Source organism: Mesorhizobium sp. IMUNJ 23033, assembly GCF_044778005.1.
GTDB lineage: Bacteria > Pseudomonadota > Alphaproteobacteria > Rhizobiales > Rhizobiaceae > Mesorhizobium > Mesorhizobium amorphae_A.
In genome coordinates this window covers 1-40,843 of record NZ_JBJACT010000044.1, presented here as the reverse complement: position 1 = coordinate 40,843, position 40,843 = coordinate 1, and the positions used below count along the sequence as shown (strand labels likewise).

The window sequence follows — 40,843 nt, the reverse complement described above, 5'->3', positions numbered from 1 at the left end:
CGCCGGCTCGCCAAGGACTTCGAGGCGACCATCGCCAGCGCGGAGGCGTGGATCCTCATCGCCTCCATCCGCCTCATGCTTCGTCGCAGCGCAACTCCACGTCGTGCCTAACCGAGTTTCGAGTCAGGCTCTAAGGCAACCTCGGCGAAATGGTAGAGGAAAATAGCGCCTACCATACCGAGACGCAGGGTCTCATAGCTAACGTCCCGCGCCAGCTTGGCGTTATCCCCCGCAATAATGTGCTGCAACGAATCCTCGCTGTCGATGAATCCGCGAACAGATGGGAGGACCAACCGCTCCCAATGAACGTCAACCGCAAGGCCGCCCATCTACCTGTAATGTTCCACAATCGCTGCGTCATAATACAGGGCCCACTCTTTTGCATCGGCCCGCGCTTTGGCGATTTCTGCCTCTCTATCTCCATCGCCCCAATAATAGTAGCCGAGTGGGTTTTCCCGCTCTGTCACGGTTACGTGGATGTTGGTCTCTCCGTCGTGGATGCTGATGTGGATTACCTGCTCTTCCGCAGTCATCTATGGGTGCTCCCGTTCCAAACAGTGGTGGATGTGCCTCGCCTCCTTCGAAGCGCAGTATTAGAGCTTGCAGGTTATACTGCAGCACTTATCGTTGCGCCATGAGTGGCAATTTTGTCGATCTAGACCGGATTTCGTATCGTCTCGCGTGAGGAGGCGAAAACACCGGCGCTGCTATTCGCCCCCCGCTTCAGCGGCTCCTTAAGCTGGCCCGACCTCAAGAAACGAAAACGAGTAGTCCTTCTGGCAGAAGCCGGCAGTGGCAAAAGTTACGAGCTCAAAGCTCAGTGGCAGGCTGCGGTGAAATCTGACGAATTTGCCTGTTATGCCACGGTACAAGATCTCGGCCGAAGCGGCCTCGAGGACGCTCTTGGCGCGGATGATACTCGACGGTTCGAAACCTGGAAGGCGGCAGCTGGATCGATTTGCTGGTTTTTCATCGACTCCGTCGACGAAGCGAAAGATGAGGGTGTGCGATTCGAAACAGCCCTGCGTAAGTTCTCCAAAGCTATCGCGGGATTCGAGGACCGTGCCCGCGTGGTCATTTCCGGTCGCTTTACCGACTGGGATTTCATCGCGGATCGCCATTCGATGGATGAGTGGCTTTCGATCCCGCGCATGCCGCCGCCACCCGAACCCAGCTATCAAGATGAAATCCGCGCCACGCTCCAACACAAGGCGCCCGAGAAGCCGCCCGAGCACGAAGACGACGTGTCAGTCCTCTTAATGACCGGGCTCGATGAGGCACGCATTCGGCTCTTTGCCAAGAGCGCCGGCATTGGCGACCTCGATTCTTTCATGACAGCGCTCGACGACGGCAACCTTTGGCATTTTGCAAGCCGTCCACTCGATCTCGAATGGATGGTCGACTATTGGCACGATCATGGTCGGTTCGGGACACTTGCGGCGATGCTGGAGGCGAGCATCGATGCGCGGCTTGTAGACCCCAAGCCGGCGAGAAAACGAAACGACACACTTAGCACGGCAGAGGCCAAGAGTGCGCTCGAACGCATTGGGGCGGGTCTTCTTCTGTGCGGCAAGGATGCCTTACGCGTTCCTACTGAAAGCTTCAGCGCGACAAGTGCCGACAACGCACTGCCTCTCGACCGGCTTCTGCCAGATTGGCAATCCGACGCGATGATGCGGTTGCTTGGCAGACCGGTGTTCGACCCTGCTACCTTGGGGCGCGTGCGGCTGCATAACGACAACGAGGGAACGGTCCGGAGCTATTTTACCGGACGATGGCTTGCCGGCCGTCTTGCCGCCAATTGCCCTCCGCAGCAGATAGATGACCTGCTTTTCGCTGATCTCTACGGATATCAACTCGCTCGTCCCGACATGCTCGCCACAGCGGCATGGCTGTCAATATGGAACCCAAGAGTGGCGGAGAAGCTCATAGCGAGAAACCCGCTTGCACTCTTGACGCTTGGCGACCCTGGGGCATTGCCAGTTGCCACACGCAGCAAGGCAATCGAAGGTGCTCTTCAGGATGGCGAACATATCGACCGGCGAAACGTCTGGCTCGAGCAAGATTCACTTCTCCGACTGGCGCACCCGGCCTTTGATCCTTTGATCCCTACCTGGTGGACCCGATATGGAGGCGGTCGCGACGCACGTCACCTACTGCTAAGATTGATTTGGCTGGGCAAGCAGGCCGGCGGATTGGATATCGCTCGCACGCAGGCATTCGACACAGCGACCGACACAACATCACAACTCTTGGCGGGCAGAGCGCTGCTTGCGGTGGGAACAGCTGCAGATGCCGTCACGTATGCCGACTACATCGTCGATCAGGCGGGAGCATTGGCGCGGACGGTAGTGCTCGGCGCCCTTGATGTTCTCTTTCCAAAGTGGATTTCGGTCGAGCGTTTCTTTGGGTCATCGATGCAATTGGTGTCACCGACGAAGGGGGTATGCCGACGCTCTATCCGTTGGGGCAAAAGCTGGGCGAGGCGCTGCCGAGCGAGACCGATCTGTCAGCTTTCCTGGCTGCCGTTCTGCAGCGCATAGGCCCGATCAACGACGAACAGGAAGAGTCCGTCTTTGCCGGCGCATTCGCTTCGGCGGCTGTAACAGCGGCTGCACGCCTGTTACAGATGCATCCCGATAGCGTTCCAGATATTGTCGTCGATCTTGTCTTGCGACTGCATAACGATTCTTCATATCGCGGGCGCGATCAAGACGAACGAGAACTGGAACGGGCAATCTGCAGCACGCCTGGCCGGCGCCGCAAGTCATTTTGGCGTGCCGTGCATGTGCTTCGCGATCACCCTTGGATCAGGAACAACGACATCTCGATTGGGCATTTGGCGATGCTTGGGTGGCAAGGCCAATTGTCCCGTGATGACGTAAGCTGGTTGGCTGACGACGCAACAGGAAAGGCAGAAGAGCGTGACCGTCGGCTGGCGTTTAGTGCTCTCCACGCCATCTGGCGCGACCAGGGCCAAGATCCGACGGTAGCCGGAGCCTTAGAGAAGATTGGTAAGCAGGACTCTAGAGCACGTCCTGTTTAATCCGGTTCATATCCTGCGGCTTTGAAGTAGTTGGCACATTCGGCTGGGGTGAAGAGGTCGACGACCGCGCCGACCGTGTCCCACAGAGCCTTGATGGTTCTCTCGGCCTTTGCTCGCAGCAGCGCCTTGAGTTTGGCGAAGGCGTTCTCAATCGGATTGAAGTCGGGACTGTAGGGCGGCAGGTAGAGCAGACTCGCGCCTGCGGCCTCAATCGCGTCGCGCACGCCGGCGGCCTTGTGGGCGGGCAGGTTGTCCATGACGACTACGTCGCCCTCCGACAATGTCGGGATCAGCACCTGCTCGACATAGGCCAGGAACACGTTGCCGTTCATGGCGCCGTCGTAGACGAAGGGCGCAGTCATGCCCGTCAGCCGCAGCGCTCCGGTGAAGGTCGTGGTCTTCCAGTGGCCATGCGGCACGCCGGCCCGGCAGCGCTCGCCGCGCGGCGCTCTTCCACGCAGGCGGGCCATCTTTGTGGAGAGGCCGGTCTCATCGATGAACACGAGCTTCGCCGGATCGAGATCGAGCTGGCCGTCGAACCAGTCCCGGCGACGCTTCAGGATGTCGGGGCGATCCTGCTCCAGTGCGTGCGCGGACTTTTTTTGAATGTCCAGCCGTGGCCGCGAAGCCAGGCGCTCAAGGCGCTGCGGCTGATCCGCACCGAATGCTCGGCGACGAGCCGCTCCACCATCTCGTTCAGCGTGATATCCTTGCGCTCCTCGATCAGCCCGACGATGAAGGCTTCATGCGCATCGAGGCTGGAGGCGCGGCGGCGGCCCTGCGGGCGTGGCGCCAGTTCGCCGATCTTCGCCCGCGCAATCCAGCGGATCGCGCTGGACACTCCCACGCCGAACCGCGCCGCCGCTTGCCGCGCCGACATGCCCTCGTCCGAAGCCTTCAAGACCCGCGACCGAAGATCTCCGCTCAATGCTCTTCCCATCGTCCACCTCTCCATCGAGGTGGATGTTGAATCAGCACAAAACGCAGCTGTCACATCACAATCGATTCATCGATCACAGGACGTGCTGTAGCCTCGGAGAGCTCCTTGCGGCATGGCAATCGCCGCCGCCTGAGCCTCCCGAGCGTTTGGCTATGATGGAACGGCTCCGAGCAACGGAGGAAAAGTATAAGATCGCACGCGAAAAGCGAGACGGCAGTTGGATAAAATTCATCGAGGAACTGCGCTCGGACCCAACGATCTTGGACAGGCTTCATCCAACCACCGACACTACGGCTGACAGCCGGCTAGTTCATCTTTGGCAGTTTCTGTCCTCACGGATCCGAGGCCGATCTCGCTACGCGATCGACGATCTCTCGGCGGTCGAACCGATCTTTGGGACTGAAGTTACGGAGAAGTTTGCCACGGTATTGATCAATTTCGCCAACGCTTGGAAGCCCCTGCTGCCAAGCGAACGACCGCCTGAAGAGCAGCGGAAGATTTTTAGCTTCGAGACTATGGGCTTGGCAGGCATGGCGCTCGAAGCAGCGAAAACCTCAAATTGGGCGCTGTCGATCGATGACGACCGTGCTGAGAGAGCCGCGCGTTATGCCATCTTGGAATTGAACGGCTTCCCTGACTACCTGGTGCGACTCGCCGAGGCAAAACCCGCGATCGTGCGCAAGGTTCTTGTGGCCGAAGTGAATTCACAACTTGCGACAGGTGATCCGTCAGAACATGGGATTCTGGACCGCCTAGCCTATAGCGACGCCAAGCTTGCTCGATTGGTGGTGCCTGATCTTGAACACGCAATGTTCGACGAGGCGACCTTTCCGACGCCTCTGCTGCCCAAGGTATCGGATGGTCGACCTAAGCCATCGCCCACGCATGCGCTAAGAACGGTAATGGCATCGGCCGTTCTGGTTGACGACGAGACGTTTGGCAGCATGCAAGAATTAACTATCAACGCGCAGGCGTTCGAGTCGAGAATTGATCAGCCCAAGGGGGAGCGGGCGATCAATTTCTATGAAACCATGGTCGTTGACATTGCGCGGCTGAGTTATCTCACCAACCGCCTCTATGATTTTGGCCGGAGGAGAGCTGAGCGGGTATCTTATGTGCCACCTACCCGCGAACAGCTTGAAGGTGAACTCGGCCGCGATCTTCGTATCTATACGTCAGACAACGAGATCGCCGTGCGGATTCAGAAGGCAATGGATCAGGAATTTGGCAAGAGGCGAAACGGGCGCGATGTTCCGAATGGCACCGACGGGTGACCTTTCGCGACCAGAAGGATTTTCACCGAATAGCTCGCAGCCGCTGACGGCTCGCTTCTTGAGTTCAGCAAGTTCTGCAGGCGACAAGCGAGAAGATTTCAGCTTCTCCTCGATCTCGGCGAATTCATCGTGAAGGGCATTTTTCTCTTCCTGCAGAACGTGATTGTAGGCCATCGTCCCACCTCTCATTTGCATAGACGTAACATCGCAAAAGGTTTCAGCAAAATTACGGAATCGTACCATTTCGATGAAGGCGGACGCCGGAACGCAAGGAACTTCAAATGCTGTACGCATGGATCGATGGGGTCAAACGGCCGCCCCTCGCTAAGGGTGAGCACACGACATGCCCCGATTGCGGAGGCGTGCTGACTTCGGTCATCCCAGTCGAGAACGTCCCGCATTGGCGCCACAAGGCGGGAGACTGTGATCCTTGGAGTGAACCCGAGGGACAGTGGCATCTGGGCTGGAAAGATCAGTTCGATCTAAGATGCCGCGAAATCAACCTAATCGATTCTATGACAGGGGAGCATCACAGGGCCGACGTGATTTGCGGCGCGGGCACTGGGCGGGCCACCGTTTTGGAGTTACAGCATTCCTCAATTTCCGAGGAAGAGCGAGTTGCACGGGAGGCCTTCTATAAAAAGGCACATCGCATGTTCTGGCTCGTGCATGTCCACAACGAGTCAACCTTTGCAGGATATAGCTTTGGCTTCTCGCTAGATTTCAGCAAGCGTATTCAGGTTGTCGAAGGGCAGACTTATGCCATCATGCGGTGGATGGGCCGCAGCAAACAATTCATCGAGAAATGGAAGCGTGCGTCCGCGCACGTCTTCTTTGATTGGCAAGGCCATATTTTCTTCCTCGCTGGCGATGCCTTGGCGCGACGCCTGACAGGCGGTACGCCCCTTCAGAAAGGTGAATTCGCGCTCTGCGCGCTGACGCGTGAGCAGTTCATTCGCGCAGTCCATTGGGCTGACTGAGGGGGTCTCGCACACGACGGCCGCCACCGCTCAGTCAAGGTTTGACTAAATGCCCATAGGCCTCAACCACCATCGGTCTGCACGAAGTTCGCCTCGTGAACAGGGAGTAGCCGCGCTTCGCATCCCAATGTCGTCATCAACTCCAATCCGGAATTATCGGCGACTCTCGGCCAACTTTGCACCAGCCTTCGTTCTGGGATCGACTTTTGTTCGGCCCTTAGCTTCCGCAGCGGCAGCCAAGGTGGCACAATTCCGGGTCTAGGCAGCTCTGCGCAAGGCCTCCCCGTCAGCGTCCCGTTTGGCGCCTATTGTCTGTTGTGTAGCGCGTGGACCGAGCCAGGAACGAACTGCTGCCTCCTTGGCGATCAGATTGCCTAAGGCGCCAAACATCGTGCTGCTGATTGCCTGCTGCTGCGCGCGCAGGTGGTCCTCGAGCAGCTTATGACGAGAAATATAACCTGCGTTAACGCCCGGAATGGCATGGTTCATCAATAAACGCGCGTCGAACTCCGAGACACCGGCCGGCGTCGCCAGGGTCCGGAACGTCTGCCGCAAATCATTACCCCACTTGGCAAGGACGTCCCGGCGCTCCTTCTGTTCGGCCAAATGCCCGCTGTCACTATCCGCTGGGAATAGCCAGTCGTTGGCCTGGAGAGGATAGCAATGCCGGTTAAACCGGATCACTCGCACAAGGCATGAGATCATTTGGCGCGACAGCGGAATGTCGAATGCACGGTCTGCGCCGCCCTTAGGACGCGGAATGTGCAGGACCCGGCGGCGGAGGCTGAGATCCTTCGGCTTCGCCTCCATCAGGGCCGTGGGCCGGCATCCCGAGAGCAGGGAGAATAGATGGTACTCGCGGCGAATGGGATTGGTTAACGCCGCGACTTGCCGGAACCAATTTGGCAAGTCGCCCAGTCCCATCGCGCTGTTTCTACGTTCTTCCGAGTTCCAATCAACGACGCTAGCAGCTAGCCCTTCGCCGTCCTTATTGGCTCGATCCTCGGTCGCCCTGGTTGGCCCAAGCGCGAACGGCGTCGAGCGGGCACTGCATCCGGCATAGATGCCTATTTGATACCAATCGGCAACGCCGTGCACTTCCTTCACGCGATCCCTTTTCCTCCACCCAACTCCCGGCGCCAAAAACGCCTCTCGGCCAAGTTTGCCGGCGTCGATATAGATCGGACAGTCTGCCCGCCGCGGTTGCCCTGTTTCGCGGATTTTCGACCTGGTGCGGCACCGCTGATCGAATGAGCCTATACCGCTTCCGATTCACTGCCCGATTTAGTGGGTGAGATCCAAGGCATTACAGCAGCCGGGTCTTCCAGTATGCAAGCCCGCTTGGCGAAGCTGATGAACGCCTGACGGACCACGCTGACCGGCTTGTAGCCGTCGTGCGCATCGTAGCACGCTTTGAGTGCAGTCTTGTGGATCAAATCTCGACGGCTTTCGGGCCATTCTTCGAGAAAATCAATGGCGCCATCGATGCTGACAATTTCTCGCACAATGCAATTCCCGTCCTTGACGAAAACGGAGCTGAATGTGGTGGCGTTCATCAAATCCCTCGAATTTTTTGAACGGCTCAATTTCGTGAGAAGGCCGCTTCAGCAACCATCGCAGAACGTGATGTCATGCCGATGACGGTGGAAGCACGCTCGATGCTCATCCTCAGCCTTCGCGCCGTCACCGACTTCACCTGGAATGAGCCAAGCTCATCGCAAAGGGATGCCCGCTCCCACCATGACACTTTAGAAAACGACCCACACCACTCTCATGTTCGCCGTCTCAAGCTGCAGGGGTGAAAAATCGTTCGCTTGCTTTGGCAAGCGTTGTGGCGAAATGGCTGCCCTGGGCAAAGCAGGAGGCACGGTCATGAGACGACGGTTGATCATGCTCTGATACGCGGGTTGGTTACCGCAGGACCTGATGCGTCGCGGAGCTGCCTCGGTCTAGGATCCAGCGTCGGATGATCCGGCTGATAGTGGTGACGAGGGTTCTCCTGCCGTGACCGTGCGGCTCAAAACTGTTCGCTCCTCGGTCGATGCCTTTGGTTCATTGCCCGGCGATCAGTTCGTCGGCGCGGCACTTGAGGCCGCGATGGCCCCGACGAAGCCGGCCAGTTCGCGAGCGATCGCCGTAGTGACGGTGGTGGCCGGCTTGCCGGCTCTGGTGAGCTTGCGGTAACGGCCGCACAGTCGCATCTGAGCCTTCCATGCCGTATCGCGGATCGGCTTGGGCAGCCCCTCCTGTCGGAGCAATTGTTCACGGCTGACCCTTGCAGGGAACCTATAGCTCCAGGCAGCCTCGACCAGCATTCGCCGGGCGGTTCCGTTGCCTGCTTTCGTTACGCCGCCCTGACGCCTGGTTCCGCCGCTGGAATGTTCCGAGGGGACCAGACCGAGATAGGCCATGAGCCGCCGGGGCTTCTCAAAGCGCGTGATGTCGCCGAGTTCCGCGATCACGGTCGCGGCCGTCACAAGGGCCATTCCGCGAAGCGCTTGCAGGGCGTCGACCACCGGCGCCAACATCCAGTCCACGAGCATGGTCTCGATCTGTGCCGTCAACCGATCACGACGGGCCGTCGCGGCTTCGATCGTTGACATACAGTCTTCCAGGACGATGTGGTGGGCGGGCTGCTCGAATCGTAGCCCAGCCAGCCAGCGGCGATGCATCTGCGTCCAGGCGGGGACGATTGTAGTGGAATCCGTGACGCAACAGAAATCCGGAGAGCTGCTGGCGGGCCTGCCGCAAGCTACGAACCGCCGCCAGGCGTGCGCGAACCAGATCGCGCATTGCCTCATGGGCAAGGTCGGGAATCCATACGGGCGTCAGTTCGCCGGCCCGATGCAGCTTCGCCAGATTGATGGCGTCCCGACGGTCCGTCTTGATCCGATCTCCCGGCTTGCGAGGGATCAGCGACGGCGCGACCACCACACAGTCCTGCCCCGCCGCGGTCAGTTGCCGCTGAATGCCGTAGCCGCACGGTCCGGCCTCGTAGCAGAACCGCAGCACCGCTCCCGGCTGGGAGAGCTTGCTCAAAAGGCGCGTCAATGCCGCAGGCGTATTCGATATTTGCCCGTGTTCGCGAACCTCTCCGCGCCTGTCTCCAACTGCCAGAGCGACCGAAATCGTCTCTTTGTGAACATCCAAACCGACGTAGGTGATATGCTCGTCCATGGCCCGTCTCCTATGCATGAGGCTCGGCGCCGGGATATCCAGCGCAACCCTCGATAACCTGCATACTGTGAGACGGGTCGCCCTACCTCAGGCGAACATGTGGTCTAGACAAAGTTCCACACGGTATGAGTGGCCGTGCGCCCGACGGCAGCGATGGGTTTCGGGTACCCGCGAAAACATTACGCTGCCTCGAATGTGAAGGCCCGTGTTCCAGCGTGGGTGGGCAAGGCGACGGCGGCCGCGGTATTCGCCTCGCGTTCAGGCCCGTCCATCGGCCGGAATAATGGCCTTCAAAAAGCTCGGGCGCTCCATGCTTGTCCTCGGGCTATCCGCTCGACAGTCTTGGAGGCAAATCGCAGCTTCGTCGCTCCACGAAGGGAAGCAAGAACATCGCGAAGCATCTCTGACGCGGTCCATGCACAAACTGCAGTCGAAGGCACATCAACCGTGTCAAGCATCGCGGCTGTCCAGCAATCGCCATCAATTGACGACAAACCCGCCACAGGTGCCAGCAGAACGCCGAGCATCGGGGCGAGCACCGAGCGGAAATGAAAGCAATACGCATTAGTCTTACCTCACGCGGCGGACGGGTTGGGAATGCGCGGCAGATTCTCGACCAGGAAGCGCCAGTCGCCGCGCTCGCGTTGGCCTTCCTGGCGCATGCCGAAGAACTGGATGATCATCTTGCCGTCGGCACCATAGGCTTCGAGTGACGTGATGTGGCCGTCCCTGGTCGGCTTGCGCACGGCCCAGACCTCGCGGATGTGGTGGGTCCTGAGATGCAGGTGGAAGGTCTCGTCGAGGACATTGATCCTGGACCCGATCGGCTTGATCGACTTGATTGGGCCGGAATGGATCTGGATGCAGCCACGATTGCCGACAAAGCACATGATCGGCATCTCGCCATCGGCCGCGTGTTCGAACATGGCGCCAACGGCATCGTTGTCGAGCAGCCAGGCGTAATCCTGGCCGACCATGCGCATCGCCTGGCAGCGGCTGAGCTCCAGCGTCTTCAACATGCCGAAGAACTGATGCACGTCCGTCAGCCGGCTCCAGTGCTCGCGCAGGTCCTCGACCGTGGCGGCTTGGTCCGGAACCTCTGCGTCATCGTCGGCTCCGCTCGCCTGAGCCGATACGATCGGCTCCTGGTTTGAGGATTCGAGTTCCGCCACCAGCTTCTGGTAAGCATCGAGGTTTGAGGCGGGCCTGAGATGCACCCTGTGCACCGCCTCGCCGGTGGCATCGAAGAACTGCAGGCTGCGGCGGATGTTGCCGCCATCGCGCTTGTCGACAGCGAAGCCATAAGCCCACACTTCCGGGAAGATACGCAGGTCGATGTCATCGCCGAGCACCATCGCATGCTGGTTGCCGGTGACCACCTTGTCGTAGACGCCGATCTTCTCGTGCACAGCGCTTTCATTGCGGGTCAGCGCCATCACTTCACCGACCGCTCCGAGGCCGGTCAGCAGATCATTGACGCGGGGCTCGATGCGCACCGCGCCAAAACCGCAATGCGCCGCAACCAGTTCCGCTTCCGAAATGCCCAACTGGGCGGCGAGATCGCGCTCGCGTATATTCGGCATGTCTTCCTGCGCCCGCCGGATTTCGGCCGGCGAGCGTTTCACGCGCTGGTCCATGTCATCCACCTGCCTGCCTTCTGTCTGCACACTTGCGCGTCACTGATCCGCCCGCCTGTTGAAGATCCGCTGCCCTGCCTGTTGATCTTCCGCCTACAGAGAGCCGTAATGTTCGACCCCCGATCGCGTGCTCGCCGAGGAACGGGGTGTTGCTGGAGAGTGTGCGCATCGCCGTCGGCATCCCCTTGAAACCGGACGTGCTGCTTGACGGCGAAACGCAATGACACTGACCGGCAAATGCCGGTCGAATCCCATCTCAAGTCGGTTAATGGCCATCAGGGGGTGGTGAGCGATTGTGGGTGTCAACGCCAATCGGCCGATGGGGCAATCGGATTGCGCGGGCAGTACTGCTTTGCCATAGAAAGCGCAACTGACCCAGATCTGACATGTTGCTTTCCTTCCTTCGTTCCATCCCTCGCGAGGAGGAAGCCCACGAGACGATTATCGGCCGGCGGGGGTTGTTGCCGCCTCGCCAAAGGGAGCTTCAAAAGTCGTGCCAATTGCGCCGAAGCAAGCTCAGAAAAATCTTCTGTATGCTATTCAACGGTTTACGTCAGAGTGGAGCAGGAACTCAGGCCGAGCAGTCCCATGTCGCGGACTCGACAAACCCGACAGTAGGTGTCGGCTGCCCGACGTCTTCCCAACAATGGCGCACAAAGATTCATCGCAGTGTTAGAGAGATCGCGCTGTTTTGAAACGGTTTTTTTCCATTGGCACGGTCCATGCGGGGTGATCCGCAAACCGTAACCGAATGGGGAAATCGAACCATGATTACGCTCACCGACGACGCCGTTGCCGCCGTCAAGACCGCTCTCTCCCGCGCCAGCGAGCCGGCGCAAGGCTTTCGCATCATGGTCCAGGCCGGCGGCTGCGCCGGCTTCAAATACATAATGGGCCTGGAGAGCGTCTCGCGCGAGGGCGACGCGATCATCGAGACGGACGGGGTCAAACTGTTCGTGGATGCAGGCTCTCAACCCCATGTCGCCGGCACGACCGTCGATTTCGTCACCAGACTCGAATCCTCCGGCTTTGTCTTCGACAACCCCAACGCGCGGGGAAAGTGCGACTGCGGCAAGTCCTTCAGTTGAGCGCCCCAGATATCAAGAAGGCCAAGTTGGACTATAGCGACAAGGTCAAGGAATACTCCTTCACGCCGAAGAATGCCGGCGTTCTGGAAACGGCCAATGCAGTCTGTGCGGTCGGCGCGATCGCCTGCGGCAATGCGCTTAAAATGATCAGCACCGATCCGGTGACGGAAACGTTCAAAGTAGAGTTCCAGACCTTCAGCCGCGGCGACGCTGCAGCAAATTTGACTGATCGAAGACGCTGGCGCGTGCATTGTGAATGTCGGCGGCGACCGGGTCTACGTGAAACCGTCGGCGTCTGGCAGGGCGCCTGCGTCACCAGCAACGGCATGCGCCGGAGGCTCAATGCAACTGGCCTGGCGCTTCGCATCGTCCGGCCAACTGAGGATTCGCACGCATGAGGACTGTCTATCTTGACAACAACGCGACGACACGGGTCGATCCGGAGGTCGTTAAAGCGATGTTGCCGTTCTTTACGGATCAGTTCGGCAACCCTTCGTCGACGCACGGTCTTGGCGCCTCAGTTGGTGCAGCGGTGAGAAAGGCGCGACAGCAGTTGCAAGCGCTGATCGGCGCGGAATTCGACGATGAGATCACCTTCACCTCGGGCGGGACGGAAAGCGACAATGCAGCGATTCTTTCGGCGCTCGAGAACATGCCTAATCGAACAGAGATCGTGACTTCCGCCGTCGAGCATCCGGCCGTGCTGGCGCTCTGCGCGCATCTTGAGAAGACGCGCGGCGTTAAGGTGCACAGGATTCCAGTGGATCGGCATGGCCGGCTCGACCTCGACGCCTACAGGGCTGCCCTCACCCCACATGTGGCAATCGTCTCAATCATGTGGGCGAACAACGAGACCGGTACGATCTTCCCCGTGGCCCAGCTTGCTGAGTTGGCCAAGGAAGTTGGCGCCCTTTTCCATACCGATGCCGTGCAGGCGGTTGGCAAGCTTCCGATGGACCTAAAATCGACCGCAATCGACATGCTGTCGCTCTCCGGCCACAAGCTGCATGGCCCGAAAGGGATCGGAGCACTTTATGTAAAGCGTGGCGTGCGCTTCTGCTCGCTGATCAAGGGGGGGCACCAAGAGTACGACCGGCGTGCCGGCACCGAGAACACGCCCGGCATAGTCGGGCTCGGCATGGCGGCAGAACTCGCCTCGAAGTTCATGAACGACGAGACCACACGGGTAAAGTGGCTCCGCGACCGCCTTGAGAACGGGGTTCTCCAGCGCATCCCGAACACCTTCGTCATTGGCGATCCGCTGGAGAGGTTGCCGAACACCGCAAACATCGCCTTCGAATATATCCAAGGCGATGCAATCCCAACTCTCCTCAGCCGCGTGGGCATCGCCTGTTCGGCCGGCTCAGCCTGTAGCTCCGGCTGCCTTGAGCCGAGCCATGTCTTGAGGGCGATGAAAATGCCACATGGGGTAGTCCGCTTTTCCTTTGCGCGCGACAACGGCGAAGCGGATGTCGACCGGGTGCTCGAGGTCATGCCCGCAATCGTGGACAGGCTGCGTGACGTTCGCAATTCTGGGCCCGGCACGCTAAGTACCGAAGACCTTCAATCGAATCTATGCCCGGGCGCCGGAACCGGTAGTCGCTCATGAACCGTCGGGTCTTTCTCAACGATACGACGTTGCGCGATGGCGAGCAGGCACCCGGCGTCGCCTTTACCACTGCGGAAAAGCTGGAGCTCGCAGAGTCTCTTGCCGCAGCCGGCGTCCCAGAGATCGAGATCGGCACCCCGGCCATGGGCGGCGACGAGATCGAAACAATTCGCGCCGTGGTCGCGAGGCGTCTGCCGGTTCGGCTCACCGCCTGGTGCCGGATGAGATCGCAGGATCTCGAAGCGGCAATCGAGAGCGGCGTCACAGCCGTCAATCTGTCGCTACCTGCGTCGGACATTCAACTCGCCGCCAAGCTCGGCCTCGATCAGACGGCAGCGCTCCAGATCATCGAGCATATGGTCGGCTGCGCAGCCGCCCGCGGCCTTTTCGTTGCCGTGGGCTGCGAGGATGCCTCGCGCGCCGATCGGGATCATCTCGCGCGCGTCATCGAGACGGCCGCGCGCGCCGGCGCAAGCCGCGTCAGGCTGGCTGACACGGTCGGCGTTCTCGATCCCTTTTCGACCTTTGAAATTGTCGCCCGGGTCGCGGCGCAGTCTCCCATCGACCTCGAATTTCATGGCCACAACGATCTCGGCCTTGCTACCGCCAACACGCTGGCCGCCATCCGCGCCGGTGCGCGCCATGCCTCCGTCACCGTCCTCGGGCTCGGCGAGCGCGCCGGCAATGCCGCGCTGGAAGAAGTAGCCACCGCGATGACCGTCCTCGACGGCGCAGATACCGGCATCGATCTGAGCGCATTGCCCGACCTCGCGGCCCATGTGGCGCGGGCCGCCCGCCGGCCGACAGCAGCCATCAAGCCGGTCGTCGGCGCCGATGTTTTCACCCACGAATCCGGCATCCACGTCGCAGGGCTGCTGAAGGACTCGCGTAGCTATCAGGGGCTCGATCCGGCTCTCGTGGGCCGCTGCCGGCGTATCGTCATCGGCAAGCATTCCGGCGCCACGGCAATTGCCCATGTGCTGAGCGAAAACGGCCGCGATCTCGACCCGGATCTGGCAGCCGCTATGGTGGCCCGCGCCCGCCGCAAGGCGGCCGAGACCAAATCGACCGTCACTGCAAGTCAATTGGCCGAGCTCTACGATAAAATGATCAGCGAGGCATGCCTCGCTGGTTCAGCCCATTTCATTCCTCCAACCGCGGATTGCGCGCAGGTCAGCCCTGCGACGAACGCACCGACCGCACAGTTTTCCGACCAGGGAGAATGCAATGAATTGTTCCGCTGACAGCCGCCCCATCGATGTCACTGACATCCTCGCACGACTGAAGGGCCTGTCGGCTGCGGAGGAATTCTTCGCAGTCCTCGGCGTCTCCTATGACCCGAAGGTGCTGAATGTCTCACGGCTCCATATCATGAAGCGCGTGGGCCAATACCTTGCCGAAGAAGATTTCTCCGGTCTGCCCGACCAGGTAATCGCCGCGCGGGTGCGCGCCACGCTGGAACGCGCCTACGAAGACTTCGCGATTTCCTCGCCGCTCACGCACCGGGTCTTCAAGGTGCTCAAAGACCACGATCCGAACAAACCTGCCACGACGGACCGCAACTTCGTCCCGTTCGACTCCGTCCTGAAGCGGTTCGGAAAGGAATGAGCGCGACACGGTTGCGACGCGACAATGTCGAGAAGCCGACAAATCCGGTCATTACGACGGCGCCCTCAGAAGCAACCAACCGAATTTCTAGGAATAGGGGCACGCAAAACAGTTGGCACGAATGATGCAACCAAGAAGATGAACCGCCAAGCCCGCATCCGGATGGGAGCCTGGAGAAACCGCCAATGCACATCGTAATCTGCATCAAGCAGGTGCCGGACTCGGCACAGATACGGGTCCATCCGGTGACGAACACGATCATGCGCCAGGGTGTGCCGACCATCATCAACCCTTACGACCTGTTCGCCCTCGAAGAAGCACTCAGACTGCGCGACGCCTATGGCGGCGAGGTCACCGTGCTCACTATGGGTCCGCCCATGGCAGAGGACGCGCTGCGCAAGGCGCTCGGTTACGGCGCCGACCGCGCAGTGCTCTTGACCGACCGCTATTTTGCCGGCTCCGACACGCTGGCGACTTCCTTCGCTCTTTCTCAGGCAATCGCGAAGGTTGGCGAGACATTCGGCGCGCCAGACATCGTCTTCACCGGGAAGCAGACGATCGATGGCGACACCGCCCAGGTCGGGCCCGGCATAGCCAAGCGCCTTAATCTCATGCAACTCACCTATGTCGCGAAGATTGCCTCTATTGATCTCGCTGCTCGCGAGATCAAGGTCGAGCGCCGCTCCGAAGGCGGCACGCAGATGCTGCAGAGCAGGCTACCTTGCCTCATCACCATGCTGGAAGGCACAAACGAGATCCGCCGGGGCTCGATCGAGGACGCCCTGTGCGCCGCGCGCAGTAAGGTCTTGAAGTGGAGTGCGGCGGACGCCGGCATTGGGGACCTCACCAGATGCGGCCTGCGCGGCTCGCCGACGGTCGTCAAGCGCGTTTTCGCTCCTGCTGCGCGGGCGGAAAAGGCGGTGCAAATAGACACCGCGGAGAAGACATTGCGCGACATTGCTGACGAAGTCATCGCCGCAATCTTCACCCACCAGCCGGCGCTGGAACATGAGCTCGCCTTCAACAGCGGCGCATGAGGACCAGGAGCAGACAATGTCGACCGTGAACCGAGAAACCCCTCGCCCTGCCGCCGGCCGTGCCGGCATAAAGAAGGAACTGCCCGACCATTTCAAGGACTACCGGCACGTCTGGGTGTTCATCGAGCTCGAACGCGGCCAGGTCCATTCGGTATCATTCGAGCTGCTCGGCGAAGGCCGCAAGCTGGCCGACAAGCTTGAGGTCCAGCTTGCTGGCGTCGTGCTCGGCCCGCCTGGAGAGGCCATCGGGAACGCCATTGCCGAAGCCTTCGCTTATGGCGCCGACCTTGTCTACATCGTCGAGGCGCCACTGCTCGCCGACTATCGGAACGAGCCTTACACCAAGGCGATGACGGATCTGGTCGCTACCCACAAACCCGAGATCCTTCTTCTCGGTGCGACCACACTCGGCAGGGATCTTGCTGGCTCCGTGGCGACGACTTTGCAGACAGGGCTCACGGCCGACTGCACCGAACTCGATGTGGATACCGACGGTTCGCTCGCCGCGACCCGTCCGACTTTCGGCGGTTCCTTGTTATGCACGATCTATACGCTCAACTATCGGCCGCAGATGGCGACAGTGCGACCGAGGGTCATGCCCATGCCGCAGCGGGCGGATAAGCCGGTCGGGCGTGTCATCCAGCACAAGCTGTCGATAACCGAGGACGAGATCGTCACCAAAGTCCTCGGTTTCCTGCCGGATAGCCAGTCGGCAACGGCCAATCTCGCCTATGCCGACGTCGTGGTCGCGGGAGGTCTCGGTCTTGGGGCGGCGGAAAACTTGCAGCTTGTGAAGAACCTCGCGCGAGCGCTCGGCGCCGAATATGGCTGTTCTCGCCCGATGGTCCAGAAGGGCTGGGTGTCCGCTGATCGGCAGATCGGCCAAACTGGCAAGACCATCCGGCCGAAGCTTTACATAGCGGCGGGGATTTCCGGTGCGATCCAGCACCGGGTTGGCGTCGAGGGGGCCGATCTCATCGTGGCCATCAACGCCGACCCGAACGCGCCGATTTTCGATTTCGCCCACCTCGGGATCGTCACCGATGCGATCCGCTTCCTGCCCGCGCTGACGGAAGCCTTCACCCGGCGGCTGTCGCCGCACAATCGCGATAAACTTGCGAGCTAAGGGGAATGGACATGATCGAGGAAAAATTCGACGCCATTGTCATCGGAGCCGGCATGTCCGGGAACGCAGCTGCTTACACCATGGCAAGCCACGGGCTGAAGGTGCTGCAGTTGGAGCGCGGTGAATATCCGGGCTCCAAGAATGTCCAGGGTGCCATCATGTACGCGAACATGCTGGAGGAGATCATCCCGGATTTCCGGGATGACGCACCTCTCGAGCGGCATTTGGTTGAACAGCGGCTTTGGGTGATGGACGATACATCCCACACCGGGATTCACTATCGGTCGGACGACTTCAATGAGGCGAAGCCCAACCGTTATACGATCATCCGTGCCCAGTTCGACAAATGGTTTTCGCGCAAGGCGCGCGAGGCCGGCGCGACGGTTCTGTGCGAGACGACCGTGACGGAACTCGTCCGTGATGCCAAGGACAGGGTGGTCGGCGTCCGCACAGACCGAGCCGGCGGAGCGATCTTCGCGGACGTGGTCGTGCTCGCAGAAGGCGTGTCCGGACTGCTTGGCACGCGGGCCGGCCTGCGCGAGATTCCGAAGCCGGGAACCGTGGCGCTCGCCGTCAAGGAAATGCATTTCCTGCCCGAAGAGGTCATTGAGCAGCGGTTCGGCCTCAAGGGCGATGAAGGTTGCGTAATCGAGGCGGTGGGCACCACCTCCCGCGGCATGGCCGGGCTCGGTTTCCTCTACACCAACAAGGAGTCGATCTCACTGGGCATCGGCTGCCTCGTCTCCGATTTCGCCGCGATGATGGAGAGCCCTTACGTCCTGCTCGATGCCTTAAAAAACCATCCTTCGATCCGGCCGCTGATCGCTGGCGCGGAGGTGAAAGAATATGCCGCGCATCTCATTCCCGAAGGCGGCTACAAGGCGATTCCGCAGCTCTTCGGCGATGGTTGGGTCGTGGTCGGCGATGCCGCGCAATTGAACAACGCCGTTCACCGCGAGGGTTCGAACCTCGCCATGACCTCCGGCCGCATCGCGGCTGAGGCAATCGTCAAGGTCAAGAACCGCAACGGTCCTATGACCAAACGCAACCTCGCTCTCTACAAAGCCATGCTGGACAAGTCCTTCGTGGTCAAAGACTTGAGGAAATACAAAGACATGCCGGCCCTGCTCCACACCAATTCCTGCAATTTCTTCACCACGTATCCCCGGTTGATGTCGCAAGCCGCGCAGAACTTCATGCGTGTCGATGGCACGCCGAAGATCGAGAAGGAAAAGGCGACCACGGCCGCCTTCATCAAGGCGCGCTCGCGTTGGGGGCTGGTGAGCGACGCGGTCCGCCTGGCATTCGCGTGGCGCTGAGGGGGAGACGAGATGACGATCGCAGTGACGAAGTCACGTGTCGAGGACAAGCTTTACCAGAACCGCTACCTGGTCGATCCTGGCCGTCCGCATATCAAAGTGCGACCGCACGAGAGGCCAAGCGCGAACTTGCTCGCGCTGACCCACGTTTGCCCGGCGAAATGCTATGAGTTGAACGACAAGGGTCAAGTGGAGATCACCCCCGACGGCTGCATGGAGTGCGGCACCTGCCGGATATTGTGCGAGACCAGTGGCGAGATCGAGTGGGACTATCCACGCGGCGGCTTCGGTGTCCTGTTCAAGTTCGGATGACCGGCGCACGTATCGTTTCAAGAGCGTGGATCGTACTGGACCTGAAGTTTCGGCACGTCAGCCGCTGCTAGAATGACCTCTCACATTAGAAAGAAGCTAGTGAATAGTGTGGGTTTCGGAATTCGAATACAAAACGGCGCTTGGGAGGAGCACACCCTGGACGACAACCCCTGAGGTGTTTGCATGGCTCACGTACTGCGAAATCGGGTCGATGAAGGAGGATCTCTTAACATCCTGCCTGAACCACGGATCAACTCCAATCATGAAACGGATATCTCGCTCAGGGGAATCTACGAGATATCGAAGATCCTGACCGCCCCCACCCGGCTTGAGATCACGATTGCGAATGTCGTGAATACCCTCTCCTCATTTGTGCAAATGCGTCATGGAGCAATCGTCGTCCTGGACGCTAAAGTGGAGCCGGAGATTGCCGCATCCGCCGGCAGCGCCCACCCACCTCAATCAGGAATTGGCCGCGTCATACCGCAAGCCGCGATAGACCAGATCGTCGCTACGGGGGCGCCGCTCGTCATACCGGATGTTAGCAAGTCCGACCTATTTCAGGCTGACCTTCAACCATCTTCGAGCGGCGGCACCGTCCCAATTGCCTTCATCGGTATCCCGGTAAAGGCTGAACACGAGATCATTGGGACATTGTCGATCGACCGTGTCGGTGATGGCGAGACCAGCTCCCCCTGCGACGAGGATGTACGCTTCCTAACCATGGTCGCCAACCTTGTCGGCCGCACCATTCGTCTCCATCACATCCTGAGCATGGATCGTCAGCGGTTCATCGAGGACCAACGCAGACCGCAGAAATGGCTCGACCAGGAGAGGACCGACCCAGCCCGGCATCGGCATGTCAAAATCGACGGGATCATCGGAGAAAGTCCCACACTCAAGCAGGTGCTCGAAACCGTAAGGGTCGTGGCAAGGACTAATTCCACCGTGCTTCTGCGGGGCGAAAGCGGCACCGGCAAGGAATTCTTTGCCCAGGCAATCCATAAGCTTTCACCTCGGGGCAAGAAGGCGTTCGTCAAATTGAACTGCGCCGCACTGTCTGAAAGCGTTCTGGAATCGGAGCTGTTTGGACACGAAAAGGGCGCCTTCACCGGGGCTATCTCCCAGCGCGCCGGCCGATTCGAATTGGCAAATGGCGGAACACTGCTACTTGATGAAATCGGCGAGATTTCGCCTGCCTTTCAAGCCAAGCTGTTGCGCGTCCTGCAGGAAGGCGAACTGGAGCGAGTGGGCGGCACGAGAACGCTTCAGGTCGATGTCCGGCTCATATGCGCCACCAACAAGGATCTCGAGACGGCCGTCGTAAATGGGGAGTTCAGGGCCGACCTATATTACCGCATCAATGTTGTGCCAATTATCCTGCCCCCGCTCAGAGAGCGAGCCGGCGATATTCCACGCCTTGCGAACGCCTTCCTCGACCGATTCAACAAGGAGAACCATCGCGAGCTCGCCTTCGCGCCATCGGCGCTTGATCTGATCTCGCAATGCTATTTCCCTGGCAATGTCCGCGAGCTGGAAAACTGCGTGCAAAGGACGGCTACGCTTGCGCGTTCGAGGACGATCACTCCATCGGATTTCGCCTGCAAGAACAGCCAATGCCTTTCGTCGCTCCTTTGGAAAGGAGCCGACCGTTCGCATGGCGGCAATGCCATCGACGAGCTCTCCCAGCGCGACCCGATGCAGGTTCGGCGCATCGGTGCCCCGAAAGGCGAGGTATCGCCCGTCAAGGTCGTCTACCCGAACGATCCCGCTTGCCCCGCAATGGGCCCGCATCTGACGGAACGCGACCGCCTGACCGACGCGATGGAGAAGGCCGGCTGGGTTCAAGCCAAGGCGGCTCGTATCCTCGGCCTCACGCCGCGGCAGGTCGGCTACGCTCTGCGCCGGCATGGTATCGAGGTGAAGAAATTCTAGGCGTCCTGATGATGTCAAACGTCAGGCCGGAGTAGTCTTCCTCACATTCTGCGCGCCCAAGACGCGGTGCCCTTCGCGACCGGTTTGCTTGTCCACTGTCGGAAGCCGGACAAAATTGTGCCGGAGCAAACCGACAGAATCCGACACGGAAAGCCAATTGGTGAACTAAAACCACCCTTTGAGCTGGCATAGCTCTTGCGCCTTGAACTGCGACGTTACCAGCAACGGAGCCGTTCGATGTCCGCACCGATCATTTCCTTTGAGGGCCTGACCAGCACGACATCCTTCGACCAGTTGCTGGCGACCGCGAAATCCGGTGGCTGCGCATCTTCAACCTGCGGCTTGTCGGGAAAGTCGGACGACATGGATCCGGCTGTCTGGGAGAAGATCAAGGATCACCCCTGCTTTTCAGAAGAAGCGCATCACTATTTCGCGCGCATGCACGTCGCGGTCGCCCCGGCTTGCAACGTCCAGTGCAACTACTGCAATCGCAAATATGACTGCGCCAACGAAAGCCGGCCTGGGGTCGTTTCGGAAAAGCTGACACCCGACCAGGCGCTACGCAAGGTGATCGCGGTCGCCAACGAGGTGCCGCAGCTTTCCGTACTCGGCATCGCCGGACCGGGCGATGCCTGTTACGACTGGAAAAAGACAAAGGCAACGTTCGAACGAGTTGCCAGGGAAATCCCCGACATCAAGCTGTGCATCTCCACCAATGGGCTGGCGCTGCCGGACCATGTCGCCGAGCTCGCCGACATGAATGTCGATCACGTGACGATCACTATCAACATGGTCGACCCTGAAGTCGGCGCAAAGATCTATCCTTGGATCTTTTACGACCATCGCCGCTACGTCGGCATTGAAGCCGCCCGGATCCTTCACGAGCGGCAGATGCTGGGCCTGGAGATGCTGACCACGCGCGGCATTCTCACCAAAATCAATTCGGTGATGATCCCCGGCGTGAACGACGAGCATCTGATCGAGGTGAACAAATGGGTCAAGGAGCGCGGCGCGTTCCTTCACAACGTCATGCCGCTGATTTCCGACCCGGCGCACGGTACCCACTTCGGCCTGACCGGGCAGCGCGGCCCAAATGCAATGGAGATGAAGACCCTTCAGGACCGTCTGGAAGGCGGCGCCAAGTTAATGCGCCACTGCCGGCAGTGCCGGGCCGATGCCGTCGGCCTGCTCGGCGAGGATCGTGGCCAGGAATTCGCGCTCGACAGCATTCCCGGCGAGGTCACCTACGATCCCAGCAGGCGCGAAGCCTATCAAGAGGTGGTCGCGAGCGAGCGCCGTGATCATGTGGCGGCCAGGAGCAAGGCGATCGGAATGGTCAAGGCAGCGGGTTCAGGCAAGTCCCTTCTCGTCGCCGTCGCCACCAGGGGCGGCGGCCGCGTCAACGAACACTTCGGCCATGCGAAGGAATTCCAGGTTTATGAAGTCTCGCCGAGAGGGATCAGCTTCGTCGGGCATCGCAAAGTCGAGCAGTATTGTCTTGGCGGCCGCGGCGATAACGCCACCCTCGACGGCGTTATCGCCGCGCTGGAAGGCATAGACATCGTGCTGTGCGCCAAGATCGGAGATTGCCCTAAGGATCAGCTGGCGGAAGCTGGAATCCGAGCAACCGACGCTTATGGCCATGACTACATCGAGACCGCGGTCAGCGCGCTTTACGCCGCCGAGTTTGGGATCCAACCGCTGGCGGCGACGGCCTGAGCTGTCTCATTCCAATCGAACCAGGAGTTAAAATGGCTTTCAAGATCATCGCATCCCAATGCACCCAATGCGGCGCCTGCGAGTTTGAATGTCCCTCCGTCGCGATCAAGTTCAAGGGCGAGAGGTACGTGATTGATCCGGACAAGTGCTCCGAATGCAAGGAGGCCTTCGACACCCAGCAATGCGCCTCGGTGTGTCCGGTACCGAAGACCTGCGTTCCTGCCTGAATTCGGCTGCCGACACGGCCGGGTTTGCCTCCGGAGGGCACCTGGAACTCCTTTGCCGACAACCTGCAGCCTCGAGAAAGAAGGAACGGCCATGTGGCTCGGACGCGAACAGGAGGTCGAAATCCGCAAGCCTCCCCGATTTATGCCGGGTGAGCGGGTCCGTGCCACACGCCACATAAAGAATGACGGCACCTATCCTGGCAGGGAGATCGGCGAAAACCTCGTGCGCAAGGGCGATGAGGGTTATGTGCGCGACATTGGCACCTTTCTCCAGCAGTTCTTCATCTATGCGGTCGAATGGGTCGATCGCGGCACGATCGTCGGCATGCGAGCGCGTGAACTTATGAGCCTCGACAAAGTCGAGGTTCATTGCAGTGCCGAAAGCACTGCAAATCGAGGAGCAGCAAGATGAAAATAATGATCCGCAGGACCGGTGCTGGCTTGTCGGCGTATGTGCCCAAGAAGGACCTCGAAGAGCCGATCGTCAAGCTCGAGAACGAAGACTTGTGGGGCGGGACCGTAACGCTCAGGAACGGGTGGCGGTTCGTCCTGCCCGAGCTTCCACGGGATACACGTCTGCCGATCACCGTCGAGGCCAGGAAGATTTCCGACGAGGATTGATGTTGGGCAAGTTGATAACAGGGCTGCGAGAGGAAGCGAGCATGAAAACGATCCTGACCCCGCGCCACCTCGTCGTCCTCCGCGACAGTTTTGCCGAAAAGCTGCTTGACCTGCTGAATGAAGCGCTCGCGGCCGATGCGGTGATCCCATATCTCGGTCCGGGTCTCCTCCGGCTCAACTCCGCGGAAACGCCTGTACCGCATGGTCCGGAAGCCGTCGCCGCGGCGCTCAACACGCGCGCGCCGGCCCCTTCCAGGATTCGCACCAATATGTGGTCGGTCGCACAGTTCATCGAACAGCGCCGGCATCGCCGGACGCTTCAAGCATGGATGGCCGAGATATTCGCAGCGCCGGCGGCACCGACCATCCTTCACGCCTGGCTGGCAAAGCTGCCGCTCTCCCTCATCATCGACAGCTGGTACGACGGCGCTATGCGAGCCGCCCTCGCAGAGGCCGGCCGAGCGGACGTCGTCGAGATACAAGGCGTTACGCGGGCGAACGAAATCGGTAACATTTGGACGAAAACCTACGACTTGTCCGGGAACGAACTCGACCGGGGGCCAGCGGCAAAGACGGTTCTCTATACCCCTCATGGCAGTGTTAGGCCGGCCGCAAATTTCCTCGTCGCCGATTCCGACTATGTCGAAGTCCTAACCGAAATCGACATCCAGACGCCGATCCCTGACGTGGTGAAGGAACGGCGCATCAACCGTGGTTTCTTCTTCGTCGGCTGCCGCTTCAACGATCAGATGCTGCGCACCTACGCCAGACAGATCATGAAGCGCTCGGAAGGATCCCATTTTGCTGTAATCGATGCGGCGACGCTCACCAGAAACGAACGTCGTTTCCTTGCAGAAAGCGCAATCACGGTCATTGACATGCCGGCAGCTGTAGCCGCGGCTCGGCTCGTCGGAGCAGGCACTGCTGGAGATGGTGGCCATTAAACGTGGCGGTCGCGTTTCATGGTGAGTCGACCCGGCGTGTACAGAAAGCTCAATTCAGTCTGGAACACCCCCGTGAGCAATGATGCTATTGGCGGCGCGACGCAGCCTCAGAATTCGGTCACGCATCTTGAAGCGGCCGGGCGGGGCCGGGACTTGAGCACGTTGCTGCGCATTACCCGGATGAATTTGCGACACCCGTGGCAGGTCGCCTTCGCCATCGGCTCGACACTGGTAGCGGTAATCCTCCAGTTGCTCATCCCGCAGCTTCTCGGCCGAGCGATCGACCAGAGCCAGACAGCTATCGGAGGCGGTGTCACCGGGGCTGCGGCGGAAGGAGCGCTCTGGATTTCGGCTCTCCTGCTGCTCGCCGTCAGCGCCCTGCGAGGCCTCTTCACGATGGTGCAGAACTATTTTGCCGAAGCGGTCGGGCATCACGTCGCGTATGAACTGCGCCTCGCCTGCTACGAGAAGATCCAACGTCTCAGCTTTTCCTTTCACGATCAGGTGCATTCAGGCGATCTGATCACCATAGGCATGCTCGATCTCGAAGGCGTGCGGACGTATTTTTCCACCGCCCTCGTTCGCGCCCTCCTGCTCACCATGCTGATTGGAATGGGGGCCTACATGCTGATCTCCACCGATCCGGTGCTCGGTCTTCTCGCGCTCAGCTTCGTACCTTTCGTCGGCTGGCGCTCGTCCGTCACGCAGCTTAGGCTGCGGGCCACCTGGCTCGACCTACAGGAGCGGTTTTCGGTCCTAAGCCGCGTGATGGAGGAAAATCTCGGAGGCATCCGCGTCGTCCGCGCTTTTGCGGCACAGACTTATGAGATGCTGAAGTTCGATCGCGCCTCGAAGAACGCGCTCGACCTCGCCCACGAGCTCGCTGACATCCACGCACCCAACACGTCGGCGATGACCTTGTCCTACTTTTTCGCCATGGGTTTGGTCCTCTGGATCGGTGGCAACAAGCTCATCGCCGGCGAGATCACCGTCGGAAAGCTCACCACATTCCTGACATTCATGACTATCCTGCAAATGCCCGTGCGCCAGATTGGCCTGATGGTCAATGCATTCGCTCGCGCTTCCACTTGCGGGTCGCGTCTTTTCGGTCTCCTCGACCAAGATATTACAATCAGGGATGCTCCCGACGCCAGACCGCTCGAGATCAGCGAAGGCACTCTGCGCTTCGACAATGTCTCCTTTGCATATCCCAGCACCGAAAACCGCGCGATTGTGAAGAACATCAACTTTGAGGCACGTAGGGGTGAGACAATCGCGATCGTCGGTCCGCCGGGTTCGGGCAAATCGACGATGGCTCACCTGATCCCCCGCTTTTACGACGTCACTGGGGGCGCCATCACCTTTGACGGGCAGGACATCCGCAAGGTCACCCTAGCAACTCTTCGCAAAGCGGTCGCGGTCGTACAGCAGGACGCATTCCTGTTCACCACCACGATCGAGAACAACGTCGCTTATGGCGATCCCTGGGCGAAAGAACAGCGGATTGAGCGCGCTAGCGAATCCGCCCAGCTGCACAACCACATCCTAGGGCTACCAGCAGGCTACGAGACGGTCGTGGGCGAACGCGGCATCTCTCTCTCGGGCGGCCAGCGCCAGCGTCTCACGATTGCGCGCACCATGATGCTGCGCCCGTCGGTCGTCGTTTTCGACGACTCGACCGCGGCGATCGATGCCGCCACCGAGCAGCGCATCCGCGCGGCGATACGGCGCTTCGCTAACGAGCGGGTGACAATCATCATCGCCCACCGGCTGAGCTCGCTCATGCACGCCGACCAGATCCTTTTTATTGACAACGGCGAGATCGTCGAGCGTGGCACCCATGAAGAGCTTTTGGCGAAGCGAGAACGATATAAGGCCCTTTACGATCTGCAGATGCGCTTCGAGTGATGACATGATGATCGAGTATGGGAACGGGCGCTGATGGCCCAAGAGGACGGCGACGAACTCGAAGGCGAACGCAATGACGTCCGTGGCGACGGCAAGCGCCCTCCCCGCGCGGTTGTCGGCTCGCACCGTATCGAAGAGGAGATGTTCGGCCGGGCTTTCGACCAGAACGTGATCCGGCGCATTTGGGCCTTCGCGCGTCCTTACAAGGCCAAGCTATTCATCTCGGTTTCCGCATTGCTGATCTTCACGGGCACGCAGCTTCTCATCCCATTGATCATTCGCTACGCGATCGACCTCGGTATGGCTCCGGGAGGCATCGATCACTCCTACCTGCTTGCGGCCGCCGGAGCATTCCTTCTCGCGATTTTGGTCAATTTCGCCGCTGGCTACACGCAGGAAGTCGTGATTGGGAAAACGGCCGAGAATGTCCTCTTCGACATCCGCCGCGCCATGTTCGGCCATCTGCAGAGGGTTTCGCTCTCCTTCATGGACAAGACCGAGGTCGGACGCCTGATGTCCCGCCTGCAAGGCGACGTCAACTCCATACAGGAATTCCTCGCAAACTCATTATTTTCCGTAGGCGATGTTGCGCTTCTCTTCGGCATCGTCTTCGTGATGCTGTGGCTCGACTTCCGCCTCGGCCTCCTGACGCTCTCGGTCTTGTCGATCCTGTTCATCGTCCGCATCTTCTGGCTGCCGCGTGCCCGCGACGCCTTCATGGCTGCGCACGAGACCAATTCGGTCACCAATGGCGCGCTGGCTGAAGCCATTCACGGCGTGCGCACAGTTCAGTCCATGGACCGCCAGCAGGTGAATTTCATTCTCTACGGCGACAAGGCCCATGCCAATCTCAGGACTCACCTGATTGCTGCCAAATATGCACAGGTCATGGTGCCGATCGTCGATGGGCTCACCGGCCTCGCCATGGCCGTCGTCATCGTGGTCGGCGGCTCCATGATCATGAACGGCCGTATCGATGTGGGCGTATTGGTCGCCTATCTTTTCTACATCCAGCGCTTCTTTGATCCGATCCGCTCGCTCACTCTGCAATATTCGATCATGCAGCGCGCCATGGCCTCCGGCAAGCGCCTGACCGATGTGCTCGACGTCAAGATCGATATCCAGGACAAACCGGATGCCCGGGCGCTTTCGGCCGAAATGAACGGCTCGGTCGAATTCAGGAACGTCAGCTTTGGCTACAATCCCAACCATCCTGTACTGAAAAATGTGTCCTTCCGGGCCAATCCCGGCGAGACGGTCGCCCTGGTCGGGCCGACCGGTTCTGGTAAATCGAGCGCGATGGCCCTCGTCCATCGCTTCTATGATGTTCAGCAGGGCCAAGTGCTGGTCGGCGGACAGGATGTGCGCGATCTCACCCAGGAATCGCTTGGCCGCCAGGTCGCTATGGTGCTGCAGGAGCCGTTCCTGTTCACCGGGACGGTCCTCGAGAACATTCGCTACCATAAGACGGAAGCCACGCGCGACAAGGTGATCGAGGCTGCCAAGGCGGTCGGCGCCCACGACTTCATCATGAGCCTTGCCGACGGCTATGAAGCCCAACTCGGCGAACGGGGCGGCAACCTTTCTCTCGGCCAGCGCCAGCTTATCAGTTTCGCCCGAGCTCTCGTTGCCGACGCCAAGATCCTCGTCCTCGACGAGGCCACCGCCAACATCGACAGCTACACGGAAATGCTGATTCAGAAGGCTCTGAAAAAACTGCTTGCAGGCCGCACTGGCCTCGTCATCGCCCACCGCCTTGCAACGATCCGCGGCGCCGACCGTATCATCGTATTTCAGAATGGCCAGGTCATTGAGACCGGCAACCACGACAAACTGATGGCTATGGGTGGTCTCTATTCCAAACTCTACAATCTTAACTACGCGTCCTTCGACGACATTCTCGAAGAGAAACTCGATACCACCGCAACAGCGGGGTGCCGGACCTGATGTTTGGTGGGCCATTGTCTAGAGTGACCCGTTCCATCCGGTTGAGGCCCACAAGATCGTTGTAGATGGCGTGATTGTCGGCGACACGGAGTCTGCCTCGCCATACACGTCGCGGATGCAGCGATGCGTCTCCGAGTTGCGCAGCACTTTCCAGGCGGCGCGCGATTAAGGACCTGGCCTTCCTCGAGGCGGTGTAAGACCCGAGATTATGCAGAATATAAGCGGAGCGGCGTCCGCCCAACCGGCCGCAATTGCGCGTAATTGACGGGTTGCTTTGCACAGCCACTCGGCATAGCGGAGCTTGGCAGCCAAGTTCAACGACTTTGAACCCCTTGCACCCGAGCCGGACTTCCCACGACTGTTGCCCCTGCGGGGACATCTCGAGTGACCACGCTGCCAGCGCCCACGACCGCATCATCGCCAATCGTGACGCCCGGGAGAATGATTGCTCCACCGCCGATCCAGACACGGCTGCCAATGCGGACAGGACGCCCGAGCTGCAGCCCACTCTGCCGCTGCTCAGGATCATGCGGATGATCTGCGGTGTAGATCTGCACGGCAGGCCCAATTGCCGTTCCTTGGCCAATCGTCACCTCTACCACGTCAAGGATGACGCAGTTGAAATTGAGGAATACGTGGGCTCCGAGGCGGATGTTGAAGCCGTAGTCGCAATAGAAGGGCGGACGGATGACCGCTCCGAGCCCAACCTCTCCTAGCCGCTCGGACAGGAGCGCATGCCACTGCTCGGCGGTTTGGCCCAACGTGTCATTGTACCTCTTCAGCCAAGCCCCGGTGGCCAGCAGGTCAGCTTGGATCTCCGGATCCGCCGCACTATATGGCTCGCCTGCGAGCATCTTCTCTTTTTGACTGCGTATCATGGTTCCTCGTCAGATCGTGTCTCGTGGTGTGGTGTACGAGTGCATGGCGGATTGCCCTCGTGCAACGTTTGTATCTTGGTCTTGCCGCGCCCCGGCTTAAGACCCGGGCGGTGGTCTCGTCGGCGACCAGCTTCGTTCGAGCACCTCCTCAGCCGCGTCCTCTATGCCAAGCCTATGCGTGCAATTTGACTGCGTGGCAATGAGGCATTCGTCAAGCCGTCTTACGCTCAACCGATGCCAGTTGGCGGTCGCTTCGCTTTCCATTTTCGCGTCGAGAATTGCCAACTCTTCTCCCAGTGCGGCAATCAAAGACACCGGCTTCTTGGATCGATTATGATCCGAAAACTACGACCGGTACGTGCTTTCGCTTTGCGCTGCTGTTCGGTGAGGCAGGCTAACAATCCTGGAGCATCCCCGCCTGTCACCGCGAACTTCGACATGCGCTCGCCGGCACCTGGCGATAGCGACGTGATCAGCCATTTCGAACGAGAGAGTTCCAAAGAAACGAAGATTGCAGCAAGCTCAACGCGAATTGAATAGCGCTCGGCGAATCGGAACGGTCTACGACTTTCATTGCGAGCCTCCTGGATGGTTTTTGGCGACTTCACCCTCGCAGAGTGGCGGCCGCTATTCACCCCCATAGGATCTCAACATCTGCCAGCGGAGGTCCGCAGGCGCGAACGGATGAACCGGGTCGAGGCCGCCGACCATTTTCACGGCCGCCGAGCCGGTGACGCGTGATACGCCGCATTGCCGAGGCCGGGCTTGGTCCAACACTCTTTTCCACACACGGTTTGCGCTCCGGATATCTCACCGAGCCGCCCGCTGCGGCATTCCGCTATCTGAAGCGATGCAGAAATCGCAGCACCGCTCCGTGCAACAGGCGTCGCGCTATTACAACGACGCCGAGCGCCAATTAGGCCGCGCCGCGCGGCTGGTCGTCTGACTGACCCCACGCTCACTGCTCCAAGCCGCGCTGTTCGGCCCAAAACGATCGTTCAGAGCTGCAAGTGGTCACGGAAACGCAAAATCGCGCTTCTGGTCGGGCGAAGCGGACTTGCTCAGCAGGGATGACGCTGCAAGGATCGAGGCGTGTTGTGGCGCGAACGCAGTACCCATCGCGCACCTTGATCTTAGCCCAGATAGGCTAAACAAATCCTAAACGCGGGAGCGCGCATTGATGGAAACCAGAATCATCGACAGCCGGGACGATTTCGCGCAATGGGCGATCGATCGGGCCAATGCGATCCTGACGGATCAGGGTTCGGAACTCGCCACCGCCGCCCGCAACGGAAGCGAAGCCCAAATCGGTGAGAAAGCACAGGCGCTCGGCCAGGCGATTGTCGATGCACTGCTTGAGGCGTTCGACGGTCTCGCAGGCGACGAATGAGCCACCGGCACGGCTCGCATGACCGAAGCGCCAGCGGAACCGCGGCATGCACGCCGGCTCACAGATCCATCCACGATCATGAGTTGGGACTGTGCAGGCTCCGGAGAAGCTTTTCCGAGATCTCGAACCGCCCTTGCGTCTGATCGCCATCGTTCGGCGGCCTGGCGTCGCTCGTGGCGCGGCTGGTGAAGCCAGCAGCGTTGGCCGACAGGGTGCGCGGTGATCTCAACGAAGGCGAGCGTGGTCAAAAATTTTGGCCACTCGCTGCGCGCCCGCCTCGCCTCAGCCGAGGTTGATGAACGCTATGTTCAGAAGCAGCTCGGCCACACCTCGGCAGAGACACGCAAGTACCAGACACCGACCGTGCCGGTGGATCGGCGATCGGCAAAATGATATCGGAATATCAATCCCGGCATTATACGCAGGGTCGTCCCACAGATTGGACGGGGAATGTCATGGAGCGCTGCGACAACGATTTTGATGTCCAATCAGACAGCAAATTTCATGGTCAGCCGACTTGAGCCATGATTTCGGATTGAATCGTCGTTGCGGTGAAAAGGGATGCATCTAGCGGCAGATCCCCAAATGCCAGTTGACAAAGAAGGTAGTTGGCACCTGCCTCTTCCAACTGACCAAGCAGAGCTTTTCGCACAGAAGCTGCCGATCCTACTACGCACAACTCACTCTCGATTGCTGCATCGAAGGTCAGCGGCAGGTTTGGTGGAGTCGGGATGGCATTGAGGTCGTAAAGGAATTTGAAGCTCTTAAGCCATCGTTCGTAAGCAGGTGCCGCGAGCGAATACGCATCTGCTTCAGAAGGCCCAATCACAACCATTCGGAGCAATCCAAGAAATGGTGCTCGCTCGTCCGCCTCAGTTTTGTGCTCTCGACCGGCGCGGAAGGCATCAGTAGTTCTGCGAACAGAAGAGGAAGGTCCCACGCACGCGATATTTGCGCCATTAGCCGCGGCCCAGCTTGCCGGCTCGGGTCGATTGGTGGCGATCCAGGTCGGCGGATGCGGCCGCTGATGAGGTCTTAGCGTCAAAGGAACGCCATTCAATTCAAAATGGCGGCCTTGATAAGACAGCGTGCCGCCTTTCATCGCATTTATAAGGATCTCGCTGGCTTCCGCATACTGGCTTGGCGCCGCGTCCGCACCAATCCCGAAGTAACCCAATTCGGTGGGGAAAGAGCCGCGTCCTATACCGAGTTCGAGCCTGCCACCGCTCAAATGGTCAAGCATACAGACCTCCTCGAACGCACGCAGCGGATGATAAAGGGCAAGTAGCATTACCAACGGGCCGACACGAAGGCGCTGGGTGCGCTGGGCGACGCTCGATAAGAACAGATTCGGCGATGGACCTCTGCCATGCGGGGTACAGTGATGCTCTGCCAGATGATATGCATAGAAACCGAGGTGATCACATGCCTCTGCCAACATCAGGCGATCCGCGTATTGCCGGGCGATATCGCGGCCGTCCTCGTCCAAGTAATCGAAGATGCCGAAGGTCAGGGTTGAAGGAAAGGCGTTTCTCACTTGATTTCTCCAAGTTTAACTCAGGACGTTCTTTTGCTTGCGATGATCAAGCAATTAAAAGATATAGAGGTGTGTGATCGCTCGGATTATCTCCCGCGTAGCGCGAAAGAAGAGCCTGATGCTGCCCAACGTCTGGACTCTGTCACCTTTAAGATTGCATAAATATCTCTCGTAACGGCAAGGAATGCATCCATCTGTTCTTTTGTGCCGATGCTGACGCGGATGTAATTTTCCAAACCTTTATCAGGAAAAAAGGCCACAAGTATATTTTGCCTTTCCAAGGCTGCCTGCCACCATGAGCCATCCTGTCCCGCTGGCACACGGGCCAACACAAAATTTGCGTGGGATGGTGCTACTGAAAATCCAAGTTGCAACAGCGCCAAGGTGACCCGCTGTCGTTCACGCTTGACGTGCTTGTGGTTGTCTGCATAAGCGTCGCGATGAGCAAGTATGCTGATACCAACCGCATGCCCAATCACATTCATGTTGAAGACGTTCTGGATGTTGCGCAGCCTACCAATAATTTCGGGGTGACCGAAACCGAAACCGACGCGAACGCCGGCGGCGGCATAGCTTTTCGAAAACGTTCTTAAGACGAGAAGATTCGAATAACGATCGATGAGGCGCAGACCATTGTCAGGTGCAAAGTCGACGTAGGCCTCATCCAGGACGATCAAGCGGTCCGATTGTGCTAGGAGGCGTTCAATGTCGACCACCGGAACAAACGTTCCGGTGGGATTGTTCGGATTGGCCAACAGAATGAACTTGGCGTCTTTTGCAGGGCCGAAAAGCAATTGCTCTATCGGCAAGGAATGACCCTTGTCACATCCGATTTCGAGAAATTGAGCGCCCTGCAACATGGCAAGTTTGCGGTTGAACGAAAAACCTGGCGACACCATCGCCACGCTATCGCCCGGGGCAAGGAAAGCTCTGTAAATGAGCCCGAGCAGTTCAGACGATCCGTTACCGGCGATCACCTGATCCTTGGAGACGCCGTAGGCTTTGGAGGCTGCTTCCCTCAAGCTGATGTTGTCATCTTCTGGATAGAGATACTGCCGTTCGAGGGCCGCAATCGCGCTTTGCATTATGATTGCCGGCAACGGAAATGGGTTCTCATTCGTGTTTAGTTTGACGCAACTTGCATCCGGCGCTGTTGGGTCGGATGGCAGAGCCTCTAACTGTCTCGCCACTTGCGAAAGTGACGAAAGCACACTTTGCAGTTTTGCATCGGACATATTTTTCTCCATTTCAGTCGCGAAGGGCATCCGGCATAGCTGATGGTCGAGAGAAAAATGGCCGACAAACCGGCGTCATAGCGCTGCTTCACGCCACCTTTGTCGGGACGCCGATTGCCGTGAGGTCGGATCGAAGTTGGCGACGACGCGGGGCCTGCACCCCTCGTCATCGGGCAAAGGCCCGCCAAACCACCAACGCTTGATTTGTCCCAGCTATTCGCCTCAGTCGTCTTTCACAGACGCTTGATCTCGATGCCGTATTTCCTCAGCACATAGCCAATCTGGCGCGGCGTAAGTCCAAGCAGGCGTGCCGCCTTTGCCTGCACCCAGCCACATCTTTCCATGGCCGCGATGACACCCTCGCGATCGATGGTCCTCGAACCATTTAACTGGGCTGCGCCGGCAGGCGCTAGCGGTGGCAGCCCAGTGATCGCTGGCGGGACCGCCACGGCGGCAGAACTAGCGGCCGCAGCCGGCGGTGTGGCCGGATTTACTGGCGCCGGCACGATCGGTCCCGGTTGCAGCGCGCTCTTGCCCGATCTGTTCTTCCACAGCGCCGCGGCAAAGCATTGGCCTTGGCAACAGGAAAAGTCGTTTCTCCCGATTGATGGTCCCTCCGCCATGATCGCTGTCCGGTGCACGCAATTTTCGAGCTCGCGAATGTTGCCGGGAAAATCACAGTTCATCAGTACCTCAATCGCACTGGGATCGAAGGTCAGCGTACGGCCGTTCTCATCGTTGAAATTCTTGAGAAACTCAGCCGCGAGGAGCCGAATATCACTGCGCCTTTCGCGTAACGCCGGCACCAGCAAGGGCACCACGCTGATGCGGTAATAGAGGTCGGCGCGGAACTCGTTCCTTGCAACCGCTTCTTCCAGGTTCTTGTTCGTGGCAGCAATCACGCGAACATCGACCTTAATGGTCTGGTTGCCGCCGACGCGCTCGAACTCCTGCTCTTGCAGCACGCGCAGTAACTTTGCCTGGAACGAGGCCGAGATCTCGCCGATCTCGTCCAGGAACAACGTCCCCTTGTCGGCAAGCTCAAAGCGCCCCTTGCGCGAATTGAACGCGCTGGTGAAGGCACCCTTCTCATGACCGAACAATTCGGATTCCAGGACTGTCTCAGGCAGCGCCGCGCAATTGAGCTTGATGAAGGGCCGCTTGGCGCGCGGCGACAACTCGTGGATGGCCCTGGCGATCAGTTCCTTCCCGGTACCGGATTCGCCTCGCAACAGAACCGTAATCTTCGCCTCGGCTACCACCGCGACCTTCTCGAGCAGACCGAGTAGCGCCCGGCTGTCGCCAATGATTCCCTTGACGTTAACCTTCTTACGCTCCCGCGCATGATGCTTGAGCTCGCCGAACTGCTTTTGCAGCCGCTCCTTCTCCGCCATCGGTTGCTCGCGGTCGCACGCGAATGAGCGATGGGACTTCACTGTCTGTCCCACCAGGTTGGCGATCACCGGTAGCAGACGGATGTTGTAATCGAGCCAAGATCTTGACCTGTTGTCCAGTAAGCGGTCGATGGTCAGCGTGCCCACGACGTTCGCATCGACGCGAATGGGAACGCCGATGAAGGACACGGCGTCGGAGATCCCGAGCACGTCCATGTCGGCGGCACCGAAGGCCGAATGCACCGCTATGTTCTCGGCGACGAGGGGCGTGTCCGCCGTCACAATCTGGTCGATTGCCTTCCGCGGCAGGTACATCCGGCAGCGCTCATCGCAGCTCTCGCTCCAGCCGGCGGTGATGTCCAGTTCGCCATCACCGTCGAAGAGAGAGATGATGCCGTGCCGCATCTGCACAAACGATCGCAGAAGATCGACGACCTTGGCCAACGTGACTTCGAGCCGGGAGGGGGCGGTGAGTGCTTTCGATATTTCGAAGATGCCGGCAAGCGCGCGCTCGTGCGATGGCACAATAGCGACCGCGTTGTTCGTCTCGGATTTTGAGTTACCCCTTTTCGCGTGCTGAAGCGATGTGGAGCATGACGGCGTCTCCCCGGCACTTTGTTCGGATTCGCGAGTATTGTCTGAGTCTAGCATGTCATCCTCGATCTCGCGCCGCGAAATCAATACTCGCGGCATTTGCGCCTGCGACGTCGTCCGGCGCGTAAACGCTCTCGGCAAATGGCATTGTCGCCCGAGCCGTCGTTGACCAGGACCAGCGTCTTCTCCCCGCAGGCCGCGGCGTAATCGGCGAGCTGGCCTGCGCGCGGGAGGCCACGCATTGAAGCGCTGCAAGGCGTTGACAGAGATAATCGAGACGCCGACCTCGGTGGCGGCAGACCGGACTTACTTCCGCAGCCGGCATGCCGCCTGCAATAGGATTGCTGAAAAGATGGTCGCGGATTTGGGTGTGGGGCAGGCCTTGGTCACGGGCAAGCGCAAAAAATGCCCGAACATCAAGTCGGGGCGCCGCCATGTAGTTGAATGCAAAGCGAGGCGATACCTGACGCATGGCTTGGCTCTCCTTCGTTGAAGTGTGGCCCCGTTCTAGGCTTCTGCCGGGCGCAACCGCACGTTGATTCAGCAGACCGGAATGAGGGTTGTCAGTCAATCGAACTTTCTTTCATTTGTGACAGGAAACTCAACGCCCATGATAGAATTCCCTCAGTGCTATCAGTCGTCGAGCAGATAGAAGTCGAACAACACCCATGTCGCCCCAGCGTCTCCGCGGTGTTTGGCGCAATGACCGTGCAGAGGTGTTGCGTGGCTGTGCCGTTCGCCATCACCATGAAGTGATCGGAAGCGGCATCCGGAGCCGACGACACCGGTCGGCTCGCCGCTCGCGGCAACCGTCATTTGCGTCAATGTGATGATGTGGAAGAGGCGATGGCGCGAAGCTCGTCGTAAGCCCATTGCTTCCTTGGTTGTGCTTCGGACTATAAGCATCTCTTGAATCGCACCGTCGCGCCCCACCCGGAAACCATCTGCCTTTCGATGTCTCCTTTCACACTGTCGGTTGCGGGGATGGCAAGAGCACGCTCGCGTAGCGCTCGCGTAGAGAATACTGCGCTTTGATGCCGGGAATGCGGCCCGTCGCAAAGACGACAAAACCGAGGGGGCCACCAAGAAGTGTGAGCAAAACCGCACGCGAGAGAGGTCGACCGGCGGCCGATCTGCCAGGGAACATCAAAAGGCGAGCTGCTGTAAGGCGCCGTTGTCACTCCCGTCTTCTGCCACCGCATTCTTCAGACCCGACCGCTGGCGAACCTTAGTGGGGAATTCCGCCCCGAGTGAAGGCAGCCGGTGCGGAAATCCGCACATGGCCACTGGCGCGAGATGACCGAAACCGGGAAAGGGCGTGACTGGCGCAGGTCCTCATTTTGGCACGGTACTTGCGGCCGGCATGGCAGCAGCGTTCGACCGGAGCGCCGCGATGGGAGAAGCCTGGGATGGGAAGAAGAGCCCGGCCCCTATCCGGTTGGGAGAGAAATGGTGTTAGCTCCACATGTCCGCAGCGCGAGTCCCGCGCCTCGCAAGGCCTTCTACGCCAAGCCCTACGTGCAGGTGCTTGCCGCCATCGCCCTTGGCGTCGCCCTCGGCCATTTCTATCCGGGGATCGGCGAAAGCGTGAAGCCGCTGGGTGATGCCTTCATCAAGCTTGTCAAGATGATCATCGCGCCTGTCATCTTCCTGACAATTGCGACCGGCATCGCCGGCATGAACGATCTCCAGAAGGTTGGCCGAGTTGCCGGCAAGGCGATGGTCTATTTCCTCACCTTCTCGACGCTGGCACTGATCGTGGGCCTTGTCATCGCCAATGTCGTTCAGCCTGGCGCCGGCCTCAACATCGATCCGGCCTCGCTCGATGTCCAGGCCGTGAATAGCTATGCCGCAAAGGCTCACGAGCAGTCCCTCACCGGCTTCCTGATGAACATCATCCCGCCAACGATCGTCGGTGCCTTTGCGCAAGGCGACATCCTGCAGGTCCTGTTTTTCTCGGTTCTGTTCGGCATCGCCCTGGCCATGGTTGGAGAGACGGGCAAGCCTGTCGTTTGCTTCCTTCAGGCGCTGATCGCCCCCATTTTCAAGCTCGTCAGCCTGTTGATGAAGGCCGCCCCGATCGGCGCTTTCGGCGCCATGGCCTTCACCACCGGCAAATATGGCATCGGGTCGATCGTCAACCTCGCGATGCTGGTCGCGACGTTCTATTTCACCGCCTTCCTCTTCGTGTTCGGCGTTCTCGGCGCGGTCTGCCGTTACAACGGCTTCTCGATCTTTTCCCTCATCCGCTACATCAAAGAAGAGCTGCTGCTTGTGCTCGCAACGTCCTCCTCGGAGGCCGCGCTGCCCTCGCTCATGGAGAAGATGGAGAAGGCCGGCGCCAAGCGTTCGGTCGTGGGGCTCGTCATCCCGACCGGATATTCCTTCAATCTGGACGGCACCAATATCTACATGACGCTGGCGGCCCTCTTCATCGCCCAGGCGACGAACACAGATCTGTCGATTGGCGATCAGGTCCTCCTGCTGCTCGTTGCGATGCTTTCCTCGAAGGGTGCAGCAGGTGTAACAGGTGCGGGATTCATCACGCTGGCCGCTACGCTCGCCGTAGTACCCAGCGTTCCCGTTGCTGGCATGGCGCTGATCCTTGGCGTCGACCGCTTCATGTCCGAATGCCGGGCGCTGACGAATGTCGTCGGCAACGCGGTGGCATCGCTCGTCGTCGCCCGCTGGGAAGGCGAATTGGATCAAGCGCAGATGAAAGCCACCTTCTGCGGTCATCGGGTTTGATGGGCATTAAACCGGCCACGCCCGCCGAGTAAGTCACAGCTTCGCGACCTATTAAGTCGCCGGGCTGGTCACAAGCACCGAACGATCGGCTCGCAGGCTTGAAACAGCGCCTCGCGGGGCGATGAAATCAGAAGCGCTAAATGCGGTAAGTGCAAAATTACGAAACGACTTGTACATCGATACGCGCCCGCCTACGCCTGGATTGCTGTTCCTCGCCTACGCCGTCGATCATGGAGTATGCGGACATCTTCACTCTGCCGCCCGGAACCTTCGCCGAGACGCGCTGGATGACAGAGGGTCACCTGGCGTTAAAACAAATCAGAATTGGACCCATGACCAAGCGCCCCACAATTGCCGATATCGCCCGCGAAGCTGGAATCAGCGTGGCAACGGTCGATCGCGTTCTGAACGCTCGTCATCCGGTGCGGGAGGAGACTGCGCGGCGGGTCCACGAGGCCGCCCACGCCATCGGCTATCATGCTGCCGGTCTTATCAAGCAGCGCTTGCAACGGGACCTGCCGCGCTATCGGCTGGGCTTCATCTTGAGAAAACCGGCCCAGCATTTCTACCAAGACTTCGCTCGCGAGGTCGAAGCGTCGGTTAGTTTGGCCCAGTCCTTCCACGGCATTCCGCTCATCGAATTCGCGCCGTCAAATGTCCCGGGTGACCTGATTGCGCTGCTTGAGGATTTGGGCGCGCGCTGCCACGCGATTGCCATGGTGGCACCGGACCACCCGAAGATTACAGCGGCGGTTGAGGAGCTCAAGGCCAAAGGCATTCCCGTTTTCTCGCTGCTTTCGGACTTCGCCGCCGGCGTGCGTCAGGGCTATATCGGCCTTAACAACCGCAAGGTGGGGCGAACGGCCGCTTGGATGTTTTCCAAGATCGCAAAACGGCCCGGAAAGGTGGCGGTGTTTGTCGGCAGCCACCGTTTCCAAGGGCACGAGCTCCGGGACCTCGGCTTTCGTTCCTATTGCCGTGAGAACGCGCCGACATTCGAGGTGCTCGATCCGCTCGTGAACCTAGAGAAACGGCAGATCACCTACGAATCGACACTCGATCTCATGCAGAGGGAACCCGAGCTCGTCGGCTTCTATGTGGCCGGCGGGGGCATGGAGGGCGCCATCACTGCGCTCCGGGAAGAGGGTAAAGGTCAGAATCTCGTCGCGATCGTGAATGAAATCACGCCGGAGTCACGGGCGGCGCTCGCAGATAATATCATCACGATGGCTGTCGCCACGCCATTGCATCGGCTTTGCCAGGAGCTGATGACGCTGATGGCGCGGGCCATCGAGACCGGCACGGTCGAGACGCCCGGGCAGACATTTCTGCCGTTCGACATCCATCTGCCGGAAAATATATGAAAACTGATGGATTCTATCATAGGCGTCGAGTTTCCTTTCACAAATGAAAGAAAGCTCGATTGACTATCATTCCGGTCTGTTGAATCAACGAGCGCCTCGCGGCAGGAGCCGAACAGCTGAGAACGGCGGCCGCACTTCATGAAAGGAAAAGCCAAGCCATGCGCCAGGCATCGCCCCGCTTTGCGCTCGACCACTTGGCGGGCTCCCGACTTGATGTTCGGGCATTTTTCGCGCTTGCCCGCGATCAGGGTCTGACCGACGTTCTGTTCAGCAATTCTTTTGCACCTGGCATGCCGGCTGCGGACGTCCGGTCTGCCGCCGCTGAGGCGGGCGTCACGATTATCTCTGTCAACGCCTTGCAGCGCTTCAATGAGTGGACTCCCGCGCGCCAGGCCGAGGCGAGCAATCTCGCCGATTATGCAGCTGACTGCGGGGCGAAGGCGCTCGTGCTGGTGCCGGTCAATGACGGCTCGTGTTTCGCGAACGGCGAGCGCCCCGGGAACCTGCCCGTCGCCTTGAGCGCGCTCAAGCCGATCCTCCAGTCGCGCGGTTTGATCGGTCTTGTCGAGCCGCTGGGCTTCCGGACCTGCTCGCTGCGATCGAAGGAGGAAGCGGCTAAGGCCATTACCGCGGTTGATGGCCAGTCCGCCTTCCGCCTCGTGCACGACACCTTTCACCACACACTCGCCGGGGAGACTTTCTTCTCCTGCGAGTTGACCGGTCTCGTGCACATTTCAGGTGTGAACGATCCGACCTTCTGGGTTTACCCGGATCGCGTCCTGGGAGGTTCCGACAATGGCAGCCAAATCCGGGCGCTGCTTGATGGCGGCTATGCCGGTCCCTTCTCGTTCGAGCTAGTCGAGGAAGTCCACGCGCTGGACGACCTCGCAGGCACACTTGCCGCCAGCATCGATCTCATCCGACACGAGCTATTGACGGGAGAGCCGGTGTGAGGCGCTGAGCAGATCTAGGAGCGCCCGCGACGTCCCTAGGTCTTGCTTGGAGTAGCCGTGCGGGACGCCTCCTGCAACATTATCTCCCGCATCCAGATGCTTGCCGGATCACTGTTGTGAAGGGCCGGCCATTGGACGGCCTCGGTAAATGCGGGAAGTGGCAGCGGAAGACGATCTGCAGGGGGAACGTTTTCTCGAAATGCTTGACCAGCCGGAAGGGCATGGTCGCTATACGAGCTGTGCCTGAGACCATCGGCGGGATCATACTAAATGCCTGCACGACGACCTCGACACGT

Annotated in this window: 35 protein-coding genes and 7 pseudogenes; 29 read left to right on the top strand and 13 right to left on the bottom strand. The window is 59.6% G+C overall.

The window, feature by feature from the left end; all coding sequences use genetic code 11:
* Window positions 1–111, top strand: a pseudogene (locus ACFX5Q_RS31755) (IS5/IS1182 family transposase); the annotation flags it as partial.
* Window positions 112–329: 218 nt separating this feature from the next.
* Here the strand turns inward: ACFX5Q_RS31755 and ACFX5Q_RS31750 are convergent.
* Window positions 330–533: a hypothetical protein gene (locus ACFX5Q_RS31750; RefSeq protein WP_404284166.1), complete on the bottom strand. Its 204-nt coding sequence runs from the start codon at window positions 531–533 to the stop codon at window positions 330–332.
* A gap of 300 nt (window positions 534–833) precedes the next feature.
* Here ACFX5Q_RS31750 and ACFX5Q_RS31745 point away from each other — a divergent pair, with 300 nt between their 5' ends.
* Window positions 834–2,543, top strand: coding sequence for a hypothetical protein (locus tag ACFX5Q_RS31745; RefSeq protein ID WP_404284165.1), 1,710 nt, complete (start codon window positions 834–836; stop codon window positions 2,541–2,543).
* Complete coding sequence (locus ACFX5Q_RS31740; protein ID WP_404284164.1) at window positions 2,447–3,046, top strand: hypothetical protein; 600 nt, start codon at window positions 2,447–2,449, stop codon at window positions 3,044–3,046. Before ACFX5Q_RS31745 ends, ACFX5Q_RS31740 begins: the two co-directional genes overlap by 97 nt.
* Here ACFX5Q_RS31740 and ACFX5Q_RS31735 read toward each other — a convergent pair.
* Window positions 3,043–3,986, bottom strand: a protein-coding gene (locus ACFX5Q_RS31735) for an IS630 family transposase (RefSeq protein WP_404284162.1) whose coding sequence is annotated in 2 segments (ribosomal slippage) — window positions 3,043–3,650 and window positions 3,650–3,986 — 945 coding nt in all. Because the reading frame shifts where the segments join, the coding sequence is not laid out codon by codon here. The two genes, ACFX5Q_RS31740 and ACFX5Q_RS31735, sit on opposite strands and share 4 nt — an antisense overlap.
* A gap of 152 nt (window positions 3,987–4,138) precedes the next feature.
* Between ACFX5Q_RS31735 and ACFX5Q_RS31730 the strand changes: the two genes are divergently transcribed.
* Both ACFX5Q_RS31730 and ACFX5Q_RS31725 read left to right on the top strand, forming a co-directional pair.
* The gene (locus ACFX5Q_RS31730) at window positions 4,139–5,260 is read left to right on the top strand and encodes a hypothetical protein (protein ID WP_404284160.1); all 1,122 of its coding nucleotides are present in this window, start codon (window positions 4,139–4,141) and stop codon (window positions 5,258–5,260) included.
* A gap of 281 nt (window positions 5,261–5,541) precedes the next feature.
* Complete coding sequence (locus ACFX5Q_RS31725) at window positions 5,542–6,240, top strand: hypothetical protein (protein ID WP_404284159.1); 699 nt, start codon at window positions 5,542–5,544, stop codon at window positions 6,238–6,240.
* 258 nt (window positions 6,241–6,498) lie between these two features.
* On the opposite strand, the gene ACFX5Q_RS31720 is transcribed toward ACFX5Q_RS31725, so the two are convergent.
* From ACFX5Q_RS31720 to ACFX5Q_RS31700, 5 genes and pseudogenes are all read right to left on the bottom strand, one after another.
* Window positions 6,499–7,347, bottom strand: coding sequence for a hypothetical protein (locus ACFX5Q_RS31720; protein WP_404284157.1), 849 nt, complete (start codon window positions 7,345–7,347; stop codon window positions 6,499–6,501).
* A gap of 149 nt (window positions 7,348–7,496) precedes the next feature.
* A complete protein-coding gene (locus ACFX5Q_RS31715; protein ID WP_404284155.1) occupies window positions 7,497–7,796 on the bottom strand; it encodes a DUF982 domain-containing protein in 300 nt (99 codons plus the stop codon).
* A gap of 510 nt (window positions 7,797–8,306) precedes the next feature.
* Window positions 8,307–9,417, bottom strand: a pseudogene (locus ACFX5Q_RS31710) (IS110 family transposase).
* A gap of 102 nt (window positions 9,418–9,519) precedes the next feature.
* Window positions 9,520–9,644 (bottom strand): annotated as a pseudogene (locus ACFX5Q_RS31705) (6-carboxytetrahydropterin synthase); the annotation flags it as partial.
* A 348-nt stretch (window positions 9,645–9,992) separates the two neighbouring features.
* Window positions 9,993–11,054 carry a hemin-degrading factor gene (locus tag ACFX5Q_RS31700; RefSeq protein WP_404284154.1) on the bottom strand — a complete coding sequence of 354 codons (1,062 nt, stop codon included), beginning with the start codon at window positions 11,052–11,054 and terminating at the stop codon, window positions 9,993–9,995.
* 767 nt (window positions 11,055–11,821) lie between these two features.
* Here ACFX5Q_RS31700 and ACFX5Q_RS31695 point away from each other — a divergent pair.
* The 17 genes from ACFX5Q_RS31695 to ACFX5Q_RS31615 all read left to right on the top strand — a co-directional run bounded on the left by ACFX5Q_RS31695 (window position 11,822) and on the right by ACFX5Q_RS31615 (window position 28,454).
* Complete coding sequence (locus tag ACFX5Q_RS31695; protein ID WP_404284153.1) at window positions 11,822–12,142, top strand: HesB/IscA family protein; 321 nt, start codon at window positions 11,822–11,824, stop codon at window positions 12,140–12,142.
* Window positions 12,143–12,168: 26 nt separating this feature from the next.
* The gene (locus ACFX5Q_RS31690) at window positions 12,169–12,540 is read left to right on the top strand and encodes an iron-sulfur cluster assembly scaffold protein (RefSeq protein WP_404284151.1); all 372 of its coding nucleotides are present in this window, start codon (window positions 12,169–12,171) and stop codon (window positions 12,538–12,540) included.
* Entirely contained in the window at window positions 12,537–13,751 is a 1,215-nt protein-coding gene (nifS, locus tag ACFX5Q_RS31685; protein WP_404284149.1) for a cysteine desulfurase NifS, read from the top strand. The genes ACFX5Q_RS31690 and nifS overlap by 4 nt, the downstream gene beginning before the upstream one ends.
* Window positions 13,748–14,995 (top strand): homocitrate synthase, encoded by a 1,248-nt coding sequence (nifV, locus tag ACFX5Q_RS31680; protein WP_404284147.1) that lies wholly within the window; start codon window positions 13,748–13,750, stop codon window positions 14,993–14,995. The genes nifS and nifV overlap by 4 nt, the downstream gene beginning before the upstream one ends.
* Entirely contained in the window at window positions 14,979–15,359 is a 381-nt protein-coding gene (nifW, locus tag ACFX5Q_RS31675) for a nitrogenase stabilizing/protective protein NifW (RefSeq protein ID WP_192178692.1), read from the top strand. The genes nifV and nifW overlap by 17 nt, the downstream gene beginning before the upstream one ends.
* Window positions 15,360–15,544: 185 nt before the next feature.
* The gene (locus tag ACFX5Q_RS31670; protein WP_404284145.1) at window positions 15,545–16,396 is read left to right on the top strand and encodes an electron transfer flavoprotein subunit beta/FixA family protein; all 852 of its coding nucleotides are present in this window, start codon (window positions 15,545–15,547) and stop codon (window positions 16,394–16,396) included.
* A 16-nt stretch (window positions 16,397–16,412) separates the two neighbouring features.
* A complete protein-coding gene (locus ACFX5Q_RS31665; RefSeq protein WP_404284143.1) occupies window positions 16,413–17,522 on the top strand; it encodes an electron transfer flavoprotein subunit alpha/FixB family protein in 1,110 nt (369 codons plus the stop codon).
* An 11-nt stretch (window positions 17,523–17,533) separates the two neighbouring features.
* Window positions 17,534–18,841, top strand: a complete 1,308-nt coding sequence (locus tag ACFX5Q_RS31660) for an FAD-binding protein (protein ID WP_404284141.1) — start codon at window positions 17,534–17,536, stop codon at window positions 18,839–18,841.
* Between the two features lie 12 nt (window positions 18,842–18,853).
* Complete coding sequence (locus tag ACFX5Q_RS31655) at window positions 18,854–19,153, top strand: ferredoxin family protein (RefSeq protein ID WP_123169547.1); 300 nt, start codon at window positions 18,854–18,856, stop codon at window positions 19,151–19,153.
* A gap of 183 nt (window positions 19,154–19,336) precedes the next feature.
* Window positions 19,337–21,088, top strand: coding sequence for a nif-specific transcriptional activator NifA (gene nifA / locus ACFX5Q_RS31650; protein ID WP_404284139.1), 1,752 nt, complete (start codon window positions 19,337–19,339; stop codon window positions 21,086–21,088).
* A 237-nt stretch (window positions 21,089–21,325) separates the two neighbouring features.
* The gene (nifB, locus tag ACFX5Q_RS31645; RefSeq protein WP_404284170.1) at window positions 21,326–22,807 is read left to right on the top strand and encodes a nitrogenase cofactor biosynthesis protein NifB; all 1,482 of its coding nucleotides are present in this window, start codon (window positions 21,326–21,328) and stop codon (window positions 22,805–22,807) included.
* A gap of 32 nt (window positions 22,808–22,839) precedes the next feature.
* A complete protein-coding gene (locus ACFX5Q_RS31640) occupies window positions 22,840–23,034 on the top strand; it encodes a 4Fe-4S binding protein (RefSeq protein ID WP_404284137.1) in 195 nt (64 codons plus the stop codon).
* 91 nt (window positions 23,035–23,125) lie between these two features.
* On the top strand, window positions 23,126–23,446 hold the full coding sequence (locus ACFX5Q_RS31635; protein ID WP_404284136.1) for a nitrogen fixation protein NifZ: 321 nt from the start codon (window positions 23,126–23,128) through the stop codon (window positions 23,444–23,446).
* Window positions 23,443–23,655 (top strand): putative nitrogen fixation protein NifT, encoded by a 213-nt coding sequence (gene nifT, locus ACFX5Q_RS31630; RefSeq protein ID WP_404284134.1) that lies wholly within the window; start codon window positions 23,443–23,445, stop codon window positions 23,653–23,655. The genes ACFX5Q_RS31635 and nifT overlap by 4 nt, the downstream gene beginning before the upstream one ends.
* A 41-nt stretch (window positions 23,656–23,696) precedes the next feature.
* On the top strand, window positions 23,697–24,599 hold the full coding sequence (locus ACFX5Q_RS31625; protein WP_404284132.1) for an SIR2 family NAD-dependent protein deacylase: 903 nt from the start codon (window positions 23,697–23,699) through the stop codon (window positions 24,597–24,599).
* Window positions 24,600–24,671: 72 nt separating this feature from the next.
* Window positions 24,672–26,507, top strand: coding sequence for an ABC transporter ATP-binding protein (locus tag ACFX5Q_RS31620; RefSeq protein WP_404284130.1), 1,836 nt, complete (start codon window positions 24,672–24,674; stop codon window positions 26,505–26,507).
* A 33-nt stretch (window positions 26,508–26,540) separates the two neighbouring features.
* Window positions 26,541–28,454: an ABC transporter ATP-binding protein gene (locus tag ACFX5Q_RS31615; protein WP_404284128.1), complete on the top strand. Its 1,914-nt coding sequence runs from the start codon at window positions 26,541–26,543 to the stop codon at window positions 28,452–28,454.
* A 314-nt stretch (window positions 28,455–28,768) separates the two neighbouring features.
* On the opposite strand, the gene ACFX5Q_RS31610 is transcribed toward ACFX5Q_RS31615, so the two are convergent.
* Together ACFX5Q_RS31610 and ACFX5Q_RS31605 are read right to left on the bottom strand one after the other, a co-directional pair.
* On the bottom strand, window positions 28,769–29,332 hold the full coding sequence (locus ACFX5Q_RS31610; RefSeq protein WP_404284126.1) for a sugar O-acetyltransferase: 564 nt from the start codon (window positions 29,330–29,332) through the stop codon (window positions 28,769–28,771).
* A 310-nt stretch (window positions 29,333–29,642) separates the two neighbouring features.
* Window positions 29,643–29,922 (bottom strand): annotated as a pseudogene (locus ACFX5Q_RS31605) (hypothetical protein); the annotation flags it as partial.
* Between the two features lie 156 nt (window positions 29,923–30,078).
* Here ACFX5Q_RS31605 and ACFX5Q_RS31600 point away from each other — a divergent pair.
* The 3 genes and pseudogenes from ACFX5Q_RS31600 to ACFX5Q_RS31590 all read left to right on the top strand — a co-directional run.
* Window positions 30,079–30,278, top strand: a pseudogene (locus tag ACFX5Q_RS31600) (integrase); the annotation flags it as partial.
* 234 nt (window positions 30,279–30,512) lie between these two features.
* Complete coding sequence (locus ACFX5Q_RS31595; protein WP_192178675.1) at window positions 30,513–30,722, top strand: hypothetical protein; 210 nt, start codon at window positions 30,513–30,515, stop codon at window positions 30,720–30,722.
* A gap of 173 nt (window positions 30,723–30,895) precedes the next feature.
* Window positions 30,896–31,115, top strand: a pseudogene (locus ACFX5Q_RS31590) (hypothetical protein); the annotation flags it as partial.
* 115 nt (window positions 31,116–31,230) lie between these two features.
* Here ACFX5Q_RS31590 and ACFX5Q_RS31585 read toward each other — a convergent pair.
* The 3 genes from ACFX5Q_RS31585 to nifA (ACFX5Q_RS31575) form a co-directional block, all read right to left on the bottom strand.
* On the bottom strand, window positions 31,231–32,259 hold the full coding sequence (locus ACFX5Q_RS31585; RefSeq protein WP_404284124.1) for an LLM class flavin-dependent oxidoreductase: 1,029 nt from the start codon (window positions 32,257–32,259) through the stop codon (window positions 31,231–31,233).
* 86 nt (window positions 32,260–32,345) lie between these two features.
* The gene (gene hisC, locus ACFX5Q_RS31580; protein ID WP_404284122.1) at window positions 32,346–33,494 is read right to left on the bottom strand and encodes a histidinol-phosphate transaminase; all 1,149 of its coding nucleotides are present in this window, start codon (window positions 33,492–33,494) and stop codon (window positions 32,346–32,348) included.
* A gap of 233 nt (window positions 33,495–33,727) precedes the next feature.
* Window positions 33,728–35,581 carry a nif-specific transcriptional activator NifA gene (gene nifA, locus ACFX5Q_RS31575; RefSeq protein WP_404284120.1) on the bottom strand — a complete coding sequence of 618 codons (1,854 nt, stop codon included), beginning with the start codon at window positions 35,579–35,581 and terminating at the stop codon, window positions 33,728–33,730.
* A gap of 142 nt (window positions 35,582–35,723) precedes the next feature.
* Here nifA (ACFX5Q_RS31575) and ACFX5Q_RS31570 point away from each other — a divergent pair, with 142 nt between their 5' ends.
* From ACFX5Q_RS31570 to ACFX5Q_RS31555, 4 genes are all read left to right on the top strand, one after another.
* The gene (locus ACFX5Q_RS31570; RefSeq protein ID WP_404284118.1) at window positions 35,724–35,975 is read left to right on the top strand and encodes a hypothetical protein; all 252 of its coding nucleotides are present in this window, start codon (window positions 35,724–35,726) and stop codon (window positions 35,973–35,975) included.
* Window positions 35,976–36,931: 956 nt separating this feature from the next.
* Entirely contained in the window at window positions 36,932–38,230 is a 1,299-nt protein-coding gene (locus tag ACFX5Q_RS31565) for a dicarboxylate/amino acid:cation symporter (protein WP_404284117.1), read from the top strand.
* A gap of 332 nt (window positions 38,231–38,562) precedes the next feature.
* On the top strand, window positions 38,563–39,594 hold the full coding sequence (locus ACFX5Q_RS31560) for a LacI family DNA-binding transcriptional regulator (protein WP_404284168.1): 1,032 nt from the start codon (window positions 38,563–38,565) through the stop codon (window positions 39,592–39,594).
* A gap of 158 nt (window positions 39,595–39,752) precedes the next feature.
* A complete protein-coding gene (locus ACFX5Q_RS31555; protein ID WP_404284115.1) occupies window positions 39,753–40,547 on the top strand; it encodes a TIM barrel protein in 795 nt (264 codons plus the stop codon).
* Between the two features lie 35 nt (window positions 40,548–40,582).
* Here the strand turns inward: ACFX5Q_RS31555 and ACFX5Q_RS31550 are convergent.
* Window positions 40,583–40,843: pseudogene (locus ACFX5Q_RS31550) on the bottom strand (LysR family transcriptional regulator); the annotation flags it as partial.

Bases quoted from the DNA above. Each gene is read 5' to 3' on its own strand.
- ACFX5Q_RS31750 (WP_404284166.1), bottom strand. From the start codon at position 533: ATGACTGCGGAAGAGCAGGTAATCCACATCAGCATCCACGACGGAGAG.
- ACFX5Q_RS31740 (WP_404284164.1), top strand. From the start codon at position 2,447: ATGCCGACGCTCTATCCGTTGGGGCAAAAGCTGGGCGAGGCGCTGCCG.
- ACFX5Q_RS31730 (WP_404284160.1), top strand. From the start codon at position 4,139: ATGATGGAACGGCTCCGAGCAACGGAGGAAAAGTATAAGATCGCACGC.
- ACFX5Q_RS31725 (WP_404284159.1), top strand. From the start codon at position 5,542: ATGCTGTACGCATGGATCGATGGGGTCAAACGGCCGCCCCTCGCTAAG.
- ACFX5Q_RS31715 (WP_404284155.1), bottom strand. From the start codon at position 7,796: ATGAACGCCACCACATTCAGCTCCGTTTTCGTCAAGGACGGGAATTGC.
- ACFX5Q_RS31700 (WP_404284154.1), bottom strand. From the start codon at position 11,054: ATGGACCAGCGCGTGAAACGCTCGCCGGCCGAAATCCGGCGGGCGCAG.
- ACFX5Q_RS31695 (WP_404284153.1), top strand. From the start codon at position 11,822: ATGATTACGCTCACCGACGACGCCGTTGCCGCCGTCAAGACCGCTCTC.
- nifS (WP_404284149.1), top strand. From the start codon at position 12,537: ATGAGGACTGTCTATCTTGACAACAACGCGACGACACGGGTCGATCCG.
- nifV (WP_404284147.1), top strand. From the start codon at position 13,748: ATGAACCGTCGGGTCTTTCTCAACGATACGACGTTGCGCGATGGCGAG.
- nifW (WP_192178692.1), top strand. From the start codon at position 14,979: ATGAATTGTTCCGCTGACAGCCGCCCCATCGATGTCACTGACATCCTC.
- ACFX5Q_RS31670 (WP_404284145.1), top strand. From the start codon at position 15,545: ATGCACATCGTAATCTGCATCAAGCAGGTGCCGGACTCGGCACAGATA.
- ACFX5Q_RS31665 (WP_404284143.1), top strand. From the start codon at position 16,413: ATGTCGACCGTGAACCGAGAAACCCCTCGCCCTGCCGCCGGCCGTGCC.
- ACFX5Q_RS31660 (WP_404284141.1), top strand. From the start codon at position 17,534: ATGATCGAGGAAAAATTCGACGCCATTGTCATCGGAGCCGGCATGTCC.
- ACFX5Q_RS31655 (WP_123169547.1), top strand. From the start codon at position 18,854: ATGACGATCGCAGTGACGAAGTCACGTGTCGAGGACAAGCTTTACCAG.
- nifA (WP_404284139.1), top strand. From the start codon at position 19,337: ATGGCTCACGTACTGCGAAATCGGGTCGATGAAGGAGGATCTCTTAAC.
- nifB (WP_404284170.1), top strand. From the start codon at position 21,326: ATGTCCGCACCGATCATTTCCTTTGAGGGCCTGACCAGCACGACATCC.
- ACFX5Q_RS31640 (WP_404284137.1), top strand. From the start codon at position 22,840: ATGGCTTTCAAGATCATCGCATCCCAATGCACCCAATGCGGCGCCTGC.
- ACFX5Q_RS31635 (WP_404284136.1), top strand. From the start codon at position 23,126: ATGTGGCTCGGACGCGAACAGGAGGTCGAAATCCGCAAGCCTCCCCGA.
- nifT (WP_404284134.1), top strand. From the start codon at position 23,443: ATGAAAATAATGATCCGCAGGACCGGTGCTGGCTTGTCGGCGTATGTG.
- ACFX5Q_RS31625 (WP_404284132.1), top strand. From the start codon at position 23,697: ATGAAAACGATCCTGACCCCGCGCCACCTCGTCGTCCTCCGCGACAGT.
- ACFX5Q_RS31615 (WP_404284128.1), top strand. From the start codon at position 26,541: ATGGCCCAAGAGGACGGCGACGAACTCGAAGGCGAACGCAATGACGTC.
- ACFX5Q_RS31610 (WP_404284126.1), bottom strand. From the start codon at position 29,332: ATGATACGCAGTCAAAAAGAGAAGATGCTCGCAGGCGAGCCATATAGT.
- ACFX5Q_RS31595 (WP_192178675.1), top strand. From the start codon at position 30,513: ATGGAAACCAGAATCATCGACAGCCGGGACGATTTCGCGCAATGGGCG.
- hisC (WP_404284122.1), bottom strand. From the start codon at position 33,494: ATGTCCGATGCAAAACTGCAAAGTGTGCTTTCGTCACTTTCGCAAGTG.
- nifA (WP_404284120.1), bottom strand. From the start codon at position 35,581: ATGCCGCGAGTATTGATTTCGCGGCGCGAGATCGAGGATGACATGCTA.
- ACFX5Q_RS31565 (WP_404284117.1), top strand. From the start codon at position 36,932: ATGGTGTTAGCTCCACATGTCCGCAGCGCGAGTCCCGCGCCTCGCAAG.
- ACFX5Q_RS31560 (WP_404284168.1), top strand. From the start codon at position 38,563: ATGACCAAGCGCCCCACAATTGCCGATATCGCCCGCGAAGCTGGAATC.
- ACFX5Q_RS31555 (WP_404284115.1), top strand. From the start codon at position 39,753: ATGCGCCAGGCATCGCCCCGCTTTGCGCTCGACCACTTGGCGGGCTCC.